The 57,671-nt window shown below is 40.6% G+C and carries 54 protein-coding genes (1 of these 54 running past the window's edge); 25 read left to right on the top strand and 29 right to left on the bottom strand.

Translation table 11 applies throughout. The features are described 5' to 3' along the window. Window positions 1-178: 178 nt before the first annotated feature. Both ACG9ZB_RS11585 and ACG9ZB_RS11590 read right to left on the bottom strand, forming a co-directional pair. Entirely contained in the window at window positions 179-799 is a 621-nt protein-coding gene (locus ACG9ZB_RS11585; RefSeq protein ID WP_419325924.1) for a YidB family protein, read from the bottom strand. Between the two features lie 107 nt (window positions 800-906). After that, window positions 907-1,374, bottom strand: a complete 468-nt coding sequence (locus ACG9ZB_RS11590; protein ID WP_419325926.1) for a DUF6231 family protein — start codon at window positions 1,372-1,374, stop codon at window positions 907-909. Window positions 1,375-1,408: 34 nt separating this feature from the next. On the opposite strand from ACG9ZB_RS11590, the gene ACG9ZB_RS11595 reads away from it, so the two are divergent. Beyond that, window positions 1,409-2,278 (top strand): DUF2797 domain-containing protein, encoded by an 870-nt coding sequence (locus ACG9ZB_RS11595; protein ID WP_419325927.1) that lies wholly within the window; start codon window positions 1,409-1,411, stop codon window positions 2,276-2,278. An 82-nt stretch (window positions 2,279-2,360) separates the two neighbouring features. Here ACG9ZB_RS11595 and ACG9ZB_RS11600 read toward each other — a convergent pair whose 3' ends face one another. From ACG9ZB_RS11600 to ACG9ZB_RS11610, 3 genes are all read right to left on the bottom strand, one after another. Continuing rightward, window positions 2,361-4,226 (bottom strand): SurA N-terminal domain-containing protein, encoded by a 1,866-nt coding sequence (locus ACG9ZB_RS11600; protein WP_419325928.1) that lies wholly within the window; start codon window positions 4,224-4,226, stop codon window positions 2,361-2,363. 131 nt (window positions 4,227-4,357) lie between these two features. Then, on the bottom strand, window positions 4,358-4,630 hold the full coding sequence (locus ACG9ZB_RS11605) for an HU family DNA-binding protein (protein WP_004651791.1): 273 nt from the start codon (window positions 4,628-4,630) through the stop codon (window positions 4,358-4,360). 168 nt (window positions 4,631-4,798) lie between these two features. Next, window positions 4,799-5,266 (bottom strand): phasin family protein, encoded by a 468-nt coding sequence (locus ACG9ZB_RS11610; RefSeq protein ID WP_419325930.1) that lies wholly within the window; start codon window positions 5,264-5,266, stop codon window positions 4,799-4,801. Window positions 5,267-5,459: 193 nt separating this feature from the next. Here ACG9ZB_RS11610 and ACG9ZB_RS11615 point away from each other — a divergent pair, with 193 nt between their 5' ends. The 8 genes from ACG9ZB_RS11615 (at window position 5,460) to fdx (ending at window position 11,648) form a co-directional block, all read left to right on the top strand. Continuing rightward, complete coding sequence (locus ACG9ZB_RS11615) at window positions 5,460-6,107, top strand: hypothetical protein (RefSeq protein ID WP_125274342.1); 648 nt, start codon at window positions 5,460-5,462, stop codon at window positions 6,105-6,107. A 113-nt stretch (window positions 6,108-6,220) separates the two neighbouring features. Further along, window positions 6,221-6,694 carry an Rrf2 family transcriptional regulator gene (locus ACG9ZB_RS11620; RefSeq protein WP_004697011.1) on the top strand — a complete coding sequence of 158 codons (474 nt, stop codon included), beginning with the start codon at window positions 6,221-6,223 and terminating at the stop codon, window positions 6,692-6,694. 1 nt (window position 6,695) lies between these two features. Continuing rightward, the gene (locus ACG9ZB_RS11625; RefSeq protein WP_419325931.1) at window positions 6,696-7,913 is read left to right on the top strand and encodes an IscS subfamily cysteine desulfurase; all 1,218 of its coding nucleotides are present in this window, start codon (window positions 6,696-6,698) and stop codon (window positions 7,911-7,913) included. Between the two features lie 104 nt (window positions 7,914-8,017). After that, entirely contained in the window at window positions 8,018-8,404 is a 387-nt protein-coding gene (gene iscU, locus ACG9ZB_RS11630; RefSeq protein ID WP_004697007.1) for a Fe-S cluster assembly scaffold IscU, read from the top strand. A gap of 36 nt (window positions 8,405-8,440) precedes the next feature. Beyond that, window positions 8,441-8,761, top strand: a complete 321-nt coding sequence (gene iscA, locus ACG9ZB_RS11635) for an iron-sulfur cluster assembly protein IscA (RefSeq protein ID WP_004697006.1) — start codon at window positions 8,441-8,443, stop codon at window positions 8,759-8,761. A 119-nt stretch (window positions 8,762-8,880) separates the two neighbouring features. Next, window positions 8,881-9,396, top strand: a complete 516-nt coding sequence (gene hscB / locus ACG9ZB_RS11640) for a Fe-S protein assembly co-chaperone HscB (protein ID WP_419325932.1) — start codon at window positions 8,881-8,883, stop codon at window positions 9,394-9,396. A gap of 37 nt (window positions 9,397-9,433) precedes the next feature. Continuing rightward, window positions 9,434-11,293 carry a Fe-S protein assembly chaperone HscA gene (hscA, locus tag ACG9ZB_RS11645; protein ID WP_419325933.1) on the top strand — a complete coding sequence of 620 codons (1,860 nt, stop codon included), beginning with the start codon at window positions 9,434-9,436 and terminating at the stop codon, window positions 11,291-11,293. A 16-nt stretch (window positions 11,294-11,309) separates the two neighbouring features. Beyond that, complete coding sequence (fdx, locus tag ACG9ZB_RS11650; protein ID WP_004697000.1) at window positions 11,310-11,648, top strand: ISC system 2Fe-2S type ferredoxin; 339 nt, start codon at window positions 11,310-11,312, stop codon at window positions 11,646-11,648. 77 nt (window positions 11,649-11,725) lie between these two features. Here the strand turns inward: fdx and ACG9ZB_RS11655 are convergent, their stop codons facing one another. The 4 genes from ACG9ZB_RS11655 to ACG9ZB_RS11670 all read right to left on the bottom strand — a co-directional run bounded on the left by ACG9ZB_RS11655 (window position 11,726) and on the right by ACG9ZB_RS11670 (window position 17,878). Then, on the bottom strand, window positions 11,726-13,189 hold the full coding sequence (locus ACG9ZB_RS11655; RefSeq protein WP_419325934.1) for an adenylate/guanylate cyclase domain-containing protein: 1,464 nt from the start codon (window positions 13,187-13,189) through the stop codon (window positions 11,726-11,728). A gap of 58 nt (window positions 13,190-13,247) precedes the next feature. After that, window positions 13,248-13,682: an HIT domain-containing protein gene (locus ACG9ZB_RS11660; RefSeq protein WP_419325935.1), complete on the bottom strand. Its 435-nt coding sequence runs from the start codon at window positions 13,680-13,682 to the stop codon at window positions 13,248-13,250. A gap of 231 nt (window positions 13,683-13,913) precedes the next feature. Further along, window positions 13,914-17,372 carry a transcription-repair coupling factor gene (mfd, locus tag ACG9ZB_RS11665; RefSeq protein ID WP_419325982.1) on the bottom strand — a complete coding sequence of 1,153 codons (3,459 nt, stop codon included), beginning with the start codon at window positions 17,370-17,372 and terminating at the stop codon, window positions 13,914-13,916. A 140-nt stretch (window positions 17,373-17,512) separates the two neighbouring features. Continuing rightward, the gene (locus ACG9ZB_RS11670; RefSeq protein ID WP_419325936.1) at window positions 17,513-17,878 is read right to left on the bottom strand and encodes a hypothetical protein; all 366 of its coding nucleotides are present in this window, start codon (window positions 17,876-17,878) and stop codon (window positions 17,513-17,515) included. Between the two features lie 1,152 nt (window positions 17,879-19,030). Between ACG9ZB_RS11670 and putP the strand changes: the two genes are divergently transcribed. Further along, entirely contained in the window at window positions 19,031-20,554 is a 1,524-nt protein-coding gene (putP, locus tag ACG9ZB_RS11675; protein ID WP_419325937.1) for a sodium/proline symporter PutP, read from the top strand. A 64-nt stretch (window positions 20,555-20,618) separates the two neighbouring features. On the opposite strand, the gene ACG9ZB_RS11680 is transcribed toward putP, so the two are convergent. Next, a complete protein-coding gene (locus ACG9ZB_RS11680; protein ID WP_411370148.1) occupies window positions 20,619-21,113 on the bottom strand; it encodes an Lrp/AsnC ligand binding domain-containing protein in 495 nt (164 codons plus the stop codon). Window positions 21,114-21,230: 117 nt separating this feature from the next. On the opposite strand from ACG9ZB_RS11680, the gene putA reads away from it, so the two are divergent. The 5 genes from putA (at window position 21,231) to ACG9ZB_RS11705 (ending at window position 28,001) form a co-directional block, all read left to right on the top strand. After that, window positions 21,231-24,986, top strand: a complete 3,756-nt coding sequence (gene putA, locus ACG9ZB_RS11685; protein ID WP_419325939.1) for a trifunctional transcriptional regulator/proline dehydrogenase/L-glutamate gamma-semialdehyde dehydrogenase — start codon at window positions 21,231-21,233, stop codon at window positions 24,984-24,986. Between the two features lie 267 nt (window positions 24,987-25,253). Then, on the top strand, window positions 25,254-26,336 hold the full coding sequence (gene trmA, locus ACG9ZB_RS11690; protein WP_419325940.1) for a tRNA (uridine(54)-C5)-methyltransferase TrmA: 1,083 nt from the start codon (window positions 25,254-25,256) through the stop codon (window positions 26,334-26,336). Between the two features lie 243 nt (window positions 26,337-26,579). Then, window positions 26,580-26,804 carry a hypothetical protein gene (locus tag ACG9ZB_RS11695; RefSeq protein ID WP_004984703.1) on the top strand — a complete coding sequence of 75 codons (225 nt, stop codon included), beginning with the start codon at window positions 26,580-26,582 and terminating at the stop codon, window positions 26,802-26,804. A 207-nt stretch (window positions 26,805-27,011) separates the two neighbouring features. Beyond that, window positions 27,012-27,260: a hypothetical protein gene (locus ACG9ZB_RS11700; protein WP_419325942.1), complete on the top strand. Its 249-nt coding sequence runs from the start codon at window positions 27,012-27,014 to the stop codon at window positions 27,258-27,260. A gap of 201 nt (window positions 27,261-27,461) precedes the next feature. Beyond that, window positions 27,462-28,001, top strand: a complete 540-nt coding sequence (locus tag ACG9ZB_RS11705) for a lecithin retinol acyltransferase family protein (protein WP_419325944.1) — start codon at window positions 27,462-27,464, stop codon at window positions 27,999-28,001. Here ACG9ZB_RS11705 and ACG9ZB_RS11710 read toward each other — a convergent pair. The 3 genes from ACG9ZB_RS11710 to ACG9ZB_RS11720 all read right to left on the bottom strand — a co-directional run bounded on the left by ACG9ZB_RS11710 (window position 27,995) and on the right by ACG9ZB_RS11720 (window position 31,286). Next, on the bottom strand, window positions 27,995-28,456 hold the full coding sequence (locus ACG9ZB_RS11710; RefSeq protein WP_004696977.1) for an SRPBCC domain-containing protein: 462 nt from the start codon (window positions 28,454-28,456) through the stop codon (window positions 27,995-27,997). The two genes, ACG9ZB_RS11705 and ACG9ZB_RS11710, sit on opposite strands and share 7 nt — an antisense overlap. A 119-nt stretch (window positions 28,457-28,575) precedes the next feature. Continuing rightward, window positions 28,576-29,487, bottom strand: a complete 912-nt coding sequence (locus ACG9ZB_RS11715) for a bestrophin family protein (protein ID WP_419325946.1) — start codon at window positions 29,485-29,487, stop codon at window positions 28,576-28,578. Window positions 29,488-29,567: 80 nt separating this feature from the next. Next, complete coding sequence (locus tag ACG9ZB_RS11720) at window positions 29,568-31,286, bottom strand: glutamine--tRNA ligase/YqeY domain fusion protein (protein WP_419325947.1); 1,719 nt, start codon at window positions 31,284-31,286, stop codon at window positions 29,568-29,570. A gap of 235 nt (window positions 31,287-31,521) precedes the next feature. On the opposite strand from ACG9ZB_RS11720, the gene ACG9ZB_RS11725 reads away from it, so the two are divergent. The 4 genes from ACG9ZB_RS11725 to nfsB all read left to right on the top strand — a co-directional run bounded on the left by ACG9ZB_RS11725 (window position 31,522) and on the right by nfsB (window position 34,404). Next, a complete protein-coding gene (locus ACG9ZB_RS11725; RefSeq protein ID WP_004696971.1) occupies window positions 31,522-32,031 on the top strand; it encodes a peptidylprolyl isomerase in 510 nt (169 codons plus the stop codon). A 117-nt stretch (window positions 32,032-32,148) separates the two neighbouring features. Further along, window positions 32,149-32,871, top strand: coding sequence for a UDP-2,3-diacylglucosamine diphosphatase (locus ACG9ZB_RS11730; protein WP_419325949.1), 723 nt, complete (start codon window positions 32,149-32,151; stop codon window positions 32,869-32,871). A gap of 90 nt (window positions 32,872-32,961) precedes the next feature. Further along, complete coding sequence (locus ACG9ZB_RS11735) at window positions 32,962-33,423, top strand: super-infection exclusion protein B (protein WP_419325951.1); 462 nt, start codon at window positions 32,962-32,964, stop codon at window positions 33,421-33,423. 327 nt (window positions 33,424-33,750) lie between these two features. After that, window positions 33,751-34,404 (top strand): oxygen-insensitive NAD(P)H nitroreductase, encoded by a 654-nt coding sequence (gene nfsB / locus ACG9ZB_RS11740; protein ID WP_419325953.1) that lies wholly within the window; start codon window positions 33,751-33,753, stop codon window positions 34,402-34,404. Window positions 34,405-34,696: 292 nt separating this feature from the next. On the opposite strand, the gene ACG9ZB_RS11745 is transcribed toward nfsB, so the two are convergent. The 4 genes from ACG9ZB_RS11745 to ACG9ZB_RS11760 form a co-directional block, all read right to left on the bottom strand. Beyond that, the gene (locus tag ACG9ZB_RS11745; protein WP_419325954.1) at window positions 34,697-35,554 is read right to left on the bottom strand and encodes an EamA family transporter; all 858 of its coding nucleotides are present in this window, start codon (window positions 35,552-35,554) and stop codon (window positions 34,697-34,699) included. A 93-nt stretch (window positions 35,555-35,647) separates the two neighbouring features. Further along, complete coding sequence (gene fba, locus ACG9ZB_RS11750; RefSeq protein WP_419325955.1) at window positions 35,648-36,685, bottom strand: class II fructose-bisphosphate aldolase; 1,038 nt, start codon at window positions 36,683-36,685, stop codon at window positions 35,648-35,650. A 121-nt stretch (window positions 36,686-36,806) separates the two neighbouring features. Continuing rightward, window positions 36,807-37,082: a hypothetical protein gene (locus ACG9ZB_RS11755; RefSeq protein WP_004696954.1), complete on the bottom strand. Its 276-nt coding sequence runs from the start codon at window positions 37,080-37,082 to the stop codon at window positions 36,807-36,809. Between the two features lie 148 nt (window positions 37,083-37,230). After that, entirely contained in the window at window positions 37,231-38,421 is a 1,191-nt protein-coding gene (locus ACG9ZB_RS11760; RefSeq protein WP_419325956.1) for a phosphoglycerate kinase, read from the bottom strand. Between the two features lie 139 nt (window positions 38,422-38,560). Here ACG9ZB_RS11760 and ACG9ZB_RS11765 point away from each other — a divergent pair, with 139 nt between their 5' ends. Next, entirely contained in the window at window positions 38,561-38,947 is a 387-nt protein-coding gene (locus ACG9ZB_RS11765; protein ID WP_004984725.1) for a DUF2237 family protein, read from the top strand. Beyond that, on the top strand, window positions 38,944-39,537 hold the full coding sequence (locus tag ACG9ZB_RS11770) for a Maf family protein (RefSeq protein WP_126036723.1): 594 nt from the start codon (window positions 38,944-38,946) through the stop codon (window positions 39,535-39,537). The genes ACG9ZB_RS11765 and ACG9ZB_RS11770 overlap by 4 nt, the downstream gene beginning before the upstream one ends. 73 nt (window positions 39,538-39,610) lie before the next feature. On the opposite strand, the gene ACG9ZB_RS11775 is transcribed toward ACG9ZB_RS11770, so the two are convergent. Next, window positions 39,611-40,045 (bottom strand): hypothetical protein, encoded by a 435-nt coding sequence (locus ACG9ZB_RS11775; protein WP_419325957.1) that lies wholly within the window; start codon window positions 40,043-40,045, stop codon window positions 39,611-39,613. 201 nt (window positions 40,046-40,246) lie between these two features. Here ACG9ZB_RS11775 and ACG9ZB_RS11780 point away from each other — a divergent pair, with 201 nt between their 5' ends. Beyond that, on the top strand, window positions 40,247-41,413 hold the full coding sequence (locus ACG9ZB_RS11780; RefSeq protein WP_419325959.1) for a JmjC domain-containing protein: 1,167 nt from the start codon (window positions 40,247-40,249) through the stop codon (window positions 41,411-41,413). Between the two features lie 26 nt (window positions 41,414-41,439). Here ACG9ZB_RS11780 and ACG9ZB_RS11785 read toward each other — a convergent pair whose 3' ends face one another. After that, window positions 41,440-43,338, bottom strand: coding sequence for a sensor histidine kinase (locus ACG9ZB_RS11785; RefSeq protein WP_419325960.1), 1,899 nt, complete (start codon window positions 43,336-43,338; stop codon window positions 41,440-41,442). After that, the gene (locus ACG9ZB_RS11790) at window positions 43,335-44,021 is read right to left on the bottom strand and encodes a LuxR C-terminal-related transcriptional regulator (RefSeq protein ID WP_125281639.1); all 687 of its coding nucleotides are present in this window, start codon (window positions 44,019-44,021) and stop codon (window positions 43,335-43,337) included. Before ACG9ZB_RS11790 ends, ACG9ZB_RS11785 begins: the two co-directional genes overlap by 4 nt. A 298-nt stretch (window positions 44,022-44,319) precedes the next feature. Between ACG9ZB_RS11790 and ACG9ZB_RS11795 the strand changes: the two genes are divergently transcribed. Beyond that, complete coding sequence (locus ACG9ZB_RS11795) at window positions 44,320-45,990, top strand: FMN-binding glutamate synthase family protein (RefSeq protein ID WP_419325962.1); 1,671 nt, start codon at window positions 44,320-44,322, stop codon at window positions 45,988-45,990. Between the two features lie 58 nt (window positions 45,991-46,048). Here ACG9ZB_RS11795 and ACG9ZB_RS11800 read toward each other — a convergent pair whose 3' ends face one another. Genes ACG9ZB_RS11800 through ACG9ZB_RS11815 form a run of 4 tightly spaced genes read right to left on the bottom strand, consistent with a single transcriptional unit; the run spans window position 46,049 to window position 49,757 of the window. Beyond that, window positions 46,049-47,080 (bottom strand): alpha/beta hydrolase, encoded by a 1,032-nt coding sequence (locus ACG9ZB_RS11800; protein WP_419325964.1) that lies wholly within the window; start codon window positions 47,078-47,080, stop codon window positions 46,049-46,051. Further along, window positions 47,080-48,192 carry a YdcF family protein gene (locus tag ACG9ZB_RS11805; RefSeq protein ID WP_419325965.1) on the bottom strand — a complete coding sequence of 371 codons (1,113 nt, stop codon included), beginning with the start codon at window positions 48,190-48,192 and terminating at the stop codon, window positions 47,080-47,082. The genes ACG9ZB_RS11800 and ACG9ZB_RS11805 overlap by 1 nt, the downstream gene beginning before the upstream one ends. 4 nt (window positions 48,193-48,196) lie before the next feature. After that, complete coding sequence (murB, locus tag ACG9ZB_RS11810; RefSeq protein ID WP_058869704.1) at window positions 48,197-49,234, bottom strand: UDP-N-acetylmuramate dehydrogenase; 1,038 nt, start codon at window positions 49,232-49,234, stop codon at window positions 48,197-48,199. A gap of 13 nt (window positions 49,235-49,247) precedes the next feature. Further along, window positions 49,248-49,757, bottom strand: coding sequence for a low molecular weight protein-tyrosine-phosphatase (locus ACG9ZB_RS11815; protein ID WP_419325966.1), 510 nt, complete (start codon window positions 49,755-49,757; stop codon window positions 49,248-49,250). A 114-nt stretch (window positions 49,758-49,871) separates the two neighbouring features. Here ACG9ZB_RS11815 and ACG9ZB_RS11820 point away from each other — a divergent pair, with 114 nt between their 5' ends. Beyond that, a complete protein-coding gene (locus ACG9ZB_RS11820; RefSeq protein ID WP_419325967.1) occupies window positions 49,872-51,032 on the top strand; it encodes an iron-containing alcohol dehydrogenase in 1,161 nt (386 codons plus the stop codon). A 51-nt stretch (window positions 51,033-51,083) separates the two neighbouring features. Then, window positions 51,084-51,527 (top strand): acyl-CoA thioesterase, encoded by a 444-nt coding sequence (locus tag ACG9ZB_RS11825; RefSeq protein WP_110973968.1) that lies wholly within the window; start codon window positions 51,084-51,086, stop codon window positions 51,525-51,527. On the opposite strand, the gene dnaX is transcribed toward ACG9ZB_RS11825, so the two are convergent. The 5 genes from dnaX to ACG9ZB_RS11850 all read right to left on the bottom strand — a co-directional run. Further along, window positions 51,520-53,592 carry a DNA polymerase III subunit gamma/tau gene (dnaX, locus tag ACG9ZB_RS11830; RefSeq protein WP_419325968.1) on the bottom strand — a complete coding sequence of 691 codons (2,073 nt, stop codon included), beginning with the start codon at window positions 53,590-53,592 and terminating at the stop codon, window positions 51,520-51,522. The genes ACG9ZB_RS11825 and dnaX overlap by 8 nt on opposite strands. 261 nt (window positions 53,593-53,853) lie before the next feature. Beyond that, window positions 53,854-54,309: a copper resistance protein NlpE N-terminal domain-containing protein gene (locus ACG9ZB_RS11835; RefSeq protein ID WP_151706401.1), complete on the bottom strand. Its 456-nt coding sequence runs from the start codon at window positions 54,307-54,309 to the stop codon at window positions 53,854-53,856. 71 nt (window positions 54,310-54,380) lie between these two features. Continuing rightward, window positions 54,381-55,625, bottom strand: coding sequence for a serine hydrolase domain-containing protein (locus tag ACG9ZB_RS11840; RefSeq protein ID WP_228267793.1), 1,245 nt, complete (start codon window positions 55,623-55,625; stop codon window positions 54,381-54,383). 74 nt (window positions 55,626-55,699) lie between these two features. Continuing rightward, window positions 55,700-56,554, bottom strand: coding sequence for a MaoC family dehydratase (locus tag ACG9ZB_RS11845; RefSeq protein WP_151706399.1), 855 nt, complete (start codon window positions 56,552-56,554; stop codon window positions 55,700-55,702). Window positions 56,555-56,702: 148 nt separating this feature from the next. Continuing rightward, on the bottom strand, window positions 56,703-57,671 hold the 3' portion of the coding sequence (locus tag ACG9ZB_RS11850) for a 3-oxoacyl-ACP reductase (RefSeq protein ID WP_419325969.1). 423 nt of this gene lie beyond the right edge of the window; only the last 969 of its 1,392 coding nucleotides appear in the window; its start codon lies off the right edge, out of view; the stop codon is at window positions 56,703-56,705.

Here is a 57,671-nt window from a genome sequence, read left to right on the forward strand (position 1 = left end):
TTTTCTACTTCATGTACCACCATCATTTTAAAGGCCAAGCTATAATCACGTTGTGTACGTTTAACTCGTTGTTCTCGTTCATGTTCCATAAAATAAGTCTCTTAAGGTGTAAACTTATTTCAGGACGGGACATTTTAAGTAATAAAAAGCCATTCTAGAATGGCTTTTTATTTCGGATTTAGCGCTTTAAGAAACCTGAAACCAAGTTTAATACCTGTTGAATATCCGCGTTGGCTTCTTGAGGGTTGGTTTGTCCTGCTTGTGGGGTGAGTGAGTCAATAATTTGCGGTAACACTTGTGAAATAGCACTATATACATCTTGTTTAGGCGCATTCGCTTGCTCTGCAACTTGCTCCACCGCGGCATCATCAAATAAGTTTTGCACTTGCTCTGGATTTACACTGGCGTTCTCTCCTGGTCCTGTAGAAACCCAGTCCTCAACCTGACTGCTTAAACCTTGCCCTTTGAGTTTATCTAAAGCTGCCTGCAAGCCACCTTGCTGTTGAATCCATGCCAAAATTAAAGGCAATACCGCAATCAATAAACTTTTTCCATCGCCTGCGAATGCTGAGTTCTTCGAGTTTGGCGCCTGCTGCGACTGCCCACCAATCAAACCACCCAACACCGAGCCTAAAATATCACCCAAACCACCCTGTCGTGTTTGGCCTGTACCACCCGCTCCAGGTTGTCCAAGCACCGAACCCAAAATTCCACCCAAACCGCTTTGTTGGTTTGACTGTTGCTGACCGCCCATGGCCTGCTTTGCCAAAATTTCTATAATATTATTCAGGTTCGTCATCACTTTATCCTTTCTAGGTTTTTAAATAGCTTACGATGTTTAAAAAAACCCTATAGAGATAAATTGTTAATTTTTGCTATGAATGGAAAAATACAGTTACAGTCAAATCACCAACGGAATTTATTCCAGTTTTCAGGATTAGCCCAAAACTTTGAATTAAACCAGTCAGGCACATGCTTATAGGTCAAAATATTAAATTGCCATAAGGCAAAGTCTTTACCATGCGTCTTTTTATCGATCAGTTGAGTAAAACCTAAAGCACGAAGTAGTTGTTCATCCTGCAATTGACTCACCACCAGAATACGCTTTGCCATCAAATCTCTTAAACGCACCAATAGTTGTGATTTTTGTTGTGAGCTTATATTTTGCATTTCTGTCGTATCAAAAAGCACAAAACCTAAATCATAGCGCTGGGTAAAAGGCAGACTTAAAAAGTCAGATACGCTAAAATATTGCCATTGAATAGATTGATGATGATTTGGGCTGAGATCCTGCCCAATGCACAATGCAGTTGAAATATGCTGTTCTTGAGATAAATCGTCTAGCATAGAAGTAATGACGTTCAGTTCAGCCATAACCGCATCCTTAATATTGAGTGAGTAATTCTGTATGGAACTTCAAGGCATTTGCCATAAAATGCATGCAGGTCTTAAGGACCTTAGTGTAACTGATCAACATACACACAAGGCAAATGTTGAATATAAATTTATCCTAGATCGTTCAGAAGTTGACCTTCCCTTTAATGTGGGTCAAGAAATCGAGATTGAATGGACTGGTAAAATCTTCTGTGTTTCATGTGGTACGAAGACTTCTAAATCATTTTCACAAGGCCATTGCTTTAAGTGCTTTAAAACCAAAGCCTCTTGTGACATGTGTATTATGAAACCTGAAACCTGTCACTATCACCTAGGCACCTGCCGAGAAGACAGCTTCGCGCATGAAGTTTGCTTTCAGCCTCATATTGTTTATTTAGCCAACTCAAGTGCCCTAAAAGTTGGGATTACACGGATTAGCCAAATGCCAACCCGTTGGCTCGATCAAGGTGCAACCCAAGCCCTTCCAATTATGAAAGTCGGTTCGCGCCGTCTTTCAGGCCAGCTCGAAATTATGTTTGGCACACAAGTGGCAGACAAAACCGATTGGCGCAAATTACTCAAAGGCGAAGCAGAACCACTCGACTTGATTGAAGTTCGCGAACAACTCATCGAAGAGTTTGCACCTAAAATCCAAACCATTCGTGAGGAATTTAGTCAAAATCTTGAATTCAATGAAACGGTTGAACTTTTGGAAACTGAACTTCCACGCGAGTTTGTTTATCCAGTTGAGCAATATCCTGAGAAAATTAAATCCCACAATCTGGATAAAAACCCAGTTATTCGCGGTAAGTTACAAGGGATTAAAGGTCAGTACCTGATTTTAGATACGGGTGTGATTAATATTCGTAAATATTCAGGTTATGAACTCAAAATCCGTGCCTAAAGCTATTTACCCTAAAGTAGAATTTGACTATCTCTATACATAAAAAAACCTGCACGAATGCAGGTTTTTTTATAGCGTGCGATTATTTAATTTTCGCATGTGCTTTTAAGTATTGCACATAATCTTCAGCTTCTTGTTGACCACGAAGTTGTTGATATAACTTCGAAAGCTCAGCCAATTGATCATCCGTCAATGCACTAGACGTCGTCTTGTTTACGTTTGATACCGCGACCACCACCATTTCTGTTGGCAATAATGCTGTTGTTACAGACCACTGTCCTGCTTTTGGTGCCGCTTGGCTAAACGCCGCACGCTCAACTGCACGAGGTAAACCTTGTGAACGAATAAACATTTGCGGTGCAGTAAAGGTTAAGCCACTCTTAGCAACAACTGATGCCGCTGGTTGAGTTTTAAAGTCTTTTAAGCTTTGAGCAATTTTAGCTTTAGCAGCATCATAAGCTTTTTGTTCAACCAATTTTGCTTTCACACGTGGTGTTGCTTCTTGAAGCGTTTGGACACCTGCCGCATGATAATCACGTACTTTTGCCCAAACTACATCTCCATTTGGAAGTTGAATGCTGCTGGTCGCGTTACGATCACCGTTTTTCACGTCATCGTTAAACAGTTTCACTTTCACCGCAGCATTACTTAATACAGGGTGCTGTGTAGATAACGTCATCCCTTTCACAGTTTGAACTTGTACACCTTTAACTTCTTGAGACACTACGTCTAAAGCATCTGAGTCTACAACCAGTTCATTTAAACTGTTTACAGTATCAGAGAATGCATTGGCTGTTTTATTCTTTTGAATTTCCGCAGTCAAACGTACTTTTTCATTTTCAAAAGATGGTAACTTTACAGCTGGCGCATCAGTTTGAATGACATGGTAACCAAATTCAGTTTTTACAGGCGCTGACACTTGACCTGATTTAAGTGATGCTACAGCTTGGTCAAAAGCATCACCAAAAGTGCCTTTGTTATAAACTGCTAAAGCACCACCATTCGCTTTAGATGCAGTATCGTCAGAGTATTGAGCCGCAGCTGTAGCAAAGCTTGTGCCTGCTTTAATTTTTGCCACAACTTCTTCTGCACGTTTTTTCGCTTCAGCATCTGTCCGTGCATCGGTCGTAATCAGAATATGTTTAACCAAAGGTGCAACAGTATCTTTTTGTGCTTCAACAAACTGTGTATAGGCTTGCTGCAACTCAGCATCAGTTACAGGTGAAGCAGTAGCAGGAACATTGGCCGGTGTTAACAACACATAGTCAACATCTACACTAGCCACCTGTTTAAACATGGTTGGGTGTTGCTTGTAATAGTTTTCAATCTCTTGTGCTGAAACCTTGACGTTCTTTTTATATTCATCAAGATTTATATTGGCAAACTGCACGGTACGCTGTTCTGTTTGTAAGTTAGCAATTTGTTGAATATCTAATTTACTCACCAATGCATAATCAACAAAAGTCGAACGCATCATTTTTAATGCATGGTCTTGACGTAAGTTTGCAACGAGCGCATCACTACTCATGCCCACAGACTGCAAATAGCTTGAATAACGTGTTTCTGAAAATTTTCCATTTTCTTGAAAACTTGGCTGTTGAGCAATCATCTGTTCAATTTGAGTATCACTGAGTGAAATGCCCAGCTTTTCAGCCTGTTGCAATAACAAAGTATTCGCGATCAGTTGATCCATCGCTTTATCTTTAATAAAGCTTTGGTTGAGTAAAGTTTCATCACCATTGGCATAAGCTAAGAATTGTTCTTTAAAGGAAGCGGTTAAGGTCTCTAATTCCTTTTCAGAAATATCTTGGCCATTGACTGATTTTACAGCGTCTTTTGATCCGCTACTAAAATATCCTTCAATACCTACAAGTGCTAAAGGGGTCAAAAACAAAATGAGCAAAGCCTTGCCCAACCAACCCTTAATAACTTTACGAAAAGATTCCATAAGTATTCCAATATTTTATTTGCCCGAGATTTTAACTGAAAAGCGGCAATGAATGAATGTGTTATCGACACATTTTCTAATGTTTAATAAAAAACGCGCCTAAAAGGCGCGTTTAGTATTTATTTAAAAGATTAAGCAACAGAATCTTTTAAACCCTTACCAGCTTTAAAGCTTGGTACTTTGCTTGCTTTAATTTCTAAAGCAGCACCAGTTTGTGGGTTACGACCAGTACGTGCAGCACGTTCTTTCACGTTGAAGGTACCAAAACCAACAAGTGTAACTGTATCACCAGATTTAAGCGCTTCAGTGATTGAAGCAATTGTAGCGTCTAAGGCCTTACCAGCATCAGTCTTAGACAATCCCCCTTTCTCTGCAATTGCATCAATTAATTCTGATTTATTCATGTGGATCGCGTCCTCTTAATATCGTTTATTTAAGGTCCAAAAATTTAGTATAAATTACCGTAACGCCTTTATAGCAATGCTTTAGGTGAAAACGCAATACTCTGTATATGCTTTTTTGGAAAATAAATCACAAAAAAACGTTGAAAAAGGTACAAAAGCACAACCAGATCACTTTTTATTCACTTTTTCGTTTAACTTCTTATTTTCTTCAATCAAAACATCGATTTTCTCATTCAGTTGAAGAATCAGGTTCTCTAAGTACTGAATGTCTTTCACCGTGACCAATCCAATCCGGTTCAAGGAGTGATTTACCCCGCGATCCACAATCTTCTCAACCTTGTCTTTAGTATCTGTCACCGATTCACGTGCTTTCTCAGATACCTTTTCAACCGTTTGGTCAGCAATTTCAGTGGTTTTAGATTCTAACTCTTCACCGACTTGGACCAAGGAGTCAAATAATTTATTCCCCTCTTCCTCTGCACGTGAAAAAGCACCCAAACCCGCCAACCAGATTTGCTTGGTATACTTTCTAAAATCTAAACTATTTTTACGGTGAAAATGATGCTTAGTTTTTGTTTTTTTTAGTGTTTCATCTTCTTGCGAAATATCATCTAACTCTATATCTGCTTTTTCCATTAGCACCATCTCCTGCATGATTTATGTGCAAAAACATCCAAAAAATCTTATAGATTGCACTATACTAGCAAATATTAGACTTGATCGATTTGTAAAACTGTTCTACAAAGCATCTTTATTACATTTTTATTTTTAAGTCTGAAGTTTTTGCGAGCAGGATGCTCATTTCAGGTCAGGATTTAGGTTACTACTTATGAATGATTCTCAAAAAGAACACAATCAAACACATATGCTACTCACTATGGTGATGATTGTTCTTGAGACGATCTTTTCGCTTATTTTAAAACACGACCGCGTGGTTGCACTTCACTCTAAAAAGTTTGTTGAGCAAAATATTGCGATTAAAATAAATAGCTACCTACCTTATTTTGACTTCTATATCACCTTTACCGCTCAAGGTGTTTTATTTGATGCCAAAGCACCTGAAAAACCGGTCGACCTAGATGTACGCACCACATTGATGGATTTAATTAAAATTTTCGTCTTTGGAAACCGTCGTAGTATTAAAACTATGCGTATTGATGGTGACATCACCTTAAAAGATGAGTTCCGAGATTTAATTTTACATTTTAGTGCACCTAAAGTTCTTGCCGATTGGAAAAACTGGTTAACTGAACCAACTGATCCGCAAAATGTAGTTGCATCTAAAAAGCGTATTGCACCTCTTTTAGAGAAAATTGAAGAACAACGTTCTAAAATCAACACTCTACAGGTTGAAGTGAAACAATACAAAAATCGTATCCGCCGTATCGAGCAACGTCAAAAACGTATAAATGTCACATTTTTTGTGTTTTCTATACTTTTGATTAGCTTATTGGTATATAATATTTGGCTTGCATAACTACATAATATTTCAAGCAAATTAAATACGCACAATCCCTATTAAAAAAACTTGACTATTTTAGTCAGGATTCTTAAAATCTCCACATCTAGTCTAATCATGTGTATCGAATCATGCGCTTAACAACTCGCGGACGCTACGCAGTGACTGCTCTACTTGATTTAGCTTTGCAGCCAACTGAACAAACGATCACGCTTGCAGAAATTGCAGCTCGTCAAACTATCTCTGTTGCTTATCTTGAACAGTTATTTGCGAAATTAAAGCGCCACGGCTTAGTTTCTAGTATTCGTGGTGCCAACGGTGGTTACCATTTAGCTCGTCGCGCTGATGAAATTACTGTATTAGCAGTTATTGAAGCTGTAAACGAAACAGTTGATGCCACTCGCTGTGACCATAAAGGCAACTGCCAAAATGGCGCAATGTGCTTAACTCACGATTTATGGCAAGAACTCTCCCATCACATTGCCGACTATCTCGCGAAAATCACTCTTGCTGACCTTGTAGCACGTGACAACGTTCAAAAAGTTGCCATTCGCCAAAACACAGCACCTTCAGATTCAGCCCTTTTATCGGTAACAGGTATTTGACATGAAACGTCCAATTTATCTTGATTATGCAGCAACAACTCCTGTAGACCCTCAAGTCGCTGAACGCATGATGGAATGTCTGACATTTGACGGCACATTTGGCAACCCAGCGTCTCGTTCTCATGCTTACGGTTGGCAGGCAGAAGAAAAAGTAGAATATGCACGTGAACAAGTTGCGAACTTGATCAAAGCAGATCCACGCGAAATCGTTTGGACTTCTGGTGCAACTGAATCAGATAACTTAGCTCTTAAAGGCGTAGCACAATTCTATGCATCTAAAGGCAAGCACATTATTACAAGTAAAATTGAACACAAAGCTATTTTAGACACTTGCCGTGAGCTTGAGTCTGAAGGTTTTGAAATCACTTACCTTGAGCCACTTCCAAACACGGGTTTAATTACCCCTGAAATGGTTGAAGCAGCTATTCGTCCAGACACTATTCTTGTTTCCCTAATGATGGTGAACAACGAAATTGGCACTGTGACTGATGTTGCCGCAATTGGTGAAATTACTCGTGCACACAAGATCTTCTTCCATGTCGATGCGGCGCAAGCTGCAGGTAAAGTTGAAATTGACCTTTCAACTATGAAAGTTGACCTCATGAGCTTCTCTGCTCATAAAATTTATGGCCCTAAAGGTATTGGCGCACTCTATGTACGTCGTACTCCACGTGTTCGTTTAAAAGCGCAAATGCATGGTGGTGGTCATGAACGCGGTATGCGTTCTGGTACACTTGCAACACACCAAATCGTTGGTATGGGTGAAGCATTTGAACTTGCAGGTAAAAACTTAGCTTCTGAACAAACACGCATTCGCGTACTTCGTGACAAGCTTTGGAATGGCTTACAAGACTTAGAACAAATTTTCTTAAACGGTCACCCAACACAAAACGTTGCGAACTACTTAAACATAAGTTTCAACTTTGTTGAAGGTGAATCGTTAATGATGTCGTTGAAAGACGCTGCTGTATCTTCGGGTTCAGCTTGTACTTCAGCAACATTAGAACCTTCTTATGTATTACGTGCACTAGGTTTGTCTGACGAACTTGCGCACAGTTCAATTCGTTTCAGTTTTGGTAAATACACCACTGAAGCAGACATTGACCATGTACTTACAGTGACGCGTTCTGCGGTCGAGAAACTTCGTGAACTTTCTCCACTTTGGGACATGTACAAAGACGGTATCGACCTTTCTACAGTTGAGTGGGCTGAACACTAATTTTTCCCATTGAAGTCATCCACATACTGGATGGCTTCATTGAAAAATCAAGTTTTGACCCCATATTTAATATTAACGCTGACCCCGAGGTTTGGAGACGCATCATGGCTTATAGCGAAAAAGTAATTGACCATTACGAAAACCCTCGTAATGTAGGTGTATTAGACAAAAATGCTGAAAACGTAGGTACAGGTATGGTCGGAGCACCTGCATGTGGCGACGTTATGCGTTTACAAATCCAAGTAGATGACAACGGTGTGATTGAAGAAGCACGTTTCAAAACTTATGGTTGTGGTTCTGCTATTGCATCAAGCTCTTTAGTGACTGAATGGCTAAAAGGCAAAACTTTAGATCAAGCTCAAGCGATCAAAAACATTGATATCGCAACTGAACTTGCTCTTCCTCCAGTAAAAGTACACTGTTCTGTACTGGCTGAAGATGCTATTAAAGCTGCTGTTGAAGACTACCGCAGCAAAAAATCTAAAGCTTAATTGCTTCGCATTTTAAAGAAAGATTAGGGAGTTTTCATGATCAACTTAACTGAAAATGCTGCAACTCATATCAGTAATTATTTAAAAAATCGCGGTAAGGGTGAAGGTATTCGCGTTGGCGTGAAAACTTCAGGCTGTTCTGGTTTGGCTTATGTGCTTGAATTTGTCGATTCAATTGATGCACATGACACCACCTTTGAGCAGTTTGGGGTGAAAGTATTTGTAGACCCAAAAAGCTTGGTTTATCTCGATGGTATGGAGATGGACTACGTGAAAAATGGTTTAAACGAAGGCTTTGAGTTTAACAACCCAAACAAAAAAGGCGAATGTGGCTGTGGTGAATCTTTCACCGTATAACAGTTCATTAATTTGTTTTTCAACATTAAAACAGTGTGTATCACACTGTTTTAATTGCATTTACATAGAGTGTTTTTGCTTTCGCAATAACCCCCAATTTAGCGCGGAATCCCTCTCCTATGAATCATTTTGAGTTGTTTAACCTCCCAGTAGCACTCGATATTGATTTAGCAACCTTAAAATCAGAATTTTTAAAGTTGCAGCAACAATATCACCCAGATAAAGCTCTCCATAAAGATCAAGCCCTCATAAAATCAAGTGAGATCAATCAAGCATTTAAAGTTTTATCTCAGGTCGATAGCCGTGCAGGATATTTATTAGGATTAAAAAAACAAGATTATCATCTTGATCAATCCATCAATGATTTTGAATTTCTCCAGTCTGCCTTAGAAATCCGTGAACAACTTGATGAAGCACGTTCAGCAAATGAATTACAATCACTCAAATTAGACGTTCAACAATGGATTGATGGTTTAGTCCGCGAATTCAAAATTGATTTTGAAGAGGAAGATTGGGCTGAGGCACGTGATGATGTCCGCAAACTTCGCTTCTTTGTAAAAGTCATGCATGACATAGATAAAGCTGAAGATCGTTTTGAAGATAACGATAGCTTTGATTTAGATGATGAATTTTAACTTATTTTTAATTTTTGACGCTCAAAGGATGTAACACATGGCTCTCTTGCAAATTGCAGAACCTGGACAATCAAGTGCGCCACATGAACACCGTATTGCCATTGGTATCGACTTAGGTACAACACACTCTCTAGTTGCAACTGTACTTTCAGGCAAAGCAAAGGTTTTGCATGATGAACAAGGTCGTGTCTTACTCCCATCGATCGCGCATTATGGTGTAAACCAAACCCAATATGGCGACGAAGCGAAACCATTTTTGACTGCCGATCCTAAAAACACCATCGTTTCAGTCAAACGTTTTATGGGACGCTCTAAAGCCGACATTAAATTTCAACACCCCTTCACTTTAGTGGGTGAAGATAATCAAATGCCTGCTTTTGAGACTGCTCAGGGCCGCAAAACTCCTGTTGAAGTATCCGCTGAAATTTTAAAGCAACTAAAAGATCGTGCTGAAGCGAGCTTAAAAAATGAAGTCAATGGTGCAGTGATTACCGTTCCCGCATACTTCGATGAGGCTCAACGTCAAGCAACACGCGATGCCGCACAACTTGCGGGTTTAAATGTACTACGACTTTTAAATGAGCCTACTGCTGCTGCAGTTGCCTATGGTCTGGACCAAGAAACCAATCTTGCGCATGATCACAACTATGTGATTTATGACTTGGGTGGCGGTACCTTTGACGTTTCAATTTTACGCTTTTCACAAGGCGTGTTTGAAGTGTTAGCAACGGGTGGCCATACCGCATTAGGCGGTGATGATCTTGACCGCTTAATCGTAAAATGGGCGAAAAAAGAACTCAACATTGAGCAGTTCGATGACACTGAATATGCACACGTTTTAGTTGCTGCACGTAAAGCTAAAGAAGCTTTAACCGATGCAGAAAGCGTTCATTTACAAGTCCTAGAGCACAGCTTAACGCTTGATCGTGCGACATTTGAAGGCATTATCAAAGTTGCTTTAGATAAAACAATTAGTGTGTGTAAACGCGTGCTCCGCGATGCCAAGCTTGAACTCAGCGACATTCAAAACGTGGTTTTGGTCGGTGGCTCAACTCGCTCTTATGCTGTACAAAACGCGGTACGCGATGTATTTGCTCAAGAGCCATTGTGTACCATCAACCCAGACGAAGTTGTTGCTATTGGCGCATCGATTACAGCCAATCAGTTGATTGGAAATACAGCCGATGGCGCATTACTGCTTGATGTAACTCCTCTTTCTCTCGGTCTAGAAACCATGGGCGGCTTGGTTGAGCGTCTTATTTCACGTAATACCGCAATCCCAGTTGCACGTCGCCAAGAGTTCACCACCTACCAAGATGGCCAAACAGCGATGTTGATTCATGTGGTTCAAGGTGAGCGCGATTTGGTTGAGCATTGCCGTAGCTTAGGTCGTTTTGTCCTTCGCGGTATTCCACCAATGACTGCGGGTCAAGCACGCATTGAAGTGACCTTCCAAGTAGATGCCGATGGTCTACTGACGGTTTCAGCTAAAGAAACAACCTCTGGCGTACATGCTCAAATTGACATCAAACCATCATATGGTTTAGCTGATAGCGACATGGAACGCTTACTACTTGATGGTTATAAGTTTGCTGAAGAAGATAAAAATCTTCGTCACTTACAAGAAACAAAAGTTGAAGCAAAACGCGAACTCGAAGCTTTAGAGCAAGCCCTAAAAGTGGATTCTCACCTGCTCACGAATGAACAACAAGTTGCATTAAATGCGGCCAAAACTTCATTAGAAGCAACACTTGAAACAACAGAAATCAAAGCAATTGAATCTGCTGTTGAACAACTTAAAATACACAGTGATGCTTTTGCAGCAGCACGTATGAATCAGCATATCGATGCAGCGCTGAAAGGCACAAAACTCGACGATTGGTCAAACTCAAACTAATTTATAGGTAAAGACTATGCCACGTATTAAAGTTCTCCCACATGCGCAAATCTGCCCAGAAGGTGCTGAGTTTGAAGTTGAACAGAATGCGAATCTTTGTGAAAGCTTACTGAAAAATGGAATCAAGATTGAACATGCGTGCGATATGTCAGCTGCATGTACCACCTGTCACGTTGTGGTACGTAAAGGCTTCGACAGCTTAGAAGAAATGAATGATGTTGAAGCAGACCTCCTAGATCGTGCTTGGGGCTTAGAACCTGACTCTCGTTTGTCTTGCCAAGTGAAGTTAGTGGATGAAGACTTAGAAGTTGAAATTCCTAAATACACAATTAACCACGCGTCTGAAAATCACTAATTTTTAAAAGCATAAAAAAAGCCACTCATTGTAGTGGCTTTTTTACGACTCTTAGTTTTGTATCTCACGCCATCAATTTAATGATATTCATTTTTTTGAACAGGTTCTATTACTTCATCTTCAAGATTGAGTTTGACGATACCTTGCGAGTTGGTCATCTTCTGTTGGGTTTGAATGCGTTGAATCATTTTTTCTAAGACTTGAATTAACTGCGGATATTCAAAATTCTGCACTTCATCTAAGTTCAGCAGTAAATGAAACCCTTTATATTCATAATCAAACCAGCGTTGATAATCTGATTTTTGCGAGGTATATTTTTCAACGACTTGCCACGTCTTCACAGCACCTTTAATCCCCTTAAGGAAAATTGGCGCTTTCGGTGCACAAAGATAATCATTTTTTACTAAATTATGCGTATCGTCCGAAATTAAGATTTCATCCACTTGTGCTGCACTTTGTAAACGTGCAGCAAGGTTTGCATCACGACCAACAATCGTATAAGCCATACGGTGCGATGCGCCATAGTTCCCTACGTGGCAATACCCTGTAGAAATCCCCATACGAATATGCAATGGCGGATAACCCATTTTCACCCAACGCTCGCGCAGGATTTTCATTTGCTGACGCATTGCCATAGCCATTTCCAAACAGTTTTGAGCATCACGCTCTACACCTTCAGAATTAGGGTCACCAAAGAACACTAAAATTGCATCCCCCATGAATTTATCAACAGTACCTTCATATTGCTTCGCAATCTCGGTCATGTGTTTTAAATAATCATTGAGTAGGAATGCTAAATCATCCGGAATTAGGCTTTCAGAAAGCTCTGTAAAACCCTGAATATCTGAAAAGAAAACTGTCAGTTTCTTACGCTTGTATTCAATTTTCGCTTCAGACTCACCCTTCATAATCGATTGCCACAACTGAACTGGTGCATAGCGACTCAGCTGATTGGCAAACTCCATATAACGGTTCATCTGATCGAAATAGTGATTTTTGCGGCGGTATATGTCTTGCATTTGGTTGCGCTGATAATAGCTACCCACGCCAAAATAAGTGGTGAGGCACAAAAAACCCAATATGATCAGTTCGGTACTGGTAGCCTCGAAATACTCACCAAAACCGAAGACAAAGATAATTGAGAGATAAAAGACAACCACCCCAATCAGGCTGGCCAAAGACACCATCAAAAAAGAAATTTTATTGCTAATAGCCGTGTAAAGCATAGCAAAAATGGTTAAAAATGTGAGTACGATACTGAGATGTACAGCGGCTAAAATGATCGCAGTAATGACAATATCAATAACAAACATTACACCGCGTCGCATCGTATTATTGAAGCGATAACCTAACCACCTTGAAAATGGGGGGGTGATCAATAATACAATGAGCAACAGCAGCGGCACGTAAATCTGATATTGAGTATCTGCCATCGTATAATGATAGACGATGGTTATTAAAGACAGCATGCTATATCCCATCGCACGATGGAAATACACAAATTGTTTGGGCTCTTTAGATAACCAATGATCTAATGGCACTGCTCGTTCCCCATTATGCACACGATCAAATCATCCCTGATTTGATTTCTCACGTGTATTAGTCCATACGCCAATCGAATGGCATATCACCTTGGCCACGTAGTGCAAGCATTAAAGTTTGACGCATATGCGCAAGCACTTCATTGCTATAAGGAACAGCGGGAGTACCCCAAACTGGTTTTGGCCATGCGACATCGTTTTGATAACGTACAACATGGTGAAAATGGAGCTGCGGAACCATATTACCTAAAGCAGCAACATTCATTTTGTCAGCACGGAATACACGAGCCAATTGGCTTGATAACCAGCTTGACTCACGTAAAAACTGTTCTTGGTCGGCTTGACTAAGCTCATATAACTCAGTGATGCCTGGCACGCGTGGAATTAAAATTAACCACGGGAATTGCATATCATTCATTAAGCGACATGTTGAAAGTGGAAAGTCGCCTACAAAAAACGTATCTTGAGCAAGTTGTGAATGCAAACTAAACATATCTTTATAAATGATGCAAATTAGAATAATGGCTAATACTATCACATCCAATCAGAGGTGAATATTGTAAGCAATGTGTTTCAACACAAATAAACTACGTTTTACTTTGAACCACATCACATTTATTACTCTAATAAATTTCGTCAAAAAATCAAGTCTTTCTTTTTATAGCGCAAGTCCGCAAGAAAAACCTGATATCTGTATGAAATCACAGCAAATTAAAGCTAAATTTTAATGCAACTCTTTCAACAAACTTTCCAATAAGTCATTGATAAATTGAATCCGTTTTTCATATTCCTCTAGCATAACCATAACCTTTAAGCGCTGACCACCTTCCATCCTAAAAAAGGTCGGGTGTTTTTGCATCATCTGAATAATACTAATCGCCTGAACAGGAGTATCAGGTGAGAATTCAATCGTACCACCATTGGCAGAAATATCCACTTTGGTAATGCCCAGTGTTTCTGCTTTCAAACGCATCTGATGTACAGCAAAAAGCTGCTTTACAGGTTGTGGTGGTATCCCAAAACGGTCAATCAACTCCATACGAATGTTATCGAGTTTTTCCTGACTGTCCGTATTACTAATGCGCTTATAGAACAATAAACGCTGATGGACATCTCCTAGATATTCATCTGGAATCAAGGCCGGCATATGTAAATTGATTTCTGCGGTCAGTGAGAGTGGCGCATCGAAATTTGGGGTTTTGCCCTTTTGAATGGCTTTGGTCGCCTTTTCGAGCATCTCCATATATAAGCTATAGCCAATGGCTTGCATTGAACCACTTTGTTGCTCGCCAAGTAGCTCACCCGCTCCGCGAATTTCTAAGTCTTCCGTCGCTAACATAAAGCCCGCACCTAATGTCGATGCCCGCTGAATCGCATCCAGACGTTTTTCAGCATCGCCTTTCAACCCTTTGATGGATGGCACCAACAGATAGGCATAAGCTTGGTGATGCGAGCGCCCTACACGTCCACGCAGTTGATGCAACTGCGCCAAACCCAGCTTATCTGCCCGTTCAATTAAAATGGTATTGGCATTCGGAACATCAATCCCTGTTTCAATAATGGTTGAGCAGACCAGCACGTTATATTCTTTATGGTAGAACTGCTGCATGACTTGCTCTAACTCGCGTTCACGCATTTGACCATGTGCAACAGCCACACGTGCCTCAGGGACCAACTCTCGAAGACTCTCCGCTGCACGCTCAATGGTTTCGACCTCATTATGCAAGAAATAAACTTGGCCACCACGCAGTAACTCACGCAAGATGGCTTCTTTAACTGAATCACCCGTATGTTCTTGCACAAACGTTTTTACCGCTAAACGTCGTGAAGGTGGTGTGGCAATAATGGATAGATCACGCATGCCACTAAAGGCCATATTTAAAGTCCGTGGAATTGGAGTTGCAGTCAGAGTCAACATATCCACATCTGCACGCATTGCTTTAATCCGCTCTTTATCACGTACACCGAAGCGGTGTTCTTCATCCACAATCATTAAGCCTAAGTCTTTAAACTGGACACTTTCTTGTAGAATTTTATGCGTACCAATCACGATGTCGACTTTGCCCTCAGCTAAGTCTTCGATCGTTTTGGTATGTGATTTACTGCTGCCAAAACGCGATAAAACTTCGATACGAATAGGCCAGTCTGCAAAACGGTCTTTAAAAGACTCATAATGCTGTTGGGCCAGCAACGTCGTCGGCACCAAAACAGCCACTTGTTTGTTGTTCTGCACAGCTAAGAATGCTGCGCGCATCGCAACTTCGGTTTTACCAAAGCCCACATCACCACAGACCAAGCGATCCATCGGCTTAGCCAATTGCATATCATACAAAGTCGCTTCAATGGCATTGGCTTGATCGAGTGTTTCTTCATAGGCAAAGCCACTGACAAACTGCATATATTGACCTTGATCCAACTCAAAACCAAAACCTAGTTTGGCTTGACGACGGGCTTGGATATGCAATAACTCCGCTGCTACATCATGGATTTGCTCCAATGCTTTACGCTTTGCTTTACTCCAAGCATCAGTACCCAGCTTATGCAAGGGTGCTAGGTCTGGGTCACCGCCGCTATAACGGCTGATCAAATGTAAATTGGTGACAGGAACATAGACTTTGGCAGCATCGGCGTAATCGAGCTGCAAGAATTCATAGTCTTGATCATCAATGCTTAAAGTGACTAAGCCCGCATAACGTCCCACACCATAGTCGATATGCACCACCGGCGCACCCATACTCAATTCAGTCAAACTACGGATGAGAAACTCTTCCGAAACCTCTTGCTGACGTTTACGACGGCGCTGTACAACGCGATGCTCATACAACTGATTTTCAGAAATGATGCTAATGCTGTCTTTTAATACCAAGCCACGCTCTAATGGCGCACTGGTAATTGCAATGGCATGTAAGGATTTTTGAAATTCAGCAAAATTCTCAACATTAGGAATCTCTCCCAATGCCGCACGCAAGGCATCTTTTAAAGTTTCTCGACGCCCAGCGCTTTCAGCAACCAGTAATACTGGATGGTTAGCAGCATCAATATACTGTTTAACCGCATGAAAGGGCTTTTCATACTTAGGATCGACTGCTAAACGTGGTGGAAGCACGGTGTTTAAATTGATCACACCTGCTTTTAGATCAAAAGCCTCGACTGAAGCGATAATGCGGGGAAAGCTATTGAGCTGCTCTAAAACTTGATTGGTCGAAATAAAAAGATGGTTAGGCGCTAAAATTGGCTGGTCAACATTATGGCGACGGTCTTCATAACGGCGGTGGATTTCTTTCCAAAAACTATCTAAACCATCATCAACTTGCTTATCTGTAATGACAATGGAATGGCTTGGTAAATACGAAAGCAGTGTACTTTGGGTTTCCATCTGCGCTGCACTGAAAAAGAGTGGGAAATAGAATTCAATCCCTGGTGATGCAATCCCTTCTAACACATCCTGATAAATTGGATTTTTCTTTGGATTTGCCGTCGGAAACATTTCTGCATAGCGATCACGAAATATGCTGCGTGCCTCTTTCAGCGGAAACTCTTTAGCTGGTAATACGGAAAACTGTTTTAAGTTTTGCGTAGTGCGCTGTGTTTCAGGATCAAAAAATTTGAGGGTTTCAATTTCATCATCAAACAAATCTATGCGAATTGGTGCAGCTTGACCTGAGGCATATATATCCATAATGCTACCCCGAACCGCAAATTCACCATGGTCATATACTGTGTCGACCAAATGATAGCCTGCTTGAATCAAACGCTTCTTTTGCTGTTCCAATTCAAACTTTTGACCAACGTGAATATCAAAGTGTTCTCCCAACACCCACGACGTCGGCGCTACACGCTGTGCCAAGGTCGAAGCCGAAATCAGTAAGACGCCTGTTTGCGGCATATTGGATAAAATTGCGAGGCGCTCAGATACAATATCTTGATGAGGAGATAAACGGTCATAAGGCAGAATTTCCCAGTCTGGGAAAATGGTCGGTCGAATACCGTAAAATTCAAATTCACTTTCGAGTTGTGCTAAGTGTTGATTGTTTTTTGCAACAACCACAAAGAGCTGGTTATTTTGTGTGCTTAACGTTTGAATGAATAATGCAGTTGAAGAGCCGAGCAAATTTCCCAGCCAACGTTTTTCGCCTGCTTTTAGTTGTTGCACATTCAGTTGGGAGATTTCTTCTTGGAACATGGACATGGCTTTAGCATTTAAAAACATGCGTCATATACTAGCATGATGTCCTCTCGCTGCATGTTATTTTTCACGACAACAACATCATCAATCTAGCGCTAAGTTCTTTTTACAACTCAAATTTATGGCTTTTAAAAGACTTATTTTTTGTCACGTATAAACTGGTAATAATAGTCATTAAGTAGCTTAATCATTCGCTTTAGCTCAGTTAAGTTTTCTAAATTATTACCTAAACGTGCGACAAATCGTTCATTGGCAATTTCTAAGTCGATTTTCTCATTGATTAGCATAGCACTATAAAAAAGTGCATTAAGGTCATCAAACTGACTAATTCTACGATTTGAAAAATAGACCAAACGTTCAGCATGTATGGCATTTAGCACAATACCTTCAATGATAAAGCCTTTTTCATCATCATATTCAATCTCATGCTGCTGCAAAAAAAGTTGTTCTGGCGCATCTTTCTTGAATTTAAATAATTGGCCTAATTTACTCAGCATAGACATCTAATCCTGGTTCTTCACTCAAGCTTATTGTAGTTCTAACTGCTACCTTTTGTTAGCGTGTATTGGCTTAAAAGTATAAAAGCAGCGCATTGACTACTTTTATACCTATATAGTTATAAATGTCCTAGCGAACTTATGCTAAAGGCACAACCGTAGGCGTCACCTCAACAACAAAGTTTCAAATAAGAAAATGTGACCTAAGGGGTATTGAGTCAACAACCCTTTCCCCAATACCACTTGCTGAATTGTTTTGTTTTTCCGCAACACACTGTTTACCCATTTCATCACATTTCACGACCTAAAATTCGATTAAAAAGTGAGAATACCAACAATAATTAATTGCTAAACATAACGCCACTGTAGAAAGTATTGGTCGATTGATATTTATTGATATGATCGTTTTTGAAAATAAAATCATATTTACCTTTAGTAAGAGATAGATGCTCCAATGCAATATTGGTCAGTACTTCGTTGCTATCCATTTAATTGAAGTGTCCACTCCACCTTTATAGGCATCTATGGTTAGATGCAAGGGAAAAGCGTGTAACCAACTTTAAGACGTTTGGCTCAATTGGTCACATGCCCCCGCAATAGCCTGCACAATTTCAGGAGAAATTTTGTCAAATTTGTAGGTAATTTATAACGACTCTATTTTCACTTGTTCCAAAGCAAACAGAAAATGCCATTGAATTCCTATTTTCTAATTAGAAATTTGAAAGTTTTCCAATGCATTCAAAGTATGAACGCCTTAACAAAATTAGTTCAATGGTGAAATATTCGTCTTATCTATCTATTTCACGACTGTAGATACACTTCATAAATGAAACAATTTATGTGTAAATACACCTGTTTTGCAGGTAATGTAATTTTTCGTAAGCAATAAAAAATCATAAATTATAACTAGCCTGCTGATTTTACGAAATAAATGCTTAGAATTTCATTCACCCCATAAAAAAGAATAATAATTGACCAATAAATAACATATTTTCAACAACTTATTGTTTAATTTTAAAAAACAATTAATAATTACATAAAATAAACAAAAACACCTCACAACTGTTACAGAGTGTAATTTTATTTTTATGCTTGAATCGCCGTCTCAAACAAAGCGATTAAAAAATCTCCCAAGTCGGATTTTGCCAAGGAATGCCTATGAGTCAAATTAACCCCACCCTCGTCACATTTTTAGTTTATATCATTGCCATGATTGGCATCGGTTTGTATGCATACAAGTCCACAAACAACTTTGATGATTACATCTTAGGTGGTCGTAGTTTAGGAAGTGTGGTTACTGCACTTTCTGCAGGTGCATCAGACATGAGTGGCTGGTTACTGATGGGCTTACCGGGCGCAATTTATTTGTCTGGTTTGTCTGAAGCGTGGATTGCTGTAGGTCTGATCATTGGTGCATGGCTCAACTGGTTATTGGTTGCAGGACGTTTACGTGTACATACTGAAGTCCAAAACAATGCCCTCACCCTGCCTGATTATTTCACAGGTCGTTTCGCAGATCGTAAACGTATCTTGCGTATGATCTCAGCGATCGTCATTTTAGTATTCTTCGCGATTTACTGTGCTTCAGGCATGGTCGCTGGCTCACGTTTATTTGAAAGCATTTTTGGCTGGGACTACACCACTGCTCTTTGGATTAGCGCAATTGCAACCATCAGTTATGTATGTATCGGTGGCTTCCTTGCTATTAGCTGGACAGACACCTTCCAAGCAGGCTTAATGATTTTTGCTCTGCTGCTTACCCCAATCATGACTTATCTTGCAATTGATGGTAATGCTGCACAGTTCACAGTCCTGCTTGAAACTGCTCGCCCACAAGCCATGCACATTGTCTCTGAACTCAGCACTGTTGCCATCTTGTCATCATTGGCATGGGGCTTAGGCTATTTTGGTCAGCCACACATTTTAGTGCGCTTCATGGCTGCAGACTCTGTGAAAACAATTCCTGCTGCGCGTCGCATTGGTATGACATGGATGATTTTATGTCTAGGTGGTGCGGTAGGTGCAGGTTTCATTGCGATTGCTTACTTCCAACAACACCCTGAACTGGCGGCTGTGGTTTCTCAAAACCCTGAAACTGTGTTCATGGAACTGACTAAAATATTATTCAACCCGTGGATTGCAGGCATTGTTTTAGCTGCAATTTTAGCTGCGGTGATGAGTACATTAAGCTGTCAGTTACTGGTTTGTTCTACAACATTGACAGAAGATATGTACAAAGCATTCATCCGTAAAACAGCTTCTCAAAAAGAATTGGTCTGGGTGGGGCGTTTCATGGTTCTTGCAGTTGCTGTTCTTGCAATTTGCTTAGCAAGCAACCCTGACAGTAAAGTTCTAGGCCTTGTAGCTTATGCATGGGCAGGTTTTGGTGCGGCATTTGGTCCACTGATTATCTTGTCTTTGTTCTGGAAGCGCATGACTTTGAATGGTGCTATTGCAGGTATTATTGTTGGTGCGGTAACCGTGATTGTATGGAAAAATGCATTAGGACACTTAGGTCTATATGAAATTATTCCAGGCTTCATCTTCTCTTGGGTCAGCATTGTAGTTGTAAGCTTAATGGGTAAAGCCCCTGAAGCTGAAGTGATACAACGCTTTGAACAAGCAGACAGCATGTACAAACAAGCCATGGCTGAAATGAAAGAAGAATCTACACAACGTTAATTTAACGTGTAGACCAACAAAAAAGGGGCTTTTAAGCCCCTTTTTTTACATCTCATGCACTCAATTATTTCGACAACGGTTTGTACTTAAGTTGAATACGCGAGCTTTCTTTGATGACTTCCATCACGGGATAACTGCGTGTTTCTTTAACGCCCGGCAGTTGCCACAAGACTTGACCTGAGATTTTTCGGAACTCATCCATACTGGCACAGCGAATCTTCACCACAAAATCAAAGCCCCCACTGGTCATATGACATTCCACAATTTCATCATGTTGTAGTACTGCATGGCGAAAATCTTCCAAGACATGTGGGGTAGTTTTATCCAAAAGTATCTCAACAAAAACCACAAAACTGGCATTCAGCATGTTTGGATTTAAGCGTGCTTCATAACTCAGAATAAAGCCTTCCTTGGTTAATTTTTGCACCCGAGCCAAAGCAGCTGTCGCTGATAAGTTTACTTCTTCGGCAAGTTTAATATTCGATATTTTTCCATCTCTTTGAAGAATATCCAATATTTTTATATCTGTTCGGTCCAAGTTAAAAATTGGGCTCGTCATCTGAATTAATCTCTAAATAGCATACAAATTATAGTGAGTTATTCGGCATTCTTTCTGTAATCATAAATTAATTACTATAGATCTCTCAACACATTATTGTATGCACAGGATGTAGGCATGAATATGATGGAAAGCAATACGCATTTCAACGACGCTCAAACTCAATTTGAATATATTACCGAATTCAAAGAAAAAAGTGAGCTTGAAGTTGAGATCAATACCGCTTGGCGACGTGCCGAAACTGACTGTGTTCAAAACTTATTAGACCACAGCAAAATCTCTGACGAGATGAATCAACGCATTCATGAACTTGCATTTGATTTGGCTCATACTTTACGTGAACGTAAAAGCGGCAGCGGTAAAGCAGGTATTGTACAGGGTCTCTTACAAGAATTTGCACTGTCTTCTCAAGAAGGCATCGCGCTGATGTGTTTAGCTGAAGCATTGCTTCGTATTCCTGACATGGCGACACGTGACTTGTTGATTAAGGACAAAATCAACCAAGGCAACTGGAAAGAGCACGTTGGTCAAAGTAACTTAATGTTTGTCAATGCAGCAGCATGGGGTCTCATGTTGACTGGCAAGTTGATGGAAACCCCAAAGCAAAATAGCTTATCAGGCACTTTAACAGGCTTATTGGCACGTAGTGGTCGTGGCATCATCCGTAAAGCAGTTGATGTGGCAATGCGCATGATGGGCGAACAGTTTGTCACTGGCGAAACCATTGGTGAAGCATTGCAACATGCTGAACGTCTTGAAGAAAAAGGTTTTCGCTATTCATACGACATGCTGGGTGAAGCGGCACTGACCGATCACGATGCTGATCGTTATATGAAAGACTATACCGATGCCATTCATGCCATTGGGCAAGCCTCAAAAGACAAAGATGTCTATGACGGCCCGGGTATTTCAATTAAATTATCTGCTCTACACCCGCGTTACCAACGTGCCCAAATTGCACGTGTACATGACGAACTTTATGGCAAAGTCTTTGTTCTTGCTAAATTGGCACGCGGTTATAACATCGGTCTAAATATCGACGCAGAAGAATCTGAGCGTTTAGAAATTTCTTTAGAAATGCTCGAACGCTTATGCTTTGAACCAGAACTCAAAGACTGGAAAGGCATTGGTTTCGTTATCCAAGCGTATCAAAAACGTTGTTTCTACGTGGTTGACTACATCGTAGACTTGGCTAAACGTAGTGAAAAACGCTTAATGATCCGCTTAGTGAAAGGCGCGTACTGGGACAGCGAAATCAAGAAAGCGCAAATTGAAGGGATGACCGACTATCCTGTATTTACCCGTAAAGTACATACAGACTTGTCGTATATCGCATGTGCGAAAAAATTATTGGCTGCACCAGAACAAATCTACCCTCAGTTTGCAACACATAATGCACAAACCTTGGCAACCATTTATGAAATGGCCAACCCAGAGAAATACTACGTGGGTCAGTATGAGTTCCAATGCTTACATGGCATGGGCGAGCCACTGTATGAACAAGTAGTCGGTGAAAAGCAAGATAAAAAACTAGGTGTACCATGCCGTATTTATGCGCCTGTCGGTAACCATGAAACACTATTAGCTTATCTTGTACGCCGTTTACTTGAAAATGGTGCAAACACTTCTTTTGTCAACCGTATTGCAGACAAGTCACTTGCAATTGATGATTTGATTGAAAACCCAACTCAAACCATTTTAAGCAGTGCAAAACGTGAAAATATCGTGGGTCAAAAGCACCTTTCGATTCCACTTCCTGCTGAGCTTTATGGCCAACTACGCGCGAATTCTAAAGGTTTAGACCTTGCAAATGACTCTGCATTAGCTCAGCTGAACCAAACAGCTCAACAGTTTGCTAAACACCAATGGTCTGCTGCACCAATGGGTGAGCACATCCAGACCAATGACGCCGTTGCTCCACAAACCATTATTAACCCAGCACGTCACTCAGATGTTGTAGGTTATGTACAAGAAGCAACAACTGAACAAGTTGAGCAAGCATTAAATAATGCGCAGGCTGTTCAAGAGATTTGGGCACGTACGGCTAAAGACACCCGTGCAAGTTACCTACTTCGCGCTGCTGACTTAATGGAAGCTCGCTTAGAAGAACTGATGGTTTTACTTTGTCGTGAAAGCGGTAAAACATATGCTAATGCAATTGCAGAAGTTCGTGAAGCTGTAGATTTCTTACGCTATTACGCAACGCAAATGATTGATCTAGATGCAAACGCAGAAGTTAAGCCTTTAGGCACGATGCTATGTATTAGCCCATGGAACTTCCCTTTGGCTATCTTCACAGGTCAAGTCGCTGCTGCATTGGTTGCGGGTAATACCGTGATTGCTAAACCAGCTGAACAAACACCATTGATTGCAGCGCAAGCAATTCAAATCTTATGGCAAGCGGGTGTGCCTCAAGCGGCTGTACAGCTGATGCCGGGTCGTGGTGAAACTGTGGGTGCACAACTCAGTGCAGCCGAGCAAGTTCAAGGCATCATGTTCACAGGTTCTACTGAAGTTGCTAAGATTTTGCAAAAAACTGTGGCGAAACGTTTGAGCAAAACTGGTGAAAGCATTCCACTGATTGCTGAAACAGGCGGTCAAAATGCCATGATCGTTGACTCATCAGCACTAACCGAGCAAGTTGTACTCGACGTTGTAAGTTCAGCTTATGACAGCGCAGGTCAACGTTGTTCTGCCCTTCGCGTACTATGTGTACAAGAAGATAATGCCGATGCTGTGATTCAAATGCTTAAAGGGGCAATGCAGCAGCTTCAAGTGGGCAACCCATATCTACTTAAAACAGATATTGGTCCTGTGATTGATGCTGAAGCGCAAGAAAATATTCAAAAGCACATCGACAAGATGCGCCAAAAAGGTCATCGCGTACATCAGTTGATGCGTAATGATGCTCAAGACGCTGAACTAGAGGCAGGTACGTTTATTACACCAACATTAATTGAGTTACCAAATCTCAATGATTTAGAGCGCGAAGTGTTTGGTCCTGTGCTGCATGTGATTCGCTTTAACCAAGGTTCACTCAAACAGTTACTTGAGCATATCAACAGCAAAGGCTATGGCCTAACGATGGGTCTACATACTCGTATTGATGAAACCATTCAAACTGTAATGACCCATGCTGAAGTAGGTAATCTCTACATCAACCGTAACATCGTGGGTGCAGTTGTCGGCGTACAACCTTTTGGTGGCGAAGGTTTATCAGGTACAGGCCCTAAAGCAGGTGGTCCAATTTATCTATATCGCCTAATGCAAAACTGCTCTGCGAAAAAGTTAAACAAACCTTTTGCAACAGGTGCTGATTTGAACCCTCAGGTCGAGTTCAGCAACTCTGCATTGTTCCTTGAGTGGGCAGCTAAAACCTTCCCAGCAGTGAAATTGGCAAAAATTGAGAACTTCTGTTCAGGTCATCATTACGAGCTGCAAGGTCCAACAGGTGAAAGCAACCAATACATGGTGATTCCACGTCATGCAGTGTTGTCATTAGCTGAACAAGAAGCGGATCAGCTACAACAGTTGAATGCGATTTTTGCAGTGGGTAGCCGTCCAGCAGTGCTTGCAGATAACAGCTTTGTGCTAAAACACATGCCAAGCATGCCTAAAGCATTGGCTCAAGCATTCCATGTCATCAAAGACATCAAAACTGATGCTTTTGATGCAGTACTACACCATGGTACGACAGCGCAACTTTTAGCTCTGCAACAGCAGATTGCTGAGCGTCAAGGTGCGATTGTCGGTATTACTCACCTTAGCCCATCACAAACTGCCATTCCTTTAGAACGTTTTGTGATTGAACGCGCTATTAGTGTTAACACCGCAGCTGCTGGTGGTAATGCAAGTCTCATGACTTTGAACTAAGCCGAATTTAAACCTGTAGCCCTCATCGGGACTGCAGGTTTATTATTGTGTTTCCTCTATTGCCAAGTCAACATCTCCTGGTCTGTTTACTTGGCATTTTTTATGCGACTCGGTTTGGCCTAATCTGCTCGAAAATTTCCGATATGGCACAGCATCAAGCCATCTGTAGCATAAATAAAGCCCACGCTTTTGCTGAATATCTTTAGGCTAATTCGGCAAACTTTGTTACCATCTCTTTTTTCAATATGTTTGCGATTTTTACTGCATATGACTTCTTCTTATCAACAACAACTTGACGCCAAAATTGAACGAATTACAGCTCAATTTGCTGAATTCACTCCACCTTCGCTTGAAGTTTTTCAATCTCCTGAAAAACACTTTCGTATGCGTGCAGAATTCCGTATTTGGCATACCGAAGATGATATGTTTTATGCCATGTTTGAACGCGATGAAGACAATCAGAAAAAAGTCATTCGTATTGATGACTTCCCAATCGCTGATGCCAGTATTAATCAGCTCATGCCTGTTTTATTGGCAGAATTAAAAAGTAATGATCTCCTGTCAAAACGCTTATTTGAAGTGCATTTCTTAGCAACCTTGAAAGGTGAAATGCTGGTTTCGCTGATTTATCGCTGCCCACTCGATGAACAATGGCAGGTTTTAGCCAAACAACTTTCAGAAAAATTAAATATAAAGTTGATTGGCCGTAGCCGTGGTCAAAAAGTGGTACTCAGCGATGAGTTTGTAGTGGAAGAACTACAAGTATTTGAGCGTAAGTATCAGTACAAACAAATTGAAAGTAGCTTTACGCAGCCCAATGCGCAAGTCTGCCAAAAAATGCTCGAATGGGCCTGCAATGTTGCACAACAGTCCAACAAAGATTTGTTAGAACTTTACTGTGGTAATGGTAACTTTACCCTACCGCTTTCCACCCGTTTCAACCGTGTTTTAGCCACTGAGCTAGCTAAGTCCTCGGTGTATGCAGCACAGTGGAACATCGAACAAAACCACATCGATAATATTCAAGTCGCGCGTTTATCGGCAGAAGACTTCACACAAGCCTATAACGGCGAGCGCGAATTCCGTCGCATACAAGAAGCAAATATCGATATGAGCAGCTATGAGTTCGATACGGTGTTTGTTGACCCACCGCGTGCAGGTATTGATGATGAAACCTTGAAATTGATTCAGCGTTTTGAACGGATCATCTATATTTCTTGTAATCCGGACACCTTGCATGACAACTTAAAAACACTCAGCCAAACCCATAAAATTTCACAGTTTGCGCTGTTTGACCAATTCCCTTATACCCACCATGTCGAGTCTGGGGTTTTGCTGGAAAAAATTTAAACAATTTGTTGCAACTTAAACCGTATAAAAAAGAAGCTCGAATGAGCTTCTTTTTTAATTTTCATGAAAAAAATATAAGCTTATATAAAATGCAAGTATTTCAACTGTCATAATAACGTTAATACCTGGCGCTATAATCGGAATTTTTCGACATCGATCGTTGCTTTTATCTCTCACGCTGACTTGCATTATTTTACAGATTGGCTATATTTCACCCTATGTTAGGTTGTAAATGAAGTCTATATGAGTTTTTGGCAAAAGCTGTTTTCGAATGAACAGCAAAACGAGCATAAAAATCAAATTGCTTGTGTTGAAAATGACTGCTCTTGTAAAACCAATGAACAGCTCATCGAAAAGCTTAAAACAGCGACCGATGAAGACGTGATTGTTGGGATTAAAAAAGTATTAGCTTCTCGTGGCTATGGCCGTAAGGAGTTAAATGAACTTCAGCATCGACCTCTACAGTAGTAGAGTCACTGAATATTCATCAAAAAGGCACTTAGATCAATCTAAGTGCCTTTTTTAATGTCTGTAAATCATTCGCCTTATAAAAAACCAAGATATATGAAGCACAGCACACTTTGCACGTTTAAATATTATACAAAGCCTGAATTTTTTGTTACCTTACAGGCTCAATATAAAATCAATAATTTTTTAAAATTAAAGGTTTAAGCAATGAAAAAATTACTTATGGTCAGCACATGTATTACCCTTTTATCTTTAGCAGCATGTAGCAAGATGCCGAAAGCTTGTGTTGAGTCTTGGGAAAAAATGGAAAAACTTTCCGAGCAGATGGGTTTACCTGAAGAACAAATCAAAGAACAAAAAAAGAAATTTGAAGAAGATGTGAAAGCCATGAACACCGAAGAAGCAACACGCATGTGCAGCACCCAAAATTCACTTTTAGGTCTAGTGGATCAATAAACATCGCCTTATCTTTAAAAGGGATGCTTGCATCCTTTTTTAATGTAAAGACGTAAGCTAGATACTCCTTCCCAATAGGTCTCTTTTATTTCTATCATCGTAAACTCAAATAACCGAAACCCACTAAACAGTCGCTAATTCCCAGCAGAAGCTTTAAAATAGAGATAAAAGACAACTGTAATGAATTAGCACGTATTAGGCATGCAACAACAAAAAGTCCACTACCCCTTGGGGGCTCATCTTATAGTCAAACATTTTGGCTATACGCATCACGGCATATATGTTGGGCGTGGACGTGTGATCCATTATTCAGGTTTTGCACATCTTTTTAAAAAGCATCCGATTGAAATAACTTCCATCGAGAACTTTAGCCATGGACGTAAAATTACAGTCAATCAGTACCAAAACCCCAAATATAAAGGTCGTAAAGTTGTTCGCCGTATGCGCTCACGCATGCATGAAAACAACTACCATCTTATTATCAATAACTGTGAACACTTGTGCACGTGGGCCATTACAGGCGTTGAAAGCAGCCCACAAGTCATCAAGATGATGAATCGACTCACTACGATTGGCTATGTGAGCTCTATGATGAGTTTCATGAACAGTCTCATGTTAACCTTAACCACCACCTGTTTTGCCTTAGTGCTCTATATCAAAAAGAAATTACGTGATAAGGCCAAACAGCAGCTCGGCAACTATTTTGAGTTTAAAGAAGAACACTCTAAAAAAGATCACTGATGTGAACGTAACTGAAAAGGCGGGAATTTATCTTCCACCAAGTTGAGCTGGATATCGTATTCAAGCCATGCCTTGGCACCATCTAGCACTGTAGTAAAGCCACCTGTTGCATCCATCACATAATGAATCAGCTCATTACCTTGTAACTCAATGTCATAATTTCGAATGATCACATAGGTATTCATGCTGTCGATTTTTTCAAATACAAAATCAACTTTTGTTTTAGGCGTGCCCCATTCGATGCAGATCAGCTCATTTTCAACGACTTGTAGGACATGAGTCGAGTGCGTAATTTGGTATTTATCCCATGTCCAATCGACCATTGCGCCTTTTTCTAAATAGCCCGAAGACTGACTAAACCAAAACTTGGTAGTTATGAGTGGATCAACAAAAGCGTTAAACACAATATTAACAGAACGTCGAATCAGCATCTGAGTTTCGATCACGGTAGTCATTGTTATATCCCTATCACTTTTAAACTTAGTGATAGCACATCTCAATAAACCAATCATATCGAAAATTTGTTATGGCTCAGGCAATACACTCATTTTCTGTTATGGATTTGTTCACGGCTTTAACTTAAATTGGCTCTATGCGCACTTACTGGTTCTGGCAAGGACTCATTTAAAGAACTGAGCATTTCACGCTCTATGCCCCGCACAATAGCATCTAAAGGCAAGTCATTTTCTTGAAGTCCAAAAGGTTCTTCTAACTCTGCACTTAGCGCATCTAAACCCAATAAGAGATAGGCAATTAAGGCCACGATCACCGGTGACCAAAAACCGAGACTGGAACTTAAACTAAAAGGTAAAATGAGACAGAAAGAGTACACGGCACGGTGTAACAAAACCGAATAAGAAAATGGCAGAGGTGTAGATGAAATACGATCACAACCAGCGTGAATATCTCCCATTGCCACTGTATGTTTAGTCAACATACTGTAAATAATATCGCTAATCTCACCACGCTTATACAACGCCGCCAGATCTTTCTGCGTAAGCTCTAATAGATATTGCGGTGGATTAATATGCGTAGCCAATACCTGCCACTGCTCTGCTGTCAGTTGAACTTTGGCTTGATAGTGGTCATAGGTATGACTTTGCTGCCGTAAACGATCTCGAAGCAAATGACTAAATAACATCACGCGATACATCAAAACTGTACGCTCTGCATCATTTAAGACATAACTATCACGAATCATATGCCGTGCGTTGGCAATCATTGCGCCCCATAGCTTACGCCCTTCCCACCAACGGTCATAACACGCTGTATTTCGAAAGCTTAAGAAAATAGAAAGAATCACACCAAATACAGTAAAACCAATCACAGGCACTGCAGGAGCAGTCACGTAATGTTGAGTCGCTAGATAAACCAACAGTGTTGAAATTAAAACACCGACCATCAGTGCCGGAAACACTTTCGGTAAAATAGTGCCACGCCAAGCAAAGAGTAATGCAAAGCTATTGGTTTTATCTCGAACAATCACAGTGTATTCCTATTGGTTTGCTACGAAAAGGCTCAACCGAAGTTGAGCCTTAATCTATATCCACATCAAGCAAACAGCGCTTATTTAGGCTTAAAGCTGTCTTTTAAATCTAAAATACGGTTAAACACAGGTTTTTCTGCTGTATGGTCGTATTGATCTGCAACAAAATAACCTTCACGTTCAAATTGGAAACGGTCTTCAGGCTGTGCTTGCGCCAATGCAGGCTCAATCACCGCGTGTACAATTTTCAACGAATCAGGGTTTAAGTTCGCTAAGAAATCATCTCCCACTTCAGGGTCCGACTCTGTAAAGAGGCGATCATAAATACGCACTTCAGCAGGAATGCCTTTAGTCGCAGATACCCAGTGAATCACCCCTTTAATTTTACGACCTTCTGGATTTTTGCCCAAAGTTTCAGGGTCGATTGAACATTTCAACTCAACCACTTTACCGTTTTCATCTTTAATTACTTCATCACACTTAATGACATAAGCATGGCGCAAACGAACTTCACCACCCGGAATTAAACGCTTGAAGCCTTTTGGTGGTTCTTCTTCAAAGTCTTTACGGTCAATGTAAATTTCAGAGGTTAACGGAATTACACGCTCACCCATGTCTACATTTGGATGACGTGAATGGGTTAAATCCATATCGTTAGGCAAGTTGGTGAGCGTAACTTTAAGTGGGTTCAACACCGCCATGCCACGTGCCGCAACATTTTCTAGAGACTGACGGATACAATATTCAAGCATTGCAACATCAACAATACCATCTGACTTCGACACACCAACACGCTTACAGAAGTCACGTAGGCCTTCTGGGGTAAAACCACGACGACGCATACCTACAACGGTTGGCATACGTGGGTCATCCCATCCATTGACATAACCACCTTCAACCAATTTACGTAATTTACGCTTAGAGGTAATGGTGTAGTCGATATTTAAACGACTAGACTCATACTGACGTGGTACTGCTTCCGAGTGAACTTTCTCAACCACCCAGTCATAAAACGGACGGTGGTCTTGGAATTCCAAAGTACATAATGAGTGAGTAATGCCTTCAATCGCATCGGATAATGGATGCGCATAGTCGTACATTGGGTACATTTTCCATTTATCACCTGTTTGGTGATGCTCTGAATGGAGTACACGGTACAAAATAGGATCACGCATATGCACATTTGGAGATGCCATATCGATCTTGGCACGCAGAACAGCTTCACCTTCTGCAAACTCGCCATTGTTCATTTTTTCAAAACGTGCAAGGTTTTCTTCAACTGAAGTATCGCGGTAAGGCGAGTTTTTACCTGGCTCAATAAAGTTACCACGGTTCAAACGAATTTCTTCAGGTGACTGCAAATCAACATAAGCATCACCCTGTTTAATCAGTTGAATCGCCCATGCATGGAGTTGATCGAAATAGCTTGACGCATAGCGTGGTTCGCCATTCCACTCAAAACCCAACCATTTAACGTCGTTGGCGATCCCATCTACATATTCTTGTTCTTCTGCATCTGGGTTGGTGTCATCAAAACGTAGATTGCAAAAACCATCAAACTCGTTGGCAATACCAAAGTTTAAGCAAATCGCTTTCACGTGACCAATGTGTAAATAACCATTCGGCTCTGGCGGGAAACGCGTGACTACTTTTTGCGTACGACCTTCAGCCAAATCTTCGGTAATCACTTGGCGAATAAAATCTAAGCCTGGCTGTTGTTCTTGCTGCGCTGCGACAGAGGCATTGTTACTTGGTGTCGGGTTATTTGGCAGTGTTGAAACAACATCATTCGGCTTCATAGTTTAAAAATCACTTTGATGAAAAAAATTAAGGAAAAATAGGGTCCTGCTATACGAGCATAATTCTAACTGATCTATCAGTCGATTTATGAATATTTTACAGTCCCTTAAACGATATTTGATCTATTTTACAAAGAAAATAACGTTTTTACTTGCCTTGTAGTTTACAGTTTGCTTATGCTTCTCACAACCAAAAAACCCATGGCTTTGATGTCCATGATTAGGAGATTACACAATGAGTTTTCCTCAAGTCGAATTAAACACCAATAAAGGTCGTATTGTTCTTGAACTTAACAACGAAAAAGCACCAATTACTGTTGCTAACTTCTTAGAATACGTACGTGACGGTTTCTATGACGGCGTAATTTTCCACCGCGTGATTGATGGTTTCATGATCCAAGGTGGTGGTATGGATGAAAACTTCAAAGAAAAAGCAACACGTGATGCAATTGAAAACGAAGCTGATAACGGCTTAACCAATGACCTTGGTACAATTGCAATGGCGCGCACACAAGCACCTCACTCTGCATCTGCTCAGTTCTTTATTAACGTGGGTAACAACTCTTTCCTTAACCACTCTGGCAAAAATGCACAAGGTTGGGGTTATGCAGTTTTCGGTAAAGTAACTGAAGGTCTAGACGTAGTAAACGAAATTAAAGGCGTTCGTACTGGCAACCGTGGCTACCACGCTGACGTTCCACTAGAAAACGTTGTGATTGAATCTGCTAAGATCATTTCTGAATAAGAATCCCACCCGACCTCCCTTACACACATCATTTTAAAGCAGTGCTTTAAAATTCATTCAGGGAGGAGAAATCCCTCTTTTTAAAGAGGGATTTAGGGAGATTCAAGAGAATAATCCGTGACCTATCTGTTTATCGCAGATTTACACTTGTCACCCAATCACCCTCGACTTGTACGGGGGTTTTTAGATTTGCTAGACGCTTATCAAAATAAACACACCCAACTGTATATTTTAGGCGACTGGTTTAATGCATGGATTGGCGATGATTACACAGCGCCATGGCTCGATGAAGTTGTTGCACATTTAAAGCAGTTTAGCCAAGCTGCTGGTAATCATATTTACTTTATTGTCGGCAATCGAGATTTTGCTTTAGGTCAGAAATTTCTAGATCAGTTTTCAGGGCAACTCCTACCCGATGTGTACTCCCTGCAAATTGGCTCGCAACGAGTACGTTTAGAACATGGCGATGCCCTGTGTACCGATGATGTGTCTTATCAGAAATTCCGTAAAATCATTCGAAACCCCATCATTTTAGCCATCTTAAAGAAAACACCATTGGCTTTTCGACAAAAAATTGCACAAGGTTTCCGAAAAAAAAGCCAACAAGCAAATCAAGTTAAAAGTTATGACGTCATGGACGTGAATGCAGATGCAGTTGCACAAGCCTTGCAACGTTCCGATGTGTTAATTCATGGGCATACGCATCGTCCAAATATTCACAATGAACACGGTAAGCCAAGAATTGTATTAGGCGATTGGCGCACGGATGCTGCGCAAATTTTAGAAATTAATCCACAACAAAACAATGTGGAATTAAAATTAAAGATATGGAGTTACTAGGATAAAAGTTGACAACATTAACTTCTAAGACTTGCTAAAACCGTTTTTAATATATTAATATTTCAATAACTTAGTTTTAAAATTTATAATATGAAATTCAACGTTCAAAAAATAAATGCTGTTTTTTCCATTTTTATGCTTTTAATATTTTTTGTAGCCGCTATTAATTTAGATGAACACTTGTCGTCTTTTGTTCAAAAAAATTTCACTTTTCTATTGATCATTTTCTTATTTAGTATCTCACTCATGCTATATGATTTATTATTAAAGATCAAAGCTAAGAAGGATCAGGTGTTTTCTTTTTCAAATAAAAATAAAGAATTAATCAATAAAATTTCAAAGCTTTCTTATGAAGAGAAAAACATCTTATCTTTATTTATGAATGACAAAGTTCAAGAAAAAGCATTAAATCCTAATGATCAAGCAGTAGTTTGGCTAGAAACAATTAAATTTATTTTTAATACAGGTAAAATAGAAGGAAATAAAAAAATTTTTAGAATAGAACCCACTCTATCAAAACATCTTCTACAAAATCCAAATAGTTTATATTGAAGAAATGCCCAATAAATATTGGGCTTTTATATTTTAGTACACGCCTTCAGACTGAATGACTCCGGCATCTGCTTTATATTTAGTCAAAAACTCGCGTAACAAAGTCATCAACATACTGATATTTACCCAACTGCGACAAATACTGTGCCTAAATCCAAATACTTTTGCATCACTTCGTGCTGGGGCGATAAAATTTCCGCTGCTTTGCCTGGCGGGCATCTCGTCTTAACTGCATAAGCACATGGGTTCATTTCGCTAGCATAGCAAGGCATGTTAAGCTTTTAGCGCACACCTGCCCCAAATATAGCCTTTAAATGGAGATGATTTATGGATTTGCTTAACGTTGCACAAACTCGTTATACGACCAAAGCCTATGATGCGAGTCGCACTATTCCTACCGCACAATTTGAGCGTTTACTAGAAATTCTGCGTTTAGCACCATCTTCCATAAATATTCAACCGTGGCATTTTTTTATTGCAGATCACCCTGAAGCCAAACAACGTATTGCTAAAGCTTTAATAGGAAAGTACGCCTATAACGCACCTAAAGTTTTAGATGCTTCGCATACCATTTTATTTTGTACCAAAGCCGATATTTCTGAGCAACATTTGGAAAATTTATTACATCAAGATGACTTACACGGTCGTTTTAAAGATGATGCCGCTAAGCAAGGCCAAAAAGACAGTCGTTCAGGTTATGTCAACTATTACCGCAATGAGAAAGGTGACATACAGCGCTGGGCGGAAAACCAAACCTTTATTGCTTTAGGTCAAATTCTATTGGCTGCAGGAATTGAAAAAATTGATGCGACGCCAATTGGTGGTTTTGATGAATCCATCATTAGTGAAGAGCTAGGTTTAGCCGAACAAGGTCTAATCCCTTCTGTATTGCTCACACTAGGCTATCGTAGTGATGCTGACTTCAATGCAAAATTGCCAAAGTCTCGTTTAAGCAAAGAAGATATTTTCACGCAGCTGTAATGCTATTTGTTTATAAAAGGGACTTCAGTCCTTTTTATATTTTGGGCCTGAAAATTGCTTCATCATGTTCAATGTCAAAAACAAAAAGTGAGGTTGCTGATGTCTGTTAAGCCCAATATACCGATGAAATTTGAATGTGCACACTGTAATAAAATCTATTTAGGTCAGTATCAACATATCATGCGCCCTCACTATCCCGATTGCCCCAATTGTGAGCAACCAGGACTGTTATTGGGAATCGCAGTAATTGAAGATCTACTCAAACACCCTTTTTCCTTTGTGCAGAACTATTTTAAACAGACATTGCATAAGCTAAACAAGCCACGCTTGTGATACCCAACACCAATCCGATGGCTGTTGGGAGTTTGAGCTTCTCTTTAAAGAACAGTAGTCCGCTGAACACGCCTAACAGCACCACCATAATATGCATGCCCGCAAAGACCACTGTTGGGCTATCCTTGAGTAGCAGATGAGCTTTGACATAAAGTGCGATATTGGCAAAGTTCAACACGCCAAGACATAAACCTGCCACGACGTTCTTGGTTAAGCCGATATTTTTCGTGGTCACAGCAACATAACCGACTGACAATAAAAACGCGCAAATAAACATCAGGTTTAACGCAACGGAAAACTGTACACCCAACCCTGTTGTATATTTAAGCAAGACATCAATCAGCGCATAACCGAACCAGACTAGTGCTAAATACCACACAGCCTGTTTTTGACCTTCTTCATCACCAGAGGCATTGGTAAATAAAATGCACATCACGGCGGCAAGCCCCAAGACTACCCCGACAATTTTGAGCTGATTAAACTGTTCTTGAAAAATAAAATAAGCCGCCAATAAAGATAAAATCACCGACAAACGCTGTGCGATTTCTGTTTTGATAATGCCTGCATATTGTAAAGATTTAGCTAAAAATAAAAATACACTCGGCAACAAAACACCAAGCGCGACAATCAGCCACCAAGGGGTATTTGTAATAGAAACGTGGCTTAGATCAGGTTTAAACCAGAAGTAACACAGTAAACTGGCTGAAGCATAGTTCCAGCTGATCATCTGGATCGGATCAAATCCTTTGTTTTTGCTCCATTTTAAAAGAATGGAGACCACCACACTACAACATGCCGCAGCAAATATCAGTTCCATAGCACACTCTTATTATTGTCGCCTCAAATATAAACACACATAGAAAAGCCCACATCAGGGTGGGCTTTTCCAATATAAATTATTCAAAAATAATTATTTATAACGATCAACCATTTTCTCTAAAGAAATTGGACGAATCTTGTCGGCATTGCCCGCAGTACCAAATGCTTCATAACGGTCAACACAAATTTGTTTCATTGCGTCTACAGTTTTCGCGAAGAATTTACGAGGGTCAAATTCGCTTGGTTGTTCAGCCATCATACGACGCATTGCACCAGTCGATGCTAAACGCAAGTCTGTATCGATGTTAATTTTACGAACACCGTGCTTGATTGCTTCAACCAATTGCTCAACAGGAACACCATAAGTTTCTTTGATGTCGCCGCCGTACTGGTTAATGATCGCTAACCATTCTTGTGGTACAGAGCTTGAACCGTGCATCACAAGGTGAGTATTTGGAAGCGCCGCATGAATTTCTTTAATGCGGTCAATTGCCAAAATATCGCCTGTAGGTGGACGCGTGAACTTGTATGCACCGTGTGAAGTACCTACTGCAATTGCAAGCGCATCTACATTGGTATCTGCAACAAACTGACGTGCTTCTTCAACTGAAGTTAAAAGTTGAGAATGATCAAGAACACCTTCAGCGCCTACGCCATCTTCTTCACCCGCCATACCCGTTTCAAGGCTACCTAAACAACCGATTTCACCTTCAACTGAAACACCGCATGCATGCGCCATTTGTACTGTACGACGTGTTACATCAACGTTATATTCATAAGTAGTTGGTGTTTTACCGTCTGCACCCAATGAACCATCCATCATCACAGATGAGAAGCCCAATTGAATTGAACGTTGGCAAACGTCTGGATCTGTACCATGGTCTTGATGCATTACCACTGGAATGTGTGGCCATTCTTCAATTGCAGCCAAAATAAGATGACGTAAGAATGGAGCACCTGCATATTTACGCGCACCCGCTGATGCTTGTACGATAACAGGTGAATTTGTTTCATCTGCTGCAAGCATGATTGCGCGCATTTGTTCTAAGTTGTTTACGTTGAATGCTGGTACGCCGTAAGCATGTTCGCCGGCGTGATCCAAGAGCTGGCGCAATGAAATAAGAGCCATAATGTCCTCCCAGTTGATGGGACATATTCTACATGCTCAAAGGTTTCAATTCAGCAACAAATAACACTATTTAAAAAAAATCCCCGCAATTGCAGGGACTTTTTACGAAATTCGCGTGTATTTAGTGTGCTGTAGCAGCCGAAGCCTCTACCGCAGGATCGGCAGTTGCCGCATCTGCAGGTGCATTTGCAACTTCAGCAGGAATGTCTTTGTTCTTTTCATCCAATTCTGGCTGATCAATCGCATCAATTGCCGCTTGTTGTTCCGCCGTTACAGCTTCTTCAACTGCTGCTGTTTCAGATGCGGCAGCGGTTTGCTCTGGTGCTTCATTTTTCTTACAAGCAGTCAGTGCCAATGGTGCTAACAAAAGTGCAGCAAGGGTCATTTTTAAATTCATAATGTTTTCCTAGAACAGATGATTTAATGCCCTGTAGTTTATTTCAGCATTATTTCATTTTCATGACTGAATGATGAATAGATTTGTTAAGCTCATAAAAAAAGTTGACCGAAGTCAACCTTTTTACAACAGCATGAGCACACAATAATTATTGTGCACGCTCTATCAGCGCTGCAACTGCTGGAAGTGTTTTACCTTCGACAAACTCAAGGAAAGCACCACCACCGGTTGAGATATAACCAATTTTGTCTGCAACTTCGTATTTATCAATCGCAGCTAAAGTGTCACCACCACCTGCAATAGAGAAGCCAGCAGATTCAGCAATCGCTAAAGATAAAGTTTTTGTGCCTTCGCCGAACTGATCGACTTCAAACACACCTACTGGACCATTCCATAGAATCGTTTTCGACATTTTTAGAATGTCTGCAAATGCTTTTGCCGTTTCTGGACCTACATCCAAAATCATGTCATTGTCAGTCACATTTTCAACTTTTTTCACGACTGCTTTAGCAGCAGCCAATGAACCCAAGAAGTCTGCAAAATCGATTTCAGAAGCATCAGCTACTACAACATCCGTTGGAAGCGGCACAGAAACTTTTGCAGCAATTGCCTTTGCTGTATCGATCAAATCATTTTCACACAATGATTTACCGACATTGAAGCCTGCTGCCGCCAAGAAGGTATTGGCAATACCACCACCCACGATCAATTGATCACAAATGTCAGAAAGTGATGTCAACACATCTAACTTAGTCGATACTTTAGAACCCGCAACAATAGCAACCATTGGTTTTTCAGGTGTTTGTAATGCACGGCCAAGTGCATCTAACTCAGCCGCCAATAAAGGACCAGCCGCTGCAACTTTTGCTAAACGTGCCACGCCTTCAGTTGATGCTTCTGCGCGGTGTGCTGTACCGAATGCATCCATCACAAATACATCACAAAGTGCTGCATATTTTGCAGCAAGTTCTGGGTTGTTTTTCTTTTCACCCACGTTAAAACGGCAGTTTTCAAGGAGTACCACTTGACCTGCTGCCACTTCAACACCATCAAGGTAATCCGTCACTAATTGAACGTCTTGACCCAATGCTTCAGTCAAATACGCAGCAACAGGTGCTAGTGATTGTTCTGGTTTTGGCTCACCTTCAACTGGACGACCAAGGTGAGAATAAACCATTAGGGCTGCGCCTTGTGCTAACGCTGCTTTAATTGTTGGTAAAGCGGCGCGTAAACGTGCATCGCTTGTAATCACACCATTTTTAACAGGAACGTTTAAATCTTCGCGAATAAGAACACGTTTACCCGTTAAATCGAGGTCAGTCATACGCTGAAAATTCATGTAGAGCTCTCTTTCTATATATAAAAATCGCGTCGATTTTAAATGATTATGCAGAAAAAGGTTAGCTTCTTTTGCAGAAAAGCAAACGAAAGGCAAAGTTTTGCTATCATAGTGAAAAGTCTCACTAGATTTAGCATTTATGTCTATTCATCCTGATCCAAATCTAAACCGTTTAAACGTTTTGGGTGAACCTTTAGCCAGCTGTTGTTATTCCCCGATCACGGGGTATTTCCGTAATGGTTTTTGTCATACAGCACCTTCCGATTTGGGACAACACACGATCTGTGTCGAAATGACCTCTGAGTTTTTAAATTTTTCTCAGCGAGTGGGTAATGATCTCATTACCCCTGTGCCTGAAGTTGACTTTCCAGGTCTACAACCTGGTGATTTTTGGTGTATCTGTGTGACCCGTTGGGTAGAAGCTTATCAGGCCGGTTTTGCGCCTCCTGTTAAAGTTCAAGCTTGCCATCAAGCTGTACTCTCCTATGTCCCACTGAATGTGCTTATGGAATATGCAGTCGAATGAATACTTCTGAAATTATTTTGGCATCCAGCAGTCAAACTCGTAAAGACCTCATGAACCGTTTACGTCTAGACTACCGCTGCGTTGTGCCTGATATAGACGAATCGCCTCGTGGTGAAAGCCATGCCGATGATTTAGCTAAGCGACTGGCTTTTGAAAAAGCGCATGTCATTGCGTCACAAAACCCTGAAGCAATCGTGATTGGCTCAGATCAGGTGGCATGGCGTGAAGGTGCACCCGATATTTTTATTGGTAAGCCATTGAGTACTGAAAAAGCCATTAAACAGCTACAAGCCAATTCGGACAAAATTGTCTACTTCAGTACCGCACTCAGCGTACAGCAACACTCAACAGGTTTTGAACGTAGTCTGGTTGAGCACTATAAAGTTAAGTTCCGTAAACTGGGACTGCCTGAAATTCAGCGTTATGTTGAAATTGAACAGCCACTGATGTGTGCAGGAAGCTTCAAGTGTGAAAGCCTTGGTATCAGCTTATTTGAACAAATGATAGGACAAGATCAAACCACGTTGATGGGTATGCCTATGATTCAGTTGTGTCATATTCTACGTGAATTAAAAGTGCTTGTGCCTTAATTCTGTAGCAGTATTTTTAGATGCTTCCCCAATAAATTGAACAGCATCAAATGTTGCTGTTCAATTTTGAGCATTAAATGTAACAACAGCAAGAATAATATATAGCCAATCGCTCAAGCTTTTTAGACGAATTTGCTGAAGGATAAGCTTGAATGAATCGTTTAAAGTACATTCGAATGAATAGACTACGGGATAACGTAATCAGCATAAAAAGAATAAGAAAGCAAAATAGACTAATATTATTAGGCTCAAAGCTACTCACACTTTCGCTCTGTCTAAAGAGATATTTGACAAATAACAATGCCAATACCAAATAACCATACCACATTTTATTATATAGCGGATGATCTTCAGCGAGACTTTTGGCTTGTCTAAAAAGTAAAATATGCTGATATTGCGGTACCTTAGCCAAATTTTTTGTTTTATATATACTATCGATTGAGGATGATTTTTTAGCTAATTTGGACTGACTTTTCTCTCTTTCTTTTTGCAATACCTCATTCGCCATTTTCTAGGCATCTTCTTTACTTAACATTATTTTTCTTCACTATATTTTAGACCTATTATGCTGTAAAAATTTTGCTGCCTACAATCATAACGACTGAGACAAACTCAATTTATTTAAATAAATCTAACGATACTTGCACATAGACATTCGATCATAAGACAATAGTCACAATATTGTTTTAAATTTGCTTAGGCTATTTTCATGTCCCAATCTCTTGATGTTCTTGGCGGTATTACAGCTGAACAATTCCTTGCCGAATATTGGCAAAAAAAGCCATTATTGGTCCGCAACGCGCTGCCTGAAATTATCAATATTTTAGAACCTAGCGATGTTATGGAACTGGCTTTAGATGAAAATGTCACAGCTCGTCTCATCAAACAAAAAGACCGTGACCCAAATCAGTGGTCGGTCAAGTCTTCACCGCTGTTAAAAGCTGATTTTCAAAAGATGCCAAAACTCTGGACTTTATTGGTTCAAGCCGTAGACCACTACTCTTTTGACTTAGCAGCACTGTGGAAAAAATTTCCTTTTATTCCGCAGTGGCGCCGTGATGACATCATGGTGTCCTATGCACCTAAAGGTGGCTCTGTCGGAAAGCATTTTGACTTTTACGATGTCTTTTTAGTTCAAGGTTATGGTCATCGTCGTTGGCAGTTGGGTCAAATGTGCGATGCTGAATCTGAGATTGTTGCAGGCCAACCTTTAAAATTACTGCCAGAAATTGACGTACATTTTGACGAAGTATTAGCACCAGGTGATTTACTTTATGTACCACCAGGTTTATCACATTTTGGTGTAGCTGAAGATGACTGTCTGACCTTCTCTTTTGGCTTCCGTATGCCAAACGTCACCGACATGGTAGACCGTGTAGGCGACAAACTGTCTGATAACGCTCTGCTGCGTAATCCTTTGCTCGATATTGTCCGTGACCAACAAAGTCCAATCGGTCAATTAACACAAAACGAATTGGATTATTTAAAGGCAGAAATTTTGGCGCAGCTGCAAAACTCAACGTTGCTTGAAGATGCCATTATGACCTTGATGTCAGAGCCAAAGTACCCTGAAAATATTCCTGAAGCTGAAGAAATTGGCACAGGAGATCTAGAAGGTATTTTAGACCAAGGCTATCAGCTGATTTTAGAACCCGCTTCTCGCCTACTTTATACACACGATGAAGATGAATTCTTATTTTGGGCCAATGGTGAAGGGCTATGCATTTCAGAGCAATTTGCACCATTACTTAAGAACTTAGCAGATGGTGAAGCACTGTTACTTGATGAAAGCTTATATGATGCCGATATTCTAGAAGACATTGCAATGCTGATGAACGAATCCGTCTTAATGCTACTCCCACCTGACGAAGCTTAAGCAAACCAAGTGCTGAGGAATCTCATCTACTCAGCACTTTCTCCCTCACCAAACCTTAAACTGGCAATAATTTTGGTACAGCCTTTTTCAGATTCGATATTTAGCTCAGCACCAATTTTTTGTAAACGCATTTTCATACTACGCATACCAATGCCCATCCCGTGGTTAAGCACACACTCCGCATTAAAACCTACGCCATCATCCTGAATAATCATGACTAAGTGAGTTGTACTTGGATAATACATTTTTACATCAATATGCCGTGCTTGGCTGTGCTTCATAATATTGGTCAGACTTTCTTCAAGCACACGAATTAAAGTCAAACATTGTAGTGCTGTCGGTTGTATTTCCCATGCCTCCGGAATGCTCCAAGTCGCCTCAATATCTAGCTCATCCATGATCTGACTAAACCGATGCCGAACAGGAGCAATCCATAACACCGGATTATCTGGCGTTTTGTTATTGGTTAAAGAACCGCTGTCAATAATTTGTCTTAAATCATCTCGAAGCAATTTGAGGATAGATAAAAATTGTTGATTCGACATGGTACTAGAGCTCTGATCCACCAAAATCATGGAACGAACCAAAGATGCACCCAGACCATCGTGCAAATCATGTGCTAAATGAATACGCTCTTGTAAGCGGACATTTTCAAGCTCTAATTGATGTCGAGCATATAAACTAGAGGAAAGGTTACTGGTCACAAAGCTCACTCGTTGCTCAAGCTCACTATTAAATCTTTGAATCTTTTTAATATTTTTATCTAACCGTGTTGCGAGAATAATCACAATAAAAAAAGTGATCACCGGTGAGGTATACGGTGACAAAGGCTGATGGTCATTAATATGACCATCAAAAAGTAGTGAAAGATCATAAAGCATAACAATAAGAATCACGCCTAAACAAACAGCCAATAAAGTATAATCAGGGCGCTTCGTTTTATAAGCACGATAAATCACAAAACAGAATGATGCGATAAAAAGCACAATACACAATAAAAAAATCACCGCAGTTACGATATTAACCATCAAACTAGGGATAAATAAGATGGTAACAATACACACCGCAGCAACTAAAAATAAGGTTTTTTCTAATTCAGCAAACTTTGTTCTTACAAAACGCAGCAGGTAAATGCAAAAGCAAACATTGTATAAAACAAAAAAAGTCAGATTAGTTTTCATGACCCACAAAGAGTTTGGATAAGGAAACACTTCGCGATTGATGACATTCCAAATAAACAATACCCAAAACAAACAGCTAACAGAAAACCAAAAAAATGTCGTTTCATTGCGTCTAAAAAACCAGATAACAAAACACACCAACCCTAAGGTAGTAGAAATAACTAAGTTAACTTGAAACAGTGCTCTCTTGTTCCAAATTCGTTTTTGTTGTTTATCATATGCTGTTGTGATATCAGAAAATTCTAGATTACCTAAACCCGGACTCTCATAGCTATTGCCAACGACATAGACCCAAATGTCATTGTTTTTTTGTTTTAAGCTTTCGACAGGAAGGATCCAAAAACGCGGGGTGTTCCAACTTTTGGATAGAGGCTCAACTAAATGCTTATCTTTCCAAAGTAAATTTCGATTAAAAAAAACAGCGCCTGCGCTACTCATGCCCTCTACAGAAAATGCTAAAGGCTGCTTCATTTCATTACTGTCGTTACAACTCCAATGCCAATTAAAATGGTACCAAACGCCGCCATCGTAATGTGGCCAGCGTTCTGTCCATACGTCAGGATTTTTGACCTCTACCCATCCCGTCTTCGGAACAACATCGATAGAACTTGTTTTCACCGCAGAAATTTTATCGACATTCACTTTACAAGTTGGACTAACAACAAAGTTTGTTTGTGCGGAACTGGCAAAACTAAGCACACACAAACACAGTGTGACAAAAATGCTCAGCCAACCATTTCTCATAAAATACCTAAAGAACGCGCAGTGCTGACTGCTTTGGTTCTTTTTGAAACAGAAAGCTTGCGGTAAATATGCTTAATATGGCTTTCAACGGTATAGCGCGAAACAAATAATTGCTCAGCAATTTCGCGGTTACTCAGGCCTTGTGCCACCAAGTTTAGAATTTCAGTTTCTCGATTAGTGAGTTGGTCATAGTCCTGACCATCTAACTGCTCTACACGCTCAGTTTGGGGGGTATTTGATGTTGAGATTTGATTTAATATTTCACGTGCAATAAAGGGGTCAATCGGTGCACCACCGCGCAAAATACTCCGTATCGACATCAGCACTTCGGCATCATCACGTTCTTTCAATACATAACCATTCGCTCCCGCTTTAATCGAGGCAAATAAGCTTTGCTGTGTACTCCATGCCGAAATCACTAGAATTAATGCGCTTTCATCTATGCCTCTGAGTTTTTCAATTAAAGTGATGCCATTTCCATCAGGTAACCCTAAATCGACTAAGGCTAAAGAAATCGGTTGTGAGGCAATGATTTGCATGGCTTCAGCTAAATTTTTAGCAAAAATCAGCATATCTTGACTATAGCCCAGTTCTGACAGAATTAGATCTAGACGTGAGCGAATCATGGCTTCATCTTCCACGATTAAAACAGGTGCAGGCAAAACAGTTTCCTTATTTTTCACTGAAACTTCCCCTTTTTCTTATCATTCTTGAACCACACTATACCGATGCAAGCTTGGCCTAACCTATCCCTAGAAGTAAGTAATTTATAATTTTTTCTTTTGAACAATAAGCGCTTGTTCATATTCATTTTATATACTTTAAATTCTTAAAGATATCAATCTATATAAAATTTATCCATGATTTTAATATTGGATTCCTCCTGTAAATAATAAGGGGCGTAACAACAATTTATTACTTGTAGATGAAACAGAGACTTGGCACATTAGGTTTAAACAACCAGGAAGGATGCCCAGCCATATGTCTAGCCCTGCTCAATCCATACGTCATAAATTACTCAATACTTTTTTTTCACGGCACTCCATTTGGCTACTGTGTATTTTTATTTTTTTGAGCATTTCTTTTTTTCATTATAGCCGCACACCTATCTATATTAATTATTTTATTTCAGACACTTTACTGAACAGTATTTGGCTGATTACAGGTTTACTGAGTCTTGTTGGCTTGCATGATGTTTTACAAAATAAACATTCGATCTTAAAGAATTACCCGATTATGGGGCATTTCCGTTTTATTTTTGAAGATTTCCGCCCCGAAATTCGCCAGTATTTTATTGAGGCCGATCAAGATGCACTGCCATTTTCACGAATGCAACGTAGTTTGGTCTATCAACGTGCAAAAAACCAAAATGCAGATAAACCCTTCGGCTCCATTATCGATGTCTATGCAGACAATTACCGCTTCATGACTCATTCACTGAGCCCATGCATACCTGCTGACCCTAAAACCTTCCGTATTTTGGTGGGTAATTCGCAATGTTCACAACCTTATAGTGCTTCTATTTTCAATATTTCAGCCATGAGTTTTGGCAGCTTGAGCGCCAATGCGATTCGCGCTTTAAACAAAGGAGCGCAAATGGGTGGTTTTTACCATGATACTGGCGAAGGCAGTTTAAGCCCGTACCATCTTGAGTATGGAGGCGATATTGTTTGGGAGTTAGGCAGTGGTTATTTTGGCTGCCGTACTCTAGATGGTCAATTTGACCCTGAAAAATTTGCCGTTCAAGCCAAACGACCTCAAGTCAAAATGATCGAAATCAAGCTCTCTCAGGGAGCAAAACCTGGTCATGGCGGAATTCTGCCGAAAGATAAAATTTCTGAAGAGATTGCTGAAATACGGGGTGTCAGTCGTGATCATGACTGTATTTCTCCTTCAAGTCACTCTGCCTTCAAAACCCCAATTCAGATGATGCATTTTATTCAAAAACTGCGTGAGTTATCTGAAGGTAAACCAATCGGATTTAAGCTGTGTATTGGCCAGCCTTGGCAATTTATGAGTATTGTCAAAGCCATGCTGCATACCCAAATTATTCCTGATTTTATTGTCGTAGATGGCTCCGAAGGCGGGACTGGTGCAGCGCCTATCGAGCTGATAGATAATATGGGCGTACCACTACGTGAAGGCTTACTTTTTGTACACAATACACTGGTCGGTGCGGGTTTACGTGATCAGATCAAAATTGGTGCCAGTGGCAAATTGGTGAGTGCCTTTGATATTGCTAGTACCATGGCAATTGGTGCAGATTGGGTCAATTCTGCGCGAGGGTTTATGTTTGCGGTGGGCTGCATTCAAGCGCAAAGTTGTCATACCAACCAATGCCCTGTTGGTGTTGCAACGCAAGACAAAGAGCGTCAAAAAGCACTACATGTGCCAACCAAAGCCGAACGCGTGTTGCATTTTCATGAAAACACATTAAAAGCACTTTCGGAAATGATTGCTTCAGCGGGCTTAAAACATCCAGCAGAAATTAAAGCACGCCATTTAGCACAGCGCATTAATGACCGAGAAATTCGAAACTATGCGCAGCTACATTTTTGGTTAAAAGATGGTGAACTGCTGTCTTGTGAAAATAAAGATGAAGAGAACTTCTATTTCCGTATGTGGAATATGTCCAAATTAGAACATTTCTAAATAAAAAGGAGGTTGTATCAGCCTCCTTTTTTATTTTCGATAAGAGACTCACAGAATGTTAGTAATATCCACTCGATGAACCTTGCGCATGTAAAAAGGCTGGAATTAGACCTGTTAATGCCGCACGAATATCCGAACGCTCATTGATCAATTGATGCGAACCCTCTTCCAACATCAATAAAGTTTGTAAGCGGAACTTTTCACGAATAAACTCAATGTTATAACGCCAGTCTACCGTCTGATCCAGTGCACCTTGAGCTAACCAAACTGGAATGCGACAGGCTGGGCGCTGCTCCATTTCCAACATCCATTTGGACATAGCCAAAATCCAATCCATACCCATCATACGAGGTTGTAGCGGATCTTTTAAACGAACAAAGCGTAAGAACTCTGGATTGTGATTATTCCGCCTAAAATGACGCGGCACTTGACGTTTAATCCGTCGAATAATGCCTAATCCAACAGAGTTATGCCACCAAGCAGATTTTGCAGGTCGAATAAGTGGCGACAACAACAAAACACGTTGTACATAAGGGTTTTCACGGCGTTCGGCAAATTCAAGCAAATGATGCATCAAAATTGCACCACCCGTGCTTTGCCCTATGCCTAGCCACGGTTGTGGCAACTGCTCAGCACGTTTGACATAGCGCACCACAGCATGTAACACATCTTGGTAATGATCAAAATTTTGGATATTCGCAGGTGATCCATCACTGAGTCCATGCCCCGGAAGATCATAGGTCAGTACACTAAAGCCTTGTTCAAGCAACTCTTTAATAATGGGTTGATAAATTCCGCTATGCTCTAAATAACCATGCAACAGACAGACTGAACCTTTGATTTTTTCAATTTTTGGTGCAAAAACTTGGACATGCAGCTTAAACAAAGGCATTTGAACATAACCTTGCCAGTGATCACAGTCCAACGCATCTAAACCATATAAACGACGATAAGACACCATCTCCACCGATGCTTCATACGGCTGGTTTAGATTCAAAGGCATTAAAAGCTGAGGTGTTGTCTCACGGCTAGGGACAGGAAGTTCAAGCTGTTTGAGTACCGAGGGATTTAAAAAAGGAAGTTCAGGCATTATGGAATCTCCCGACAGTCACTCGAACCCAACAGTACATCGCGTATCGTTGCGAGCATTTCATAATTGGCACGGCGACTATGATCATAATTTTGTTCACTTGGACGCCATTGGGTTAATTGAGTCGGCATAGGCGCCTCAATCGGCTGTGTTTCGATACCATTTAAAGCAAATAAACGGCGTGTACGTGGCATATGATATTGATCTGTAATTAAAATCACTCTAGGCGCACCACCTTTTTTCTGCAACAGCAAAGAGCTAAAGCGCGAGTTTTCGCAGGTATTCATACTACGATCTTCCAATAGTTTCGCATCGACTCCACGTGCCTTTAACCATTTTTGCATATACGGGGCTTCGACACCGCTAAGCACAATGGGCAGCTTGAACTGTTTTTCGACCTGCAATGTGGTTTCAAGACGTAGTCGCGTATATTCATTCACCACAATATCTTTACGGTTTTTATCTAAAGTTAATCCACCACCCAAAACGACTATGGCATTCGGCATGTTTAATATCGCTTTTCTCTCTTCATTTTGTGCATGTATTTGTGCGATGTCCTGATAGATTTGTTCATCTATCGGCTCTTCCTCTACAGTCTCTACTTTATGCGTTTTTAAAAAGTCGAGATAATTTTCCATCAAGGCTTTATTTTCTTTGCTATTTAGCTCTAGCAGTTCTTTGACATTTTCAGTCGGGTCAACCTCAGAACTTGCTGTCTCAATCACCAAAGGAATTTGAGGCTTTTGCTCTTTTTCTTGCTCTTCAAGCTGTTCAGAAATAATTAACTGTTGTAGTGCTTTATAACGTGCCTGAATCGTGGTTAGGTTTTGCGAATTATGTTCTTTGATTTGTTCTTCCATCAACTGTAAGTACGCTTGACGGGCAATCCACAAATCAGAGCCCGGTTCTAAGCTTTCTTGCTCACTGAGTGCCGCCATTTTTTGACTTTGTGCTGCAACTTCATTGACGTCTACAGGGACAAAGGTATTCAATGTCGCCACAATCAGCTTAGAATAAAAAGGCGTATAAATAAAAATCATTAAACAGCCGAAAAATGCAAACAGCACCGAAGTGATTTGCATTAAACGTACCATTTTATGGGTTTTACTCATACTTTTAACGATCCTGATGAGATTGAATGAGACCCGCCGAATTAAATAGCACAGGCTCAGGTTCCAACAAAACTTTAAATTTATTATACACATCCTGCTGTACTGCACGATATGTGCTCTGTACATCGTTCAAATCTGCATTGGCATAATTCACTAAAACCAAGGCTTGTTTGGCAAACATCCCAACCACACCAAGCTGCTTACCTTTCCAGCCTGATTGATCAATCAACCAACCTGCTGCAATTTTAACATCACCATTCGGCTGCGGATAATGTGGCAATTTTTCAAATTGTTCGGCTAAAAGGTCATAAGTTTGCTGACTAATAATTGGATTTTTAAAAAAACTACCTACATTTGGAAATTCTTTCGGATCAGGCAGTTTACTTTGACGAATCTGAATCACTTGTTGTTGTAAATTAAAAGCTGTTAGCTCATCACCTACGGCTTGTTTTAAGTCACCATAGCTAATTTTCAAATCTTCTTTTTTCAACAACTTGAAGGTCACATGTGTAATCACATAGCGATTTGGATCATCTTTAAAAATACTATGACGATAACTAAATGCACAGTCTTTAGCTTGAATATCGCTAAATGTTTTCAACTGTCGGTCATAGACTTGCACGCTTTCGATGAACTCACCGACCTCTACACCATAAGCCCCAATATTTTGTACAGGAGATGCACCCACGAGGCCTGGAATCAATGCCAAATTTTGTAAGCCAAATAGATGGTGTTCTGTCGTCCAAAGCACAAAGTCATGCCAAACTTGACCCGCACCAACCCGTATAGTTGTGGTAGTTTCATCTTCAGACAGGTTTTCTACGCCTAGAATGTTCATATGCACAACCAAAGCATTAATTTGTGCGGGAAGCAGCATATTACTTCCACCAGATAGAATCATGACATTCAAAGCGTGTTGCTGTGCATAATCCAATGCGTCTACAAGCTCATCTGGACTGTGAATTTGAACATAATGAGAGGCTATCGCATTTAAGCTTAACGTATTAAAAGGTTTAAGCTGTTTTTGTGTTTCGATTTGCATGCACGAACCTTAATTACTGTTCAAATTGTTGTTTAAAAATACTGACCCACGCTTGGCTGCTCGACTCACATTGGTCAAGAACACGTTCAAAACCATCAAAGTCACCATAGTAAGGATCAGGTAATGCTTGCTGCGGATACTTCGCGTCGTGTTCAGACATCAGTGCAACTTTAGCGCGGAGAGATTGAGCACCAAATTCAGTCTGCGCAGTTTGATACAACGCTTGAATATCATCAAAATTACGATGATCCATCGCCAAAATTAAATCGAAATGGACAAAGTCACGGGTCTGTAACTGTCGTGCACGTAAGCTAGATAAATCATAGCCCCGTTTTAAAGCATGTTCTTGACTACGCAAGTCAGGTGCTTTGTTGGGATGGTAATTACTGGTTCCCGCCGAATCGATTTCGATATTGAGCTGATGTGCATCACAAAAATGTCTGAGAACCACTTCTGCCGTGGGAGAACGACAAATATTTCCTAAACAGACACATAACACCTTATAGGGCGCTGTGAATGACATAACCACCTCGAAACAGCTTTATTTTCAAGTGTCTTATGTTAAGTTATTTAGAGGATGAATCCTATAGAAGTACAAAACAATATTGTTGGATAAGATATAAAAAAGGATGCTGATATGAACCAATTTCAATTTCAAACTGTGCCGAATATTATTTCAGGCTTAGGCAGCATTCAGCAACTCAGAGACATTTTAACAGCACGTCCTTATCAACATCTGTTATTGGTTACAGATGCTGGCATGTTAAAGCATCAGCTTCACCTTCCCATCTTAGAAATTTTAGAAGATATCTCGCTCACTTATAGTATTTACAGTGAGGTTGAAGCAGATCCAAGTGAGCAAATTGTTTTAAACGCGGTTGATTATGCCAAACAGCAAAAGGTAGATATCGTTTTAGGTTTTGGTGGCGGCAGCTCTATGGATGTTGCAAAAATTATTGCCATCCTCAGCCATCCTGTACAGCAGCAAAAGTTATCAGATCTTTATGGGATAAATAATGCCCAAGCCCCTCGCCTACCCTTAATTTTAGTGCCAACCACTGCAGGGACAGGTTCTGAGGTCACACCGATTTCGATTGTCACCACAGGTGAAACGACAAAGGCTGGAATTGTAGCACCCGTTCTTTTCGCCGATGTAGCGATTTTGGATGCGACATTTACTGAAAATCTGCCGCGTCATATTAGTGCTGCCACAGGCATTGATGCGATGGTACATGCGATTGAAGCCTATACCTCTAAAATCAAGAAAAACCCCTATACTGACATGTTGGCGAAACAGGCTTTAAAACTGCTGAATCGAAACCTCAACTTGGTGCTAGAAGATGGTCGAAATTTAGAAGCACGACAAAATATGTTAGTCGGTTCAATGTTGGCAGGACAAGCCTTTGCCAATGCCCCTGTAGGTGCTGTTCATGCGCTTGCTTATCCCTTAGGTGGACATTTTCACATTTCTCATGGACACAGTAATGCCTTAGTGCTGACAGAGGTTTTAAAGTTTAACCTCCCCCAAGCTAAGCAATATTATGCGGAACTGATCTGCTGGCTCGACCCAAAAAGTACAGGCTGTACCGATGGTCTTTCTGATCTTTTCGTCGATCATATGCAAAACCATTTGGACCGTAGTGGTTTAACCTTAAAACTCAAGGCATTGAATGTTTCTGAACATAATCTAGACCAGCTTGCAACCGATGCCATGTTGCAAACACGCCTACTACAAAACAACCCAAGAGAACTAGAGTGGCAACAGGCACGCGAAATTTATCAAGCCATTTACAGCTAAGCCATATAATTAACTTAGGCTATTTATAATACGATTTTAAGGATAATATCGATGAGACAAGCCGCAAAGACACGTGATCAATTTCATTATTTTTTACCGATTCAGACACGTTGGTCGGACAATGACCTCTATGGCCATGTCAACAACGTCACTTACTATAGCTATTTTGATACTGCCGCAAATGCCTTACTGATTGAAAAAGCAAATTTTGATATTCACCAATCCCCTATTATTGGCTTAGTGGTCGACTCAGCATGTAGTTTCTTACATGAGTTATCTTACCCTGAGATTATTGACGTGGGTGTGACTATTTCCAAAATAGGAAACTCCTCACTTACTTACGAGCTCGCCATTTTTAAATTTGGTCAAGAAACAGCTTCGGCTCAAGGACATTTTGTTCACGTTTTTGTAGACCGTGAAACGCGAAAAAGCACCCCGATTCCATCTGAAATGCGGAGTGCTTTGCGCCACTATTTAAGCCATGACATTACTTAAGCTGAATATTGTGTAATTCACCATCAAAAGTTTGCATTAGACTTTTCACTGTGTCTTCGTTTTGTAGTAATTCATGTGCACGTTGGAATGCCTTTTCCTTACGTTGCGCTTGCATCGTATATGGCGTAATGGTTTCAACTTCTGCATATTTCACATCAAAACGCGTCTGAGGCCATTCAGATTTGAGTGCATCTTCCAAAACATGACGTAATTGGGTGAGGAGTTGCTCATAGCGTTGCGGTATCATAAACACCGATTCTGCATCAATCTGTCCCGTCATTAAGCCTTGCTGTGCCAACTCTTGTACCGCGGGTGATAAATCGCTGTTTCTAAACCAATACTCCCACTTCTCCACTGTCCATTCACCGACTAACTGCTGTGCTTGTAGTTGCAAAATATCTTGTGGCATTAAATCGGTTGGAGATGAGACCTGTTCAGGTTGAGCAAGCTCTACAAGGGCAGTAACAGTTTGTAGGCTTTCATTTTCTACAACTTGAGTGTCTTGTACGATATCAGCAGACAGCACTTCATTTACTAAATCAAACGACTCAGCTTGCACAGCAGGTTCAACGGATGCTTCATTTTGAGTTTCTGTCTCTAGCGGTACAATTTCATCAAATAAGAAATCATCACTATTTGGCTCATCGTCATGAGTTTGTGCATTAAATTCATCTGCTTCATCCAAATCAAATAAAACTTCATCACTGGAAGGATCGAAAACGATTTGATCGGATTGCTGAGATACTTCAACTGATGGTTTATTCTCTTTGGCGCTTTCTGAAAGATTCACATCATCAAGTTCAGAATTAAAGTCAGTCTCTGCATCCTCATTTATCGCAGCATCTTCAAATGTCGCGTCAATATCTAAGCTTTGAGCATCTTGTTGCAAAGCCGTTGCTGGAGCAGAAGTCGGTATTACCGTTTGTTGTACAGATTCAGCTATAGCGCTATTGGCCTGAGTCACCAGTACTTCATTCGGTTGTAATGGACGGAACGCCAACATGCGTAGCACCGTCATTTCAAAGCCTTGCTCTTGCGTGACTGCTAACTGTAATTCAGCACGTCCTTTACATGCAATTTGGTAATAAAGCTGTAGGTCTTGCGCAGCAATCTGCTGAGACAATTGCATGATTTTTTTATTAATTTCAGCGCTATATTTGAGGCTTAGTTCTGGTAAATATTGTAATAATGCCAATTCATGTAAAGTCGAAATCAACTGATCCAAAACTAAAGATACATCCAGTGCTTGCTGGCGGAATTGTATCAGCAACTCACTCACCCGTTGTTTCTGGTTTTGATGTATCGCAAGGATCAGATCATAAATAATAGTACGGTCGATTAAACCTAACATCTCTTTGACATCTTGGTGCTGGATAGAGCCCTGACCATAGGCAATCGCTTGATCTGTCAAAGAAAGTGCATCACGTAATGAGCCTTGGGCAGACTCTGCAATTTGCCAAATCGCATCCTGCTCGGCGGGAATGCTCTCTTTATTTAAAATATTCCCCAGATGCTCGGTAATTTCATCTACAGCCAACGGGCGTAGAGTAAATTGCAAACAACGTGAAATCACGGTAATTGGGAGCTTTTGTGGATCTGTCGTTGCAAAAAGGAATTTCACATGTTCAGGCGGTTCTTCCAATGTTTTGAGTAAAGCATTAAAAGAATGCGTAGAGAGCATATGTACTTCATCAATCAAATACACCTTAAAACGACCTTGCGTCGGTGCATAAGGAACATTGTCTAAAAGCTCACGCGTATCTTCAACTTTAGTCCGTGACGCCGCATCAATTTCAATCAAATCAATAAAACGGCCTTCATTCACGGCAGTACAGGTTGGGCAAACTTCGCATGGTGTTGAAGTCACACCTGTTTCACAGTTCAAGCACTTTGCCAAAATACGGGCAATGGTGGTTTTTCCGACCCCACGCGTTCCTGTAAATAAATAAGCATGGTGCAAACGTCCGCGCTCTAAAGCACTGGTTAGTGCCCGAGAAACGTGGTTTTGACCCACTAGCTCATTAAAATTGCGAGGACGATATTTCCGTGCAAGTACTTGATACATGTATGCTCCTTTTTATAGGCCTAAGCATACTGTTTTTTTGCCAAAGAGTGAATGAATTACTTCACCCCGTTCTCACTTTTCTAAGCTATAAACCTGATTTAGATCAATAATCCAAAAACCATTCGCTCCATTTTTATCCCACTCTCTATCTCAAGCTATTTATACATTTAGATTATGGATTTGAAATAAAATGAGAGCTTTGCAAAAGTAAAAAAGAGGTAAATATTAAAATGAATTCGTAAAATACAGCTATTTAGAAAATTAAGCCGACTTCACCAGAATAAAATCACTCTGCATTTGGTATTTTTTACCGGTCACATCTTCACGTATTTCTAAAACACGATCCTCTAAATCGACATAAAGTAAGTTTCGCGTTGTCACGTTCACCAACTCTATCTTGTGCTGATCTTGAGCATTAAAACGAAGTAGTCCAGTCAAAGTTTCGACTTCGTTATGGCCACTCAAACTTTCTCGTTTTAGGGTGTAGGTCATGTTTTCATGCAGCTCAAGTGCAACTGCCATACCCGGACAGTCTTCACAACGGGACAAACATCCCATACACGGCGTTGTCCCGTGATAACCCCCAACCCACGCAGGAATAATCTGCTTTTGTTCTGCCACTTGGAGTTTAGACTTATCATGTTGCGTTTGATTCGCCTCGGAACAACCCAACAATAGTCCTGTAGCCATCAGAGGAATAAGAATAGGAGCCTTCATGTCACAAATCTTCAAAACCTAAACCGCGACGAACATAACATATTTTAGACGATGACTAAATCTCAGACCTGTCAAAACCAGCCTTTTTTACCTTTTAAGACTGCGTCCGCACAACGTAAACTTTCTTGGCTCAAAGCCCAAAGTCGATAATCCCCAGTTAAAGAAGCTGTAGCAAAGTTATGTGTATAAGCAAAACTTAAACCTCGCTCACTATCGCCCCAAGCTCCTGAACCATTAAAGCCCATATGACCAAAACCCTGCTCTGCGGTTTTGCCTAGGGTTAATATACGGTGATATCCCAAGCGCCAATGCATCGGTATCGGCATCACGCGATCTCGATAGCTATATTGCACTCGACTCAATTCAGAAAACACATCGGGACGAATCAACTGCTGACCTATCCAAATCCCTTTTTGAGATAGCATCGCATACACTTTGGCTAAACTATTGGCGGTAAAGACACCATTTGCCGCCGGAATGATCGCCTGAATCGCATCATCATGATAAAAGCTGACCTTTTTCATGCCTTTGGGAATCATGCCATCCTGAAAGTCTTGTGGATCTTGCCCTGACCACTGTATCGCTTTATCAAGCACTGAAACTTTACGCACCTTCGTGGGACTTGTTTGATTTGCTTGGATAGGTACAGGACGAGTAATAGGTCGTGCGATACGTTTTAATTCAGCACTGGGTGCGCCAAAGTAGGCTCCATCTAGCTCTAGCGGCTCAACTAAATAGGTTTGAAAAAGCTCAGTTAAACTTTTCCCCGTTGCTTTTTCCAAAGCACCACCGACTAGCCAACCGAAGGATAAAGGTTGATAGGCAGCATCTTCACCAATTGCAAAGCGTGGTTGCGCCTTTTCAAATACGTCTAACATATATGCCCAGTTCAACATTTCTGTCGCATCGGCAATGTTATTACGAATATCAAATAATCCGCTTTGATGACTCAGTACATGTCTTAGTGTCATCTTTCCTTTACCATTTTGGGCAAATTCAGGCCAATAATCCGCAATGGGTTGATCGTAGCTCAGCTCACCTCGACTGACTAAAATATGCGCCAAGGTTGCGAGCACGCCTTTGCCTGTCGAATAACACACCGACATCGTATTGGCCTGCCAAGGAGAATCTACCGCTGCCAAACCTGTATAGATATCGACAACTTTTTCACCCTGAAAATATAGAACACAGGCCGCACCGCCATATGCTGAACGAGCATCTTGTAAGCGGCTAAAGAGATGGGCAACACTTTGAAAACGTGGGTCAACGTAGCCTTGGTAATGGTTCGGATTCGCTTGTAAATATTGTTTTAAAATTTTCATTTACACATCCATGTATTTTAAAGCTGACATAAAAAAGCCCAGTGTAATCTAAACTGGGCTTTTTAAAATTATAGTGCTTTGATCTGTCCCGTCACATGCGGTTTTTGATTCTTACTATTTCGAATTAAGAAAGCAGTATTTGCCCCTTTTGTCACAGTCATAAAATCGACTGTTGACGGCAAATACATCGGCAGTTTAAACCAAACATCTGCTTCATAAGCATCAGGCAATGTGATCGAAGCCAACGCTCGTGCCTTACTCCACATGCCGTGCGCAATGGCCTGTTTAAAACCAAAGGCTTTTGCTGTCACCGCATGAATGTGGATCAGGTTAAAGTCGCCCGAAGTCATTGCATAACGACGACCTGTATTTTCAGAGACTTCCCAGACTACATTCGGCTGATAATCTGGAGTCGTTGCTTCGACTAATTTTGGTGCTGTTTTACCATCGGTCTTTTGACGTGCTAAATACGTGGTTAAAGCTTCAACCACGACTTCATTACCAACTTTCACCGTGGTAATAAAATCAAACTGAACACCTTTATCATGTGGCTCAAGCGCGCCATATTTACATGATAAAGTGAGGGTTTCATTGACGCCAACTTTACGCATTTGTTTGACTTGATTGCGAATATGCACCAAACCTAACACTGGAAATGGAAACGGCTCTTGCCCCATCATGTGCATTTGTAAGCTTTGCGATAATACAGCCAAATAAATCGCAGGAATATAACCATTATTCTTAAAGCCACATACTTCGTTATAGGCTTTCAAATGCTTTTCATCGACATTAAAAGAATCTACCACATACTCAACCTGCGGTAAGACTTTTTCACCTTTTGGTTTTTTAAAAATCAAACCTTGAATGACTTTCGGATAAGCCATGTATGGTTTTGGAAGTTGACTAAAATGGCGAGTCTTCATACTGAACCTTTGAGAAGTTTTTATTTCAATATTTTGAAAGTTCCTTCTCCCTCAGGGAAAAGGTTGGGATGAGGGAAAAATGCCATCCCATTTATAATATAAAGAATTCATCTCCCCTCTAAAGGAGAGATAAATTCAAGTTTTTAAATTAAGCACCCAACAAGCTTTGACCACAAACGCGTACCACGTTGCCGTTTAAACCAGTCGATGCTGTCGCTGCAAATAAAGCAATCGTTTCAGCAACATCTACCGGTAAACCACCTTGGCTCATCGAGTTCATACGACGACCCGCTTCGCGGATTGCAAATGGAATCGCAGCGGTCATTTGCGTTTCAATGAAACCTGGTGCAACCGCATTGATGGTAATGCCATTCGTCAACGTTGGAGCAGTAAATTTAACCACACCAATGACACCCGCTTTTGATACCGCATAGTTGGTTTGACCGAGGTTACCTGCAATACCTGAAATTGATGATACACAAACAATACGACCATTGGCATTTAAACCGTCGTTCGCAAGTAAATAATCATTTACACGCTCAATCGCTGACAGGTTAATGTTAATCACCAAATCCCAAAGCTCAGGCTTCATATTTGCCAAAGTTTTGTCACGGGTAATACCTGCGTTATGCACAATAATGTCTAAACCACCTTGAGCAGCTGCCGCAGCTTTGATTTTCTCACCAGCATCGTTTGCTGTGATATCAATTGCCAGTGTTGAACCACCAATCTCACCTGCAACACGGTCAAGATCTGCTTGCTGCTGTGGTACGTCTAAACAAATCACATGCGCGCCATCGCGTGCCAAGACATGTGCAATCGCTTCACCAATACCACGGCTCGCACCTGTCACTACAGCAGTTTTACCAGCCAATGGTTTAGCCCAGTCCACATCTACAACATCAGCTTTAGATACGCGGATCACTTGACCAGAGACATAAGCAGAACGTGGAGATGCTGCAAAACGTAAAGTTGACTCAAGATTTGCTTCCGCATCTGCATCCACATAAATCAAATGTGCTGCAATCCCCTTTTTAAATTCTTTACCGACTGACTTCACGAAGCCTTCAAGCGCGCGTTGTGCAATCGCTTTTTTAACGCTACCCGCAGTTTCAGG

It is taken from the genome of Acinetobacter johnsonii, assembly GCF_048551975.1.
GTDB classification, from domain to species: Bacteria; Pseudomonadota; Gammaproteobacteria; order Pseudomonadales; family Moraxellaceae; genus Acinetobacter; species Acinetobacter johnsonii_A.

What these genes read in the sequence shown, in the direction of transcription:
- putP (WP_419325937.1), top strand. Translation starts at nt 19,031, where the DNA reads ATGAGTCAAATTAACCCCACCCTCGTCACATTTTTAGTTTATATCATT.
- ACG9ZB_RS11710 (WP_004696977.1), bottom strand. Translation starts at nt 28,456, where the DNA reads ATGACTACCGTGATCGAAACTCAGATGCTGATTCGACGTTCTGTTAAT.
- murB (WP_058869704.1), bottom strand. Translation starts at nt 49,234, where the DNA reads ATGCAAATCGAAACACAAAAACAGCTTAAACCTTTTAATACGTTAAGC.
- ACG9ZB_RS11605 (WP_004651791.1), bottom strand. Translation starts at nt 4,630, where the DNA reads ATGAATAAATCAGAATTAATTGATGCAATTGCAGAGAAAGGGGGATTG.
- ACG9ZB_RS11745 (WP_419325954.1), bottom strand. Translation starts at nt 35,554, where the DNA reads ATGGAACTGATATTTGCTGCGGCATGTTGTAGTGTGGTGGTCTCCATT.
- ACG9ZB_RS11600 (WP_419325928.1), bottom strand. Translation starts at nt 4,226, where the DNA reads ATGGAATCTTTTCGTAAAGTTATTAAGGGTTGGTTGGGCAAGGCTTTG.
- iscA (WP_004697006.1), top strand. Translation starts at nt 8,441, where the DNA reads ATGATCAACTTAACTGAAAATGCTGCAACTCATATCAGTAATTATTTA.
- ACG9ZB_RS11780 (WP_419325959.1), top strand. Translation starts at nt 40,247, where the DNA reads ATGTCCCAATCTCTTGATGTTCTTGGCGGTATTACAGCTGAACAATTC.
- putA (WP_419325939.1), top strand. Translation starts at nt 21,231, where the DNA reads ATGAATATGATGGAAAGCAATACGCATTTCAACGACGCTCAAACTCAA.
- trmA (WP_419325940.1), top strand. Translation starts at nt 25,254, where the DNA reads ATGACTTCTTCTTATCAACAACAACTTGACGCCAAAATTGAACGAATT.
- ACG9ZB_RS11725 (WP_004696971.1), top strand. Translation starts at nt 31,522, where the DNA reads ATGAGTTTTCCTCAAGTCGAATTAAACACCAATAAAGGTCGTATTGTT.
- ACG9ZB_RS11835 (WP_151706401.1), bottom strand. Translation starts at nt 54,309, where the DNA reads ATGAAGGCTCCTATTCTTATTCCTCTGATGGCTACAGGACTATTGTTG.
- dnaX (WP_419325968.1), bottom strand. Translation starts at nt 53,592, where the DNA reads ATGTATCAAGTACTTGCACGGAAATATCGTCCTCGCAATTTTAATGAG.
- ACG9ZB_RS11760 (WP_419325956.1), bottom strand. Translation starts at nt 38,421, where the DNA reads ATGAATTTTCAGCGTATGACTGACCTCGATTTAACGGGTAAACGTGTT.
- ACG9ZB_RS11720 (WP_419325947.1), bottom strand. Translation starts at nt 31,286, where the DNA reads ATGAAGCCGAATGATGTTGTTTCAACACTGCCAAATAACCCGACACCA.
- ACG9ZB_RS11800 (WP_419325964.1), bottom strand. Translation starts at nt 47,080, where the DNA reads ATGCCTGAACTTCCTTTTTTAAATCCCTCGGTACTCAAACAGCTTGAA.
- ACG9ZB_RS11660 (WP_419325935.1), bottom strand. Translation starts at nt 13,682, where the DNA reads ATGTTTAGTTTGCATTCACAACTTGCTCAAGATACGTTTTTTGTAGGC.
- fdx (WP_004697000.1), top strand. Translation starts at nt 11,310, where the DNA reads ATGCCACGTATTAAAGTTCTCCCACATGCGCAAATCTGCCCAGAAGGT.
- ACG9ZB_RS11805 (WP_419325965.1), bottom strand. Translation starts at nt 48,192, where the DNA reads ATGAGTAAAACCCATAAAATGGTACGTTTAATGCAAATCACTTCGGTG.
- ACG9ZB_RS11765 (WP_004984725.1), top strand. Translation starts at nt 38,561, where the DNA reads ATGTCTATTCATCCTGATCCAAATCTAAACCGTTTAAACGTTTTGGGT.
- ACG9ZB_RS11795 (WP_419325962.1), top strand. Translation starts at nt 44,320, where the DNA reads ATGTCTAGCCCTGCTCAATCCATACGTCATAAATTACTCAATACTTTT.
- ACG9ZB_RS11820 (WP_419325967.1), top strand. Translation starts at nt 49,872, where the DNA reads ATGAACCAATTTCAATTTCAAACTGTGCCGAATATTATTTCAGGCTTA.
- ACG9ZB_RS11845 (WP_151706399.1), bottom strand. Translation starts at nt 56,554, where the DNA reads ATGAAGACTCGCCATTTTAGTCAACTTCCAAAACCATACATGGCTTAT.
- fba (WP_419325955.1), bottom strand. Translation starts at nt 36,685, where the DNA reads ATGGCTCTTATTTCATTGCGCCAGCTCTTGGATCACGCCGGCGAACAT.
- hscA (WP_419325933.1), top strand. Translation starts at nt 9,434, where the DNA reads ATGGCTCTCTTGCAAATTGCAGAACCTGGACAATCAAGTGCGCCACAT.
- ACG9ZB_RS11610 (WP_419325930.1), bottom strand. Translation starts at nt 5,266, where the DNA reads ATGGAAAAAGCAGATATAGAGTTAGATGATATTTCGCAAGAAGATGAA.
- ACG9ZB_RS11625 (WP_419325931.1), top strand. Translation starts at nt 6,696, where the DNA reads ATGAAACGTCCAATTTATCTTGATTATGCAGCAACAACTCCTGTAGAC.
- ACG9ZB_RS11620 (WP_004697011.1), top strand. Translation starts at nt 6,221, where the DNA reads ATGCGCTTAACAACTCGCGGACGCTACGCAGTGACTGCTCTACTTGAT.
- ACG9ZB_RS11670 (WP_419325936.1), bottom strand. Translation starts at nt 17,878, where the DNA reads ATGTCTATGCTGAGTAAATTAGGCCAATTATTTAAATTCAAGAAAGAT.
- ACG9ZB_RS11735 (WP_419325951.1), top strand. Translation starts at nt 32,962, where the DNA reads ATGAAATTCAACGTTCAAAAAATAAATGCTGTTTTTTCCATTTTTATG.
- ACG9ZB_RS11680 (WP_411370148.1), bottom strand. Translation starts at nt 21,113, where the DNA reads ATGACGAGCCCAATTTTTAACTTGGACCGAACAGATATAAAAATATTG.
- mfd (WP_419325982.1), bottom strand. Translation starts at nt 17,372, where the DNA reads ATGTTCCAAGAAGAAATCTCCCAACTGAATGTGCAACAACTAAAAGCA.
- ACG9ZB_RS11590 (WP_419325926.1), bottom strand. Translation starts at nt 1,374, where the DNA reads ATGGCTGAACTGAACGTCATTACTTCTATGCTAGACGATTTATCTCAA.
- ACG9ZB_RS11815 (WP_419325966.1), bottom strand. Translation starts at nt 49,757, where the DNA reads ATGTCATTCACAGCGCCCTATAAGGTGTTATGTGTCTGTTTAGGAAAT.
- ACG9ZB_RS11595 (WP_419325927.1), top strand. Translation starts at nt 1,409, where the DNA reads ATGGAACTTCAAGGCATTTGCCATAAAATGCATGCAGGTCTTAAGGAC.
- ACG9ZB_RS11785 (WP_419325960.1), bottom strand. Translation starts at nt 43,338, where the DNA reads ATGAGAAATGGTTGGCTGAGCATTTTTGTCACACTGTGTTTGTGTGTG.
- ACG9ZB_RS11695 (WP_004984703.1), top strand. Translation starts at nt 26,580, where the DNA reads ATGAGTTTTTGGCAAAAGCTGTTTTCGAATGAACAGCAAAACGAGCAT.
- ACG9ZB_RS11705 (WP_419325944.1), top strand. Translation starts at nt 27,462, where the DNA reads ATGCAACAACAAAAAGTCCACTACCCCTTGGGGGCTCATCTTATAGTC.
- ACG9ZB_RS11755 (WP_004696954.1), bottom strand. Translation starts at nt 37,082, where the DNA reads ATGAATTTAAAAATGACCCTTGCTGCACTTTTGTTAGCACCATTGGCA.
- hscB (WP_419325932.1), top strand. Translation starts at nt 8,881, where the DNA reads ATGAATCATTTTGAGTTGTTTAACCTCCCAGTAGCACTCGATATTGAT.
- ACG9ZB_RS11585 (WP_419325924.1), bottom strand. Translation starts at nt 799, where the DNA reads ATGACGAACCTGAATAATATTATAGAAATTTTGGCAAAGCAGGCCATG.
- iscU (WP_004697007.1), top strand. Translation starts at nt 8,018, where the DNA reads ATGGCTTATAGCGAAAAAGTAATTGACCATTACGAAAACCCTCGTAAT.
- ACG9ZB_RS11775 (WP_419325957.1), bottom strand. Translation starts at nt 40,045, where the DNA reads ATGGCGAATGAGGTATTGCAAAAAGAAAGAGAGAAAAGTCAGTCCAAA.
- ACG9ZB_RS11615 (WP_125274342.1), top strand. Translation starts at nt 5,460, where the DNA reads ATGAATGATTCTCAAAAAGAACACAATCAAACACATATGCTACTCACT.
- nfsB (WP_419325953.1), top strand. Translation starts at nt 33,751, where the DNA reads ATGGATTTGCTTAACGTTGCACAAACTCGTTATACGACCAAAGCCTAT.
- ACG9ZB_RS11770 (WP_126036723.1), top strand. Translation starts at nt 38,944, where the DNA reads ATGAATACTTCTGAAATTATTTTGGCATCCAGCAGTCAAACTCGTAAA.
- ACG9ZB_RS11700 (WP_419325942.1), top strand. Translation starts at nt 27,012, where the DNA reads ATGAAAAAATTACTTATGGTCAGCACATGTATTACCCTTTTATCTTTA.
- ACG9ZB_RS11825 (WP_110973968.1), top strand. Translation starts at nt 51,084, where the DNA reads ATGAGACAAGCCGCAAAGACACGTGATCAATTTCATTATTTTTTACCG.